At 59.2% G+C, this 57,671-nt stretch carries 43 protein-coding genes, 4 pseudogenes and 1 riboswitch (1 of these 48 running past the window's edge); of the genes and pseudogenes, 21 read left to right on the top strand and 26 right to left on the bottom strand.

All coding sequences use genetic code 11. The features are described from left to right. The 6 genes from ispG to AXW79_RS02405 all read left to right on the top strand — a co-directional run. A protein-coding gene (ispG, locus tag AXW79_RS02430; protein WP_005310427.1) for a flavodoxin-dependent (E)-4-hydroxy-3-methylbut-2-enyl-diphosphate synthase crosses the window boundary here: on the top strand, positions 1-897 show its 3' portion. The gene continues 219 nt to the left of window position 1, outside the view; the window shows 897 of its 1,116 coding nt (coding positions 220-1,116); the start codon falls outside the window, past its left edge; the stop codon is at positions 895-897. Positions 898-1,035: 138 nt separating this feature from the next. Then, a complete protein-coding gene (hisS, locus tag AXW79_RS02425) occupies positions 1,036-2,313 on the top strand; it encodes a histidine--tRNA ligase (RefSeq protein ID WP_005310430.1) in 1,278 nt (425 codons plus the stop codon). Positions 2,314-2,316: 3 nt separating this feature from the next. Further along, positions 2,317-2,967 carry a YfgM family protein gene (locus AXW79_RS02420; RefSeq protein ID WP_005310432.1) on the top strand — a complete coding sequence of 217 codons (651 nt, stop codon included), beginning with the start codon at positions 2,317-2,319 and terminating at the stop codon, positions 2,965-2,967. Then, the gene (gene bamB / locus AXW79_RS02415) at positions 2,960-4,144 is read left to right on the top strand and encodes an outer membrane protein assembly factor BamB (RefSeq protein WP_005310434.1); all 1,185 of its coding nucleotides are present in this window, start codon (positions 2,960-2,962) and stop codon (positions 4,142-4,144) included. Before AXW79_RS02420 ends, bamB begins: the two co-directional genes overlap by 8 nt. A gap of 74 nt (positions 4,145-4,218) precedes the next feature. Further along, on the top strand, positions 4,219-5,718 hold the full coding sequence (gene der, locus AXW79_RS02410) for a ribosome biogenesis GTPase Der (RefSeq protein ID WP_005310436.1): 1,500 nt from the start codon (positions 4,219-4,221) through the stop codon (positions 5,716-5,718). A gap of 104 nt (positions 5,719-5,822) precedes the next feature. Further along, positions 5,823-6,056, top strand: coding sequence for a zinc ribbon domain-containing protein (locus AXW79_RS02405; RefSeq protein ID WP_005310438.1), 234 nt, complete (start codon positions 5,823-5,825; stop codon positions 6,054-6,056). Positions 6,057-6,086: 30 nt separating this feature from the next. Here the strand turns inward: AXW79_RS02405 and AXW79_RS23160 are convergent, their stop codons facing one another. After that, complete coding sequence (locus AXW79_RS23160; protein ID WP_011898860.1) at positions 6,087-6,233, bottom strand: hypothetical protein; 147 nt, start codon at positions 6,231-6,233, stop codon at positions 6,087-6,089. 176 nt (positions 6,234-6,409) lie between these two features. Next, positions 6,410-7,900 carry a membrane-bound lytic murein transglycosylase MltF gene (mltF, locus tag AXW79_RS02400; protein WP_011898859.1) on the bottom strand — a complete coding sequence of 497 codons (1,491 nt, stop codon included), beginning with the start codon at positions 7,898-7,900 and terminating at the stop codon, positions 6,410-6,412. Between the two features lie 150 nt (positions 7,901-8,050). Here mltF and purL point away from each other — a divergent pair, with 150 nt between their 5' ends. Continuing rightward, positions 8,051-11,968: a phosphoribosylformylglycinamidine synthase gene (purL, locus tag AXW79_RS02395; protein WP_005310441.1), complete on the top strand. Its 3,918-nt coding sequence runs from the start codon at positions 8,051-8,053 to the stop codon at positions 11,966-11,968. Between the two features lie 260 nt (positions 11,969-12,228). Here purL and AXW79_RS02390 read toward each other — a convergent pair whose 3' ends face one another. After that, positions 12,229-12,831 (bottom strand): DUF924 family protein, encoded by a 603-nt coding sequence (locus AXW79_RS02390; protein WP_005310443.1) that lies wholly within the window; start codon positions 12,829-12,831, stop codon positions 12,229-12,231. Between the two features lie 211 nt (positions 12,832-13,042). Here AXW79_RS02390 and AXW79_RS02385 point away from each other — a divergent pair, with 211 nt between their 5' ends. The 8 genes and pseudogenes from AXW79_RS02385 to AXW79_RS02350 all read left to right on the top strand — a co-directional run bounded on the left by AXW79_RS02385 (position 13,043) and on the right by AXW79_RS02350 (position 22,834). Beyond that, complete coding sequence (locus AXW79_RS02385) at positions 13,043-13,960, top strand: DUF808 domain-containing protein (protein WP_005310445.1); 918 nt, start codon at positions 13,043-13,045, stop codon at positions 13,958-13,960. Between the two features lie 180 nt (positions 13,961-14,140). After that, positions 14,141-15,918 (top strand): annotated as a pseudogene (locus AXW79_RS02380) (M3 family oligoendopeptidase). A gap of 154 nt (positions 15,919-16,072) precedes the next feature. Next, a complete protein-coding gene (locus tag AXW79_RS02375; protein ID WP_011898857.1) occupies positions 16,073-17,881 on the top strand; it encodes a M3 family oligoendopeptidase in 1,809 nt (602 codons plus the stop codon). Positions 17,882-18,266: 385 nt separating this feature from the next. Then, the gene (gene ycfP, locus AXW79_RS02370; protein ID WP_005310449.1) at positions 18,267-18,806 is read left to right on the top strand and encodes an alpha/beta hydrolase YcfP; all 540 of its coding nucleotides are present in this window, start codon (positions 18,267-18,269) and stop codon (positions 18,804-18,806) included. A 78-nt stretch (positions 18,807-18,884) separates the two neighbouring features. After that, on the top strand, positions 18,885-20,177 hold the full coding sequence (locus tag AXW79_RS02365; protein WP_005310451.1) for an NAD(P)/FAD-dependent oxidoreductase: 1,293 nt from the start codon (positions 18,885-18,887) through the stop codon (positions 20,175-20,177). 207 nt (positions 20,178-20,384) lie between these two features. After that, positions 20,385-20,702, top strand: a complete 318-nt coding sequence (locus AXW79_RS02360) for a heavy metal-binding domain-containing protein (protein WP_005310453.1) — start codon at positions 20,385-20,387, stop codon at positions 20,700-20,702. Positions 20,703-20,870: 168 nt separating this feature from the next. Continuing rightward, positions 20,871-21,629 carry a substrate-binding periplasmic protein gene (locus AXW79_RS02355; protein WP_005310455.1) on the top strand — a complete coding sequence of 253 codons (759 nt, stop codon included), beginning with the start codon at positions 20,871-20,873 and terminating at the stop codon, positions 21,627-21,629. Between the two features lie 191 nt (positions 21,630-21,820). After that, positions 21,821-22,834, top strand: coding sequence for a S66 family peptidase (locus AXW79_RS02350; RefSeq protein ID WP_005310456.1), 1,014 nt, complete (start codon positions 21,821-21,823; stop codon positions 22,832-22,834). 70 nt (positions 22,835-22,904) lie between these two features. Here the strand turns inward: AXW79_RS02350 and AXW79_RS02345 are convergent, their stop codons facing one another. Further along, positions 22,905-25,178, bottom strand: a complete 2,274-nt coding sequence (locus tag AXW79_RS02345) for an LTA synthase family protein (RefSeq protein WP_005310458.1) — start codon at positions 25,176-25,178, stop codon at positions 22,905-22,907. Positions 25,179-25,430: 252 nt separating this feature from the next. Here AXW79_RS02345 and AXW79_RS02340 point away from each other — a divergent pair, with 252 nt between their 5' ends. Then, positions 25,431-26,519, top strand: a complete 1,089-nt coding sequence (locus AXW79_RS02340) for a protein kinase family protein (protein ID WP_005310460.1) — start codon at positions 25,431-25,433, stop codon at positions 26,517-26,519. A gap of 91 nt (positions 26,520-26,610) precedes the next feature. Here AXW79_RS02340 and lysC read toward each other — a convergent pair whose 3' ends face one another. Together lysC and argA are read right to left on the bottom strand one after the other, a co-directional pair. Next, the gene (lysC, locus tag AXW79_RS02335) at positions 26,611-27,963 is read right to left on the bottom strand and encodes a lysine-sensitive aspartokinase 3 (protein WP_005310462.1); all 1,353 of its coding nucleotides are present in this window, start codon (positions 27,961-27,963) and stop codon (positions 26,611-26,613) included. Between the two features lie 89 nt (positions 27,964-28,052). Then, positions 28,053-28,277: riboswitch (Lysine riboswitch) on the bottom strand. Between the two features lie 108 nt (positions 28,278-28,385). Next, positions 28,386-29,714, bottom strand: a complete 1,329-nt coding sequence (gene argA, locus AXW79_RS02330; RefSeq protein WP_005310464.1) for an amino-acid N-acetyltransferase — start codon at positions 29,712-29,714, stop codon at positions 28,386-28,388. 270 nt (positions 29,715-29,984) lie between these two features. On the opposite strand from argA, the gene msrA reads away from it, so the two are divergent. Then, positions 29,985-30,617, top strand: coding sequence for a peptide-methionine (S)-S-oxide reductase MsrA (gene msrA, locus AXW79_RS02325; protein ID WP_005310466.1), 633 nt, complete (start codon positions 29,985-29,987; stop codon positions 30,615-30,617). 355 nt (positions 30,618-30,972) lie between these two features. On the opposite strand, the gene AXW79_RS02320 is transcribed toward msrA, so the two are convergent. The 3 genes and pseudogenes from AXW79_RS02320 to AXW79_RS02310 form a co-directional block, all read right to left on the bottom strand. Continuing rightward, complete coding sequence (locus tag AXW79_RS02320; protein WP_005310468.1) at positions 30,973-31,308, bottom strand: DUF3802 family protein; 336 nt, start codon at positions 31,306-31,308, stop codon at positions 30,973-30,975. A gap of 55 nt (positions 31,309-31,363) precedes the next feature. Continuing rightward, positions 31,364-31,839: pseudogene (locus AXW79_RS02315) on the bottom strand (GNAT family N-acetyltransferase). Between the two features lie 8 nt (positions 31,840-31,847). Further along, a complete protein-coding gene (locus AXW79_RS02310) occupies positions 31,848-32,204 on the bottom strand; it encodes an MmcQ/YjbR family DNA-binding protein (RefSeq protein ID WP_005310474.1) in 357 nt (118 codons plus the stop codon). Positions 32,205-32,310: 106 nt separating this feature from the next. Between AXW79_RS02310 and AXW79_RS02305 the strand changes: the two genes are divergently transcribed. Beyond that, positions 32,311-33,102 (top strand): alpha/beta fold hydrolase, encoded by a 792-nt coding sequence (locus tag AXW79_RS02305; RefSeq protein WP_005310476.1) that lies wholly within the window; start codon positions 32,311-32,313, stop codon positions 33,100-33,102. Between the two features lie 263 nt (positions 33,103-33,365). On the opposite strand, the gene AXW79_RS22005 is transcribed toward AXW79_RS02305, so the two are convergent. The 4 genes from AXW79_RS22005 to AXW79_RS02295 all read right to left on the bottom strand — a co-directional run bounded on the left by AXW79_RS22005 (position 33,366) and on the right by AXW79_RS02295 (position 37,269). Next, positions 33,366-33,980, bottom strand: coding sequence for a DUF6988 family protein (locus tag AXW79_RS22005; RefSeq protein WP_073531738.1), 615 nt, complete (start codon positions 33,978-33,980; stop codon positions 33,366-33,368). A gap of 194 nt (positions 33,981-34,174) precedes the next feature. Beyond that, positions 34,175-35,158, bottom strand: a complete 984-nt coding sequence (locus AXW79_RS02300) for a DUF3644 domain-containing protein (protein WP_196764792.1) — start codon at positions 35,156-35,158, stop codon at positions 34,175-34,177. Positions 35,159-35,501: 343 nt separating this feature from the next. Beyond that, positions 35,502-36,260, bottom strand: coding sequence for an ATP-binding protein (locus AXW79_RS22000; protein WP_005310480.1), 759 nt, complete (start codon positions 36,258-36,260; stop codon positions 35,502-35,504). A gap of 520 nt (positions 36,261-36,780) precedes the next feature. Beyond that, positions 36,781-37,269 carry an MgtC/SapB family protein gene (locus AXW79_RS02295; RefSeq protein WP_011898851.1) on the bottom strand — a complete coding sequence of 163 codons (489 nt, stop codon included), beginning with the start codon at positions 37,267-37,269 and terminating at the stop codon, positions 36,781-36,783. Positions 37,270-37,794: 525 nt separating this feature from the next. Between AXW79_RS02295 and AXW79_RS02290 the strand changes: the two genes are divergently transcribed. Further along, positions 37,795-38,742 (top strand): hypothetical protein, encoded by a 948-nt coding sequence (locus tag AXW79_RS02290; protein WP_005310485.1) that lies wholly within the window; start codon positions 37,795-37,797, stop codon positions 38,740-38,742. Between the two features lie 199 nt (positions 38,743-38,941). Here the strand turns inward: AXW79_RS02290 and AXW79_RS02285 are convergent, their stop codons facing one another. The 3 genes and pseudogenes from AXW79_RS02285 to AXW79_RS02275 all read right to left on the bottom strand — a co-directional run bounded on the left by AXW79_RS02285 (position 38,942) and on the right by AXW79_RS02275 (position 43,063). Beyond that, entirely contained in the window at positions 38,942-40,009 is a 1,068-nt protein-coding gene (locus tag AXW79_RS02285; RefSeq protein ID WP_005310487.1) for a lipocalin-like domain-containing protein, read from the bottom strand. Further along, positions 40,006-42,354, bottom strand: coding sequence for an ABC transporter permease (locus AXW79_RS02280; RefSeq protein ID WP_005310489.1), 2,349 nt, complete (start codon positions 42,352-42,354; stop codon positions 40,006-40,008). Before AXW79_RS02280 ends, AXW79_RS02285 begins: the two co-directional genes overlap by 4 nt. Positions 42,355-42,381: 27 nt before the next feature. Next, a pseudogene (locus AXW79_RS02275) lies at positions 42,382-43,063 on the bottom strand (ABC transporter ATP-binding protein). A 197-nt stretch (positions 43,064-43,260) separates the two neighbouring features. On the opposite strand from AXW79_RS02275, the gene AXW79_RS02270 reads away from it, so the two are divergent. Both AXW79_RS02270 and nhaD read left to right on the top strand, forming a co-directional pair. Further along, positions 43,261-43,728: a DUF4357 domain-containing protein gene (locus tag AXW79_RS02270; protein WP_005310491.1), complete on the top strand. Its 468-nt coding sequence runs from the start codon at positions 43,261-43,263 to the stop codon at positions 43,726-43,728. Between the two features lie 109 nt (positions 43,729-43,837). After that, the gene (gene nhaD / locus AXW79_RS02265) at positions 43,838-45,262 is read left to right on the top strand and encodes a sodium:proton antiporter NhaD (RefSeq protein ID WP_005310493.1); all 1,425 of its coding nucleotides are present in this window, start codon (positions 43,838-43,840) and stop codon (positions 45,260-45,262) included. Positions 45,263-45,382: 120 nt separating this feature from the next. Here the strand turns inward: nhaD and AXW79_RS02260 are convergent. From AXW79_RS02260 to AXW79_RS02215, 10 genes and pseudogenes are all read right to left on the bottom strand, one after another. Then, positions 45,383-46,542: pseudogene (locus AXW79_RS02260) on the bottom strand (Bcr/CflA family multidrug efflux MFS transporter). A 125-nt stretch (positions 46,543-46,667) separates the two neighbouring features. Continuing rightward, positions 46,668-48,314 (bottom strand): 6-pyruvoyl-tetrahydropterin synthase-related protein, encoded by a 1,647-nt coding sequence (locus tag AXW79_RS02255; RefSeq protein ID WP_005310495.1) that lies wholly within the window; start codon positions 48,312-48,314, stop codon positions 46,668-46,670. Positions 48,315-48,410: 96 nt separating this feature from the next. After that, positions 48,411-49,733 carry a hypothetical protein gene (locus AXW79_RS02250; RefSeq protein ID WP_011898848.1) on the bottom strand — a complete coding sequence of 441 codons (1,323 nt, stop codon included), beginning with the start codon at positions 49,731-49,733 and terminating at the stop codon, positions 48,411-48,413. 20 nt (positions 49,734-49,753) lie between these two features. Further along, positions 49,754-50,314 (bottom strand): hypothetical protein, encoded by a 561-nt coding sequence (locus AXW79_RS02245; RefSeq protein ID WP_005310500.1) that lies wholly within the window; start codon positions 50,312-50,314, stop codon positions 49,754-49,756. 35 nt (positions 50,315-50,349) lie between these two features. Next, positions 50,350-51,774 (bottom strand): NAD(P)/FAD-dependent oxidoreductase, encoded by a 1,425-nt coding sequence (locus tag AXW79_RS02240; RefSeq protein WP_005310502.1) that lies wholly within the window; start codon positions 51,772-51,774, stop codon positions 50,350-50,352. 102 nt (positions 51,775-51,876) lie between these two features. Next, a complete protein-coding gene (locus tag AXW79_RS02235; RefSeq protein WP_005310504.1) occupies positions 51,877-52,716 on the bottom strand; it encodes an FTR1 family iron permease in 840 nt (279 codons plus the stop codon). Then, positions 52,716-55,706, bottom strand: a complete 2,991-nt coding sequence (locus AXW79_RS02230; RefSeq protein ID WP_011898847.1) for a YncE family protein — start codon at positions 55,704-55,706, stop codon at positions 52,716-52,718. Before AXW79_RS02230 ends, AXW79_RS02235 begins: the two co-directional genes overlap by 1 nt. 4 nt (positions 55,707-55,710) lie before the next feature. Beyond that, positions 55,711-56,160 (bottom strand): hypothetical protein, encoded by a 450-nt coding sequence (locus tag AXW79_RS02225; protein WP_005310508.1) that lies wholly within the window; start codon positions 56,158-56,160, stop codon positions 55,711-55,713. A gap of 121 nt (positions 56,161-56,281) precedes the next feature. Continuing rightward, positions 56,282-56,767, bottom strand: a complete 486-nt coding sequence (locus tag AXW79_RS02220) for a YqhA family protein (protein ID WP_005310510.1) — start codon at positions 56,765-56,767, stop codon at positions 56,282-56,284. A 231-nt stretch (positions 56,768-56,998) separates the two neighbouring features. Next, the gene (locus tag AXW79_RS02215; RefSeq protein WP_170321036.1) at positions 56,999-57,463 is read right to left on the bottom strand and encodes a hypothetical protein; all 465 of its coding nucleotides are present in this window, start codon (positions 57,461-57,463) and stop codon (positions 56,999-57,001) included. Positions 57,464-57,671: the final 208 nt, after the last annotated feature.

Raw genomic sequence — 57,671 nt, 5'->3', positions numbered from 1 at the left:
AGGCTCATCAAGCAACAGACCCGCATTCCCATCGTCGCCGATATTCACTTCGACTACCGCATCGCCCTGAAAGTGGCCGAGTACGGCGCAGACTGCCTGCGCATCAACCCGGGCAACATCGGCAACGAAGAGCGGGTGCGTGCCGTGGTCGATTGCGCGCGCCACTACAACATCCCGATCCGCATCGGCGTCAATGGCGGTTCTCTGGAGAAAGACATCCAGGAGAAGTACGGCGAGCCGACCCCGGAGGCCTTGCTCGAGTCAGCCATGCGCCATGTGGACTACCTGGATCGCCTCAACTTCGATAACTTCAAGGTGAGCGTCAAGGCGTCTGACGTCTTCCTGGCCATCGGTGCCTATCGCCTGCTGGCCAAGCAGATCGAGCAGCCGCTGCACCTTGGCATCACGGAAGCGGGCGGTTTTCGCGCCGGCGCGGTGAAATCCGCCGTCGGGCTCGGCATGCTGCTGGCGGATGGCATCGGCGATACCATCCGCATCTCCCTGGCGGCCGACCCGGTGGAAGAGATCAAGGTGGGCTTTGATATCCTCAAATCCCTGCGCATCCGTTCCCGCGGCATCAACTTCATCGCCTGTCCCTCCTGCTCCCGTCAGGAGTTCGATGTGATCGCCACCGTCAATGCCCTGGAAGCGCGGCTGGAAGACATCATCACACCGATGGATGTTTCCATCATCGGCTGTGTGGTGAATGGTCCGGGTGAGGCGCTGGTCTCTGATCTCGGGCTGGCGGGAGCGGCCAACAAGAGCGCCTTCTACGAGGGGGGCCAGCGGGTCGACCGGCTCGACAACAAGGATCTCATCCCGATCCTGGAGCGCCGTATTCGTGCCCGGGCGGCCATGCTGGATCCAGCCAACCAGATCCAGGTGGATAAAGGTTGAGCCAATGTGGGGCCACCTAGGGTGGCCCCGTCTTTAGGTTGCTGATTTTAAATCCCGCTTTGGAACACCCTGATTTTACCTCGGGGTCGAAAATCCCTATAATGCGGCCAAATTTCACGTCTTTTCTCGAGTATCAACGTGGCAAAACAGATCCAAGCTATTCGCGGTATGAACGATTGCCTGCCGGAGCAGAGCCCGGTATGGCAGAAAGTAGAACAGATACTGCGCCAGGTGGTTGCCAGCTATGGCTACAGCGAAGTACGCATGCCGATCGTCGAGCAGACTCATCTGTTCAAGCGTGCCATCGGTGAAGTGACCGATGTGGTCGAAAAAGAGATGTATACCTTCGAGGACCGCAACGGCGACAGCCTGAGCCTGCGTCCGGAAGGGACAGCCAGCTGCGTGCGTGCCGGCATCGAGCACGGCCTGCTCTATAACCAGGAACGCCGGATGTGGTACATGGGCCCCATGTTTCGTCACGAGCGTCCCCAGAAGGGCCGTTACCGCCAGTTCCATCAGTTCGGTGTCGAGCTGTTTGGCATCAACGGGCCAGATATTGACGCCGAGCTCATCATGCTGACCCATCGTCTGTGGCGTCTGTTCGGCATCAGCGATCACGTCACCCTGCAGCTCAACACGCTCGGTCAGAGCAGTGAGCGCGCCGCTTACCGCGATGCGCTGGTAGCCTATCTGGAGCAGTACAAGGATCAACTGGACGAAGAGAGCCAGCGCCGCATGTACAGCAACCCGCTGCGGGTGCTCGACTCCAAGGATGAGAGAGTACAGGCCATTCTGGTGAAGGCTCCGCGCCTGTTCGACCATCTGGGGGAAGAGAGTCTGGCCCATTTCGAGGGGCTCAAACGCCTGCTCGAGTCTGCCGGCATCAAATATGAAGTGAACGAGCGCCTGGTTCGGGGTCTTGACTACTACAACCTGACCGTGTTCGAGTGGGTCACCACCAGCCTGGGTGCCCAGGGGACTGTCTGTGCCGGTGGCCGTTACGACGGTCTGGTGGAGCAGCTCGGTGGTCAGGCAACTCCGGCCGTGGGCTTTGCCATGGGCATGGAACGTCTAGTGCTGATGCTCGAAACGCTTGAACTCAATGCCGATATCCGTCCTGCGGTGGATGTGTATCTGGCCATGGTGGGTGAGGGTAGCGAGCAGGCAGGCTTCCAGCTGGCAGAGCGTCTGCGCGATGCCCTGCCGGATTTGCGCCTGATGAGCCACTGCGGTGGCGGCAATTTCAAGAAACAACTCAAGCGTGCCGACAAGAGCGGCGCGGCCATTGCCCTGATCCTTGGCGAGACCGAGGTGCAAAACGGGGAGATCACCATCAAATATCTGCGTGGCCAGGCTGAGCAACAGACCGTCACGGTCGACGCCGCCATTGCCCTGCTGGCAGCCAAAGGAGACTAAGCAGTGGAAGTTTATACCACCGAAGAACAACAGGTTGAGGTCATCAAGAGCTGGTGGAAAGAGAACGGAACCTCGGTGCTCGCAGGAACTGTTATCGGTCTGGTCGGACTCTTTGGCTGGCGCTATTACAACGACTATCAGCTCACCAATCAGGAAGCTGCCTCCCAGGCTTACAACGAGATCTCGGCCCAGCTGGCCAAGGGTGATGCTGCCACCTTCGAACAGGTGCAAGCCTTCATCACTGATCACAAGGGTGAGGCTTATGCCGAGCTGGCTGCCCTGCAACTGGCTGCGGCTGCCGTCAAGGCGAACAAGCTGGATCTGGCTGCCGAACAGCTGACTCAGGTCGCGAGCAATGGCGATGAGAGCATTCGTCCCATCGCTGCTTTGCGTCTGGCCCGGGTACTGAACGATCAGGGCAAGGCTGACGAGGCCCTGACCCAGCTTGGCAAGATCAACAACGATGCCTTCAAAGCCCAGGTGGCGGAAGTGCGTGGCGACATACTCTACAAGCAGGGCAAGGCCGAAGAGGCCCGCGATGCTTATCAGGCAGCGGCTGATGCCGGTGGTCTGCAGGGCAGCGCCGAGCTCAAGCTGAAGATGGACGATCTGGCGCTGCCAGCCGTGACCACGGGTGGTGCTCCGGATGCGTAATTTGTTCAAAATGGTGGCCTTGGGGGCGGCAGTCTCCTTCGCTCTGCAGGGGTGTTCCCTGTTCAGCTCGGAAGAAGATCTCAACCCCATGGCGCCTTTGCCCGTGGTTGAATCTGCCTTCACCGCTGATACCGCCTGGTCCTCGTCTGTCGGCGATGGCATCGGGGACTTCTACTCCCAGCTCAAGCCGGTGGTGGAAGAGGAGCGCATCTATGCCGCAGCCCGCGATGGCGACGTAACAGCCTTTGATCGTGCGAGCGGCAAAGAGTTGTGGAGCGTGGATCTGGCCGATTTGCCGGTCAACGCCGAGAAGCGCAGTGCCCGTCTCTCCGGCGGCCTGGTTGCCCGTTATGGCAAGCTGTTCCTCGGATCCGAGAACGGGGTGGTTTACGCCCTGAACGAAGAGAACGGGGAAGTGCTGTGGCAGACCACTGTGCCGGGTGAAGTCGTGGCCAGCCCCGCCGTCGAAGACGGTCGTGTGGTGGTGCTGACGACATCCGGTCGTCTGGTGGCCCTCGATACCGATGAAGGCAAGTTGCAGTGGACCCTGGCTGAAGAGCAGCCGCCGCTGACCCTGCGCAGCGCAGGTGCTCCCGTCATTACCAACGGCGCCGTGCTCTATGGCCGCGCTGATGGCAAGGTGGGCATAGCCTTGCTGAGCAACGGTCAGCCGGTGCGTCAGTCCAAGGTGGCGGATCCGCGCGGTGCGACCGAGCTGGATCGCATGGTGGACGTGGATGCAACGCCGTTGATCGCGGGCGATGAGCTCTATGCCATCGCCTATAATGGCCAGCTGATGGCACGCAAGCTGATGACCGGTGACGAGGTGTGGAAGCGCAAGTATTCCGGCTACCGCGACATGGCGGTGACCGGCAATGCCATCGTGCTGACCGACAGCCGCAGCCATCTGTTTGCGGTCGACCGTCGCAACGGGCTTGAGCTGTGGTCCAATACCCAGCTGGAAAATCGCACCGTCACGGCCCCTGTCATCCTGGGTGACTATGTGGTGGTCGGCGATGTGGAAGGTTACCTGTATTGGCTGGATCGTACCGACGGTACCATCAAGGCCATGCAGCAGCTCGACAGCAGTGGTCTCTACGCCGCCCCCCTGGTGGACGGTGACACCCTGTATGTGCAGAGCCGTGGCGGCAAGTTGTACGCTATCCCGCGTCCCTGATCGTCCGCTAATGTGAATATCCGGCTCCTGGTCTTCGGACCCGGAGCCTTTGTCGTCTTGAGAATGAGGCTTTTATGACTCCTGTAGTAGCCCTGGTGGGCCGCCCCAACGTGGGGAAATCCACCCTGTTTAACCGCTTGACCCGTACCCGGGATGCCCTGGTGGCCGACTTCCCCGGTTTGACCCGGGACCGTAAATACGGTCAGGCGAAGTTGGGCGAGCTGGAATTTATCGTGGTTGATACCGGCGGTATCGATGGCACCGAAGAGGGGATCGAGCTGAAGATGGCCGAGCAATCCCTGCTGGCCATCGAAGAAGCCGATGTGGTGCTGTTTATGGTGGATGCGCGCGCAGGATTGACGGCAGCCGATCAGGCTATCGCAGCGCATCTGCGCAAGACCCACAAGAAGGTGTTTCTGGTGGCCAACAAGACCGACGGCATCGACGGTGATTCCGCCGTGTCCGAGTTCTACTGCCTGGCACTGGGCGACGTCTACCAGATCGCGGCCGCCCACGGTCGTGGCGTGCTGAGCCTGCTGGAACTGGCCCTGGCTCCCCACCTGGAAACCCTGGTCGACGCCGCTGCCGAAGAAGATGCGCAGGATGAAGAAGAGGAGGACTTCGACGAAGAAGCCCTGCTGCGCATGGTAGCCGCCGGTGATCTCGATACCAGGGAAGATACCAAGGAGACCCCGTTCGCCGACTTGCCCATCAAGTTTGCCATCGTCGGTCGCCCCAACGTCGGCAAATCGACCCTGACCAACCGCATGCTGGGTGAAGACCGCGTCATCGTCTATGACATGCCGGGCACCACCCGCGACTCCGTCTATGTTCCGATGGAGCGTGACGAGCAGAAGTACGTCGTCATCGACACCGCCGGTGTGCGTCGTCGTGGCAAGGTGCACGAGACGGTGGAGAAGTTCTCCGTCATCAAGACCCTCAAGGCCATTGAAGATGCGAACGTCTGCTTGCTGGTGATCGATGCCCAGGAGACCATCACGGATCAGGACTTGAGCATCCTCGGCTTCGTGCTCCACTCAGGCCGCTCAGTGGTACTGGTGGTGAACAAGTGGGACGGCCTGGATCAGAAGGTGAAAGAGGACGTCAAGAACGAGCTGGACAGACGCCTGGGCTTCATCGATTTCGCCCGTGTTCACTTCATCTCCGCCCTGCACGGCAGCGGTGTCGGCCACTTGTTCGAATCCATTCAGGAGGCGTACCAGTCCGCCACCCGCCGTACCAGTACCGCCATGCTGACCCGCATCATGCAGATGGCGCAGGAAGATCACCAGCCGCCCATGGTGAACGGTCGCCGCGTCAAGCTCAAATATGCCCACGCCGGTGGTTACAACCCGCCCCGTATCGTGATCCACGGCAACCAGTTGAATGACCTGCCGGATTCGTACAAGCGGTATCTGATCAACTACTTCCGCAAGTCGCTCAAGATCATGGGCTCCCCGATCCGGGTCGAGTTCCAGGAGTCTGCCAACCCGTTCGAGGGTCGGAAGAACACCATGACCCTGAGCCAGGAGCGTCAACGCAAGCGCCTGCTCAAGGCCAAAACCAAGAAATAAGGCCCAGCGGCTGCCCTCACCGGCAGCCGTTTTTTCTTGGGAAGAGGCGAGGGGGATCTGCTGTGGGTTGGCCCACCGCAGATCCACTTTGAGAGGAGTCGAGTATGAATTCCCTGATTTGCCCTGCCTGCCACACAGCGCTGGACAGCCGCAGCCGCGAGGTGATTTGTAGCCAGTGTCAGGCCCGTTATCGAGTCCGGGCTTTGTGTTCTGGCTGCCAGCAGGAGCTGGAGCGACTCAAGGCGTGCGGCGCTGTGGATTACTTCTGCAATCACTGCAACTGCCTGGTATCGAAGCGGTCGGTGATCTTTGAGGCGACCCCGGCCGCGCAACCATAAGAGAATAAAAAAACCCGGCAAATGCCGGGTTTATGCTGTGTGTTCTGCTATCAGCAAGGTGTAGGAGCGGTTTCTGCGCCAAATCTTGCGTTTGATGTCATTGAGCTTGAGTTTGCGTCTGGGGCTCCAGGCGCTCTTGGCTTTTCTGACCAGAGTGGTTCTTCTGCGAGCTCGCATCTTGGTCTCCTCCCATTGGGTGGCCATTTGGTACTACGAATGGAGCCTATCCGAAAATGCTGTCTACCAGTAGTTAACTTGATGAAATAAAGCGATAAAAACAATTTCGGACAGGCTCCGGTCTGTCTGGATGGTAACAGAGAACTCACCCGGAAAACAAATCTATCAACAAGGGCTCAACGCAGTGTGATCTGCTTGACCACTTCGGCGATGACGGTGGGGCGCTCTGTGCTTTGTGGCTCGCTGCTGTCGTCCTCATCCAGCTCTTCACGTCTGTGTGCTTTTTGCTGTTCGTTGTCGAGCCAGAGCAGGCTCTGGTAGTACTGGCGCACGTTGTTGACGTAGTTGCGAGCCTCACCACCACGGGCGTAGCCGTAGCGGACCTTGCGGTGCCAGCGTGCCTGCTGCAGCAGGGGCAGCACCTCTTTCACATCGCTCCAGGCGTCGGGGTTCTTGCCCAGCTCCTTGGTCAGACGACGGGCATCCATCATGTGGCCATAGCCGATGTTGTAGGCGGTGAGGGCAAACCACACCTTCTCATCGGTGGGCACGGAGGCAGGCACCTTCTCCATCATATGTTGCAGATAGCGGGCGCCACCCTCGATGCTCTCCGCCGGATGAGTTCTGTCTTTGACCCCCATCGCCTTGGCGGTGGGCTCGGTCAGCATCATCATGCCGCGCACCCCTGTGTAGGAGCGGGCCTGCGGGTCCCAGTGGGACTCCTGATAGCTGATGGCCGCCAGCAGGCGCCAGTCCACCATGCGGGCATGAGTCTTGAACAGATCCTGATACTTGGGCAGCAGGCTCTTGGCCCGCTGTAAAAAGGTGCGGGTGTCGACGAAGTCGAAGTTCTGTACATGGCCGAAGTACTTCTCGTCCAGCTTGGCGATGGCGCCATCCATGAAGCGCTGGCCGAAGAAGTCGATGATGCTGGCGTAGAGGCTGTCGTCGGGCAGCTTGGTCATAGCCCAGGCCACCGTCTGGTTCTTGGAGAGCGTCAGCCCCTCGGTGAGCTCGGGGTAGTAGCGCTGGGTGCGGGCCAGCACTGTGTCCTGCACCACCGTATAGTCAATCTTGCCGTCGGCCACCTGCTTGAGCAGCTCCTCCACGTCGGCGTCCCGGTTGGTGCTCCATTTCAGCCCGGGGTACTCCTTGGCCAGTTCCCTGAGCAGATCCTCACCGGTGGAGCCTGCCGGTACCACTATGGAGCCTTTCAGATCACCAATGTCCTTTGGCTTGGGCGAGCCATAGCGATACACCAGCTTGGGGGAGACCTGATAAAAACCGGGGCCGAAGCGAAACAGGGCCCGCCGCTCCGGGGTGACGACGATGGCGGCGGCGGCGAGATCCAGCTTGCCTTTCTCAAGCAGCTCGACCAGTTCGGCGATGGAGTAGACGGGGACTATGGTGAGCTTGACCCCCAACCAGTCGGCATAGCTCTTCGCCAGCTCGTAATCGAACCCTTGGGCGAGGTCGTCACGCTGGTAATAAGAGGTGGAGCCATAGATGGTGCCAACCCGGATCTCGCCCCGTTGGCGGATCTGTTCCAGCTGGCTGGAGGGGGTGTAGAAGTCGCAGCCGACCAGGGTCAGCAGCAACATCAGCCCGATAAACAGTCGAAAAATGCAGCGCAAGTAGGTGAGTACCCTTGTTGAAAAAATCGGCATTTGTCAGAAAAGAGGGACCTTTATACCAGAGAGTGTGCACCGAGTCACACTCGGTAAATCAAGAAAAACGTTTGTCCGGCGTGAGCCAGATCCCTATAATACGCGCGTCTCAAATCCCCCCACACTTTAAAACTTGGTGAGAAAGGTCATATGGAAATCTTGCGAGGTGCGCCTGCACTGTCTGAGTTTCGTATCCAAAAACTGTTGCAACGCTTTGCACAGATGGCAACGGCGAGTGGAGTAGAGAGCGGAGTAGAGATAGAGAGCGTTTACGCGGAATACGTGCATTTTGCCGAGCTGTCGGCCCCCCTGTCGCCGCCCGAGCGAGCGACCTTGGGCCAGCTTCTGCGCTATGGCCCGACCATTCCTGAACACACCCCCAGCGGTCAGCTGTTTCTCGTTACCCCCCGTCCCGGCACTATCTCCCCCTGGTCTTCCAAAGCAAGCGACATCGCCCATAACTGCGGCCTGACCCAGGTCAAGCGGCTGGAGCGCGGCATTGCCTATTACGTGCAGACCAAGGGTGAATTGAGCGCAGCCCAGCGCAATGAGGTCGCAGCCCTGCTGCACGATCGCATGATGGAAGTGGTGTTTACCGACATGGAAGAGGCGAGCGCCCTGTTTGCCCACCAGGCGCCGCGTCCCTTCACCCAGGTGGATGTACTGGGTGGTGGTCGCCAGGCGCTGGCAGAGGCCAACGTGGCGCTGGGTCTGGCGCTGGCCGATGACGAAATTGACTACCTGGTGGAGAACTTCACCAAGCTGGGTCGCAACCCCAACGACATCGAGCTCTACATGTTTGCCCAGGCGAACTCGGAGCACTGTCGTCACAAGATTTTCAACGCCGACTGGACCATAGACGGCGAGCAGCAGCCCAAGTCGCTGTTCAAGATGATCAAGAACACCTTCGAGCAGACGCCGGATCATGTCCTGTCTGCCTATAAAGACAACGCCGCCGTGATGGAAGGGAGCCAGGGTGGCCGTTTCTTCCCGAGCCCTGCCAGTGGTGAGTACCAGTATCATCAGGAGCAGGTCGACATACTGATGAAGGTGGAAACCCACAACCACCCGACCGCCATCTCCCCCTTCCCAGGAGCGGCTACTGGCTCCGGCGGCGAGATCCGCGACGAGGGTGCAACCGGCCGTGGTGCCAAGCCCAAGGCGGGTCTGGTGGGCTTTACCGTCTCCAACCTGCGTATTCCCGGCTTCGAACAGCCCTGGGAGCAGGATTTCGGCAAGCCGAGCCGCATCGTCAGCGCCTTTGACATCATGCAGGAGGGGCCGCTTGGCGGCGCCGCCTTCAACAATGAATTCGGTCGCCCGGCCATTCTCGGTTACTTCCGTACCTTCGAAGAGGAGGTGCCGAGCCACAACGGCGTCGAGGTGCGTGGCTACCACAAGCCCATCATGCTGGCAGGCGGCATCGGCAACATCCGCACCGATCATGTTCAGAAAGGGGAGATCCCGGTCGGGGCGGCCCTGATAGTGCTGGGTGGTCCGGCCATGAACATCGGTCTGGGTGGCGGCGCAGCCTCCTCCATGGCATCCGGTCAGTCAGCCGAAGATCTTGACTTTGCCTCGGTGCAGCGCGACAACCCCGAGATGGAACGTCGTTGTCAGGAGGTGATCGACCGCTGCTGGCAGCTGGGCGATGCCAACCCCATCGTCTTCATTCACGACGTGGGGGCGGGTGGTCTCTCCAACGCCATGCCGGAGCTGGTCAATGACGGTGAGCGCGGTGGCCGTTTCGATTTGCGCGCCATCCAGAGCGACGAGCCGGGCATGAGCCCGCTGGAGATCTGGTGCAACGAATCCCAGGAGCGTTACGTGCTGGCGGTGGCGCAGGACAAGCTGCCCCTGTTCAAGGCACTGTGCGAGCGTGAGCGCGCGCCTTATGCCGTGATCGGTACCGCCACCGAAGAGAAGCATCTCACCCTCTCTGACAGCCACTTTGACAACCAGCCCATCGATTTGCCGCTGGACGTGCTGCTGGGCAAGGCGCCCAAGATGCACCGCGATGTCACTACCCTGCCAGCTCAGGGCAAGCCGCTGCAACTGGACGGCATCACGCTGAACGATGCAGCCGAACGGGTACTGCGTCTGCCCACAGTGGCGGAGAAGTCCTTCCTCATCACCATCGGCGATCGCAGCGTGACCGGTCTGGTCAACCGCGATCAGATGGTCGGTCCCTGGCAGATCCCGGTGGCCGATTGCGCCGTTACTGCGGCGACCTACGACAGCTACCACGGCGAAGCCATGTCCATGGGCGAGCGCACTCCGGTGGCGCTGCTCTCCCACGCTGCATCCGCCCGTATGGCGGTAGCCGAAGCCCTGACCAACCTGGCGCCGACCCACATTGGATCGCTCAAGCGGGTCAAGCTCTCGGCCAACTGGATGGCCGCTGCCGGTCATCCGGGGGAAGATGCCGGTCTCTATGAGGCGGTGAAAGCGGTGGGTGAAGAGCTCTGCCCGGCCCTTGGCATTACCATACCAGTGGGCAAGGACTCCATGTCCATGAAGACCCGCTGGCAGCAAGATGGCAAGGAGCAAAGCGTCACCTCGCCGCTCTCCCTGCTCATCACCGCCTTTGCCCGGGTGGAAGATGTACGCAACACGGTGACGCCGCAACTGCGTACCGATCTGGGTGAGACCGACCTTATCCTGATTGACCTTGGCAACGGCAAGCAGCGCCTCGGCGCCTCGGCCCTGGCTCAGGTCTACCGTCAGCTGGGTGACAAGGCGCCGGATCTCGACAATCCGGTACAACTGAAAGGCTTCTTCAACGCCATTCAGGCGCTGGTGGCCGATCGCAAGCTGATCGCCTACCACGACCGCTCCGACGGCGGCCTGTTTGTCACCCTGACCGAGATGGCGTTTGCCGGTCACTGCGGTCTCGATATCCAGCTGGACCGCATCGGTGGCGAGCTGTTGCCTGCTCTGTTCAACGAGGAGCTGGGCGCCGTCATTCAGGTGCGTCGCGACGACAAGGAAGCCGTGATGACACTGCTGGCCGGTCACGGCCTGGCTGCCTGCTCCCATGTGCTGGGCACAGTGCGCGAGGGGGACCTCATCACACTGCAGCGCGCGGGTACAGAAGTGTATCGTGCCAGCCGCACCGCCCTGCGTACCCTCTGGGGTGAGACCAGCTGGCAGATGCAGCGTCTGCGCGACAACCCCGAGTGCGCGGATCAGGAACATGCTGCTCGTCAGGATGCCACCGACCCGGGTCTGCAGGCCAAACTGACCTACAACCCGTCCGAGGATGTGGCCGCGCCCTATATCGCCAAGGGGGTCTCCCCCCGTCTGGCGGTGCTGCGCGAGCAGGGGGTCAACTCCCATGTGGAGATGGCGGCTGCGTTCGATCGTGCCGGTTTTGCCGCTGTCGACGTCCATATGAGCGACATTCTCTCTGGCCGGATCAAGCTGGAAGAGTTCCAGACCCTGGTGGCCTGTGGTGGCTTCTCCTACGGCGACGTACTGGGGGCTGGCGAGGGCTGGGCCAAGTCCATCCTGTTCAACGACAACGCCCGTGAGCAGTTCCAGCGCTTCTTCGAGCGTGGCGATACCCTCTCCTTGGGCGTGTGCAACGGCTGCCAGATGATGTCCAACCTGCGCACCCTGATCCCGGGGGCCGATCTGTGGCCGCGCTTCGTGCGCAACCGCTCCGAGCGCTTCGAGGCGCGCTTCAGCCTGGTGGAGGTGCAGGACTCTCCGTCCGCCTTCTTCGCTGGCATGGCGGGCTCAGTGATGCCCATTGCCGTCTCCCATGGGGAAGGGCGAGTGGAGGTGCGCGACGCCGCTCACCTGAGCGCGTTGCAAGCCAGTGGTCTTGTGGGTCTGCGTTTTGTCGACAACCGTGGTCAGGTGACCGAGCAATACCCGGCCAACCCGAACGGTTCGCCGGATGGCATTACCGCCGTGACCACCACGGATGGCCGGGCCACCATCATGATGCCGCACCCGGAGCGGGTGTTCCGCACCGTGGCCAACTCCTGGCACCCGGACAACTGGGGTGAGGATGGCGCTTGGATGCGGATGTTCCGCAACGCCCGTGTACGACTGGGTTAAACCTCGTCACCCACGCTGCAGCGCATCAAAAACCGGCCACTTGGCCGGTTTTTTTATTGGCGGAGGCGTGGTGCAGGCATGTTCAGTGTGGGCATCCCTGCTATCAGTGGAGGAGACGAGCGTTGGTTCGATGCAGATAAAAAATCCGGAACCAACCGGGCTGGTTTCGGATTTTGTGCATCGGGCGCAGGGAGCAATGGATCTTGGCGCATGGTATCCCGGCTTGGTGAGCCATTTCTCTATGACGTGGTTTTCATGGACTAAAAACCCGAGCCGGGTTGCTGCAAAAAATCGGCCTCTTGTGGCGTGTCTGCGCGACCCAGTATGGCATTGTGATGGGGGAAGCGGCCGAAGCGCTCGATGATCGCCTGATGGCGGCGGGCAAAGTCGGCAAACCCTTCGAAGGTTGCTTGGGCCGGGGTTGTGGACTGTTCGGCCGCCAGCGCCTCGAACAGGGTTACGCTCCTGGCTTGCTGCTCGCGAGACTCGGCGTGCTCCAGCGGCAGGTAGAAAAAGACCCGTGCCAGCGGGGAGAGCGCCCTGTCTGCTCCAATAGACAATCCTTTCAGGCAGAGGTCGCGAGCATGGGGATCCCGGGCAAAGGCGCCGGGTGTGCCGCGATGTACATTGCGCGGCAGCTGGTCCAGCAGCAGGATCAGTGCCAACCGACCGACGGGTACCTCGGCCCATTGGGCCAGGCTGCCAGCGGCCGCTGCCTCGGCCAGTTCGCCAAAGAGGCTGGCTATCAGCGCATCGGTTTCGCGGCTTTTTCCCCACCAGAGGGGGGCTTGCCGCGCGGCACGGGTGGCATCGTCGGCATCATCGCCAAACCAGAAATCGAGCAGAGGCTGCCAGGGTTGCATGGGAACTCCTTGGATCAGAGGGTCTGGGAGGAAAACAAGGTCAATTGACCCTGATGTGGTAGCTGCCGAAATGGCAGCTTCTCGTTACACTGTGCCATCTTTTACCCGAAATGAGGAACCCCCTCTGGTCGGCATGCGCCTGTGGCGCCTGCCCGGCGAGATGGCCTGCATGCCCGAGGGGATTTTTCCACTGATATGAGGAATGCCTGATATGGCCGGAACCAGTTTGTTGGCCCTGCTCGATGATATTGCCAGCGTGCTCGATGACGTGGCGCTGATGACCAAGGTTGCGGCCAAGAAGACGGCCGGCGTGCTGGGGGACGACCTTGCCCTCAATGCCGAGCAGGTTTCCGGTGTGCGGGCAGAGCGGGAGCTGCCTGTGGTGTGGGCGGTGGCCAAGGGATCGTTTCGCAACAAGCTGATCTTGGTGCCTGCCGCCATCGCCATCAGTGCCCTGGTGCCCTGGCTCATTACCCCCTTGCTGATGCTGGGGGGCGCCTATCTCTGCTTTGAGGGGGCGGAGAAGCTGGCCCACAAGTTGTTGCCACACGATGCAGCAGAAGGTGAGCCGAGCAGCCAGGTTGTTCCCGACGATCTGGTGGCCTTTGAACAGCAGAAGGTGAAGGGGGCCATTCGCACCGACTTTATCCTCTCCGCCGAGATCATCGTGATCGCGCTCGGCACTGTGCAAGGCAGCAGTCTGGGTTTGCAGATCTCCGTGGTGGCAGGCATAGCGCTTTTGATGACGGTGGGGGTCTATGGTCTGGTGGGACTTATCGTCAAACTCGACGACATAGGTCTGCACCTGCTGCAAAAGTCCGACGGCAGCGCCTTGCGCCGCGCAGTCGGGCAGGGGCTGCTGGTGACGGCGCCCCGTTTGATGCATCTGCTGGCGCTGGTAGGGACCATTGCCATGTTCATGGTGGGGGGCGGCATACTGGTGCACGGTTGGCCCTTCGCCCATCACCTGATAGAAGGCGCTGCCGGGGCACTTGCCACCTTGCCAACAGTGGGTACAGTGCTGGCCGCCATCACGCCAACCCTGCTCAACGCCGTGGCCGGTGTGGTGGCAGGTCTGCTGCTGGTGCTGGCGATGACACTGGTGAGCAAACTCAAACCCGCCAGATAACGGCGGCTTGTCCACTCTTGGTTCCCGGCCGATAGAGGCCGTCGCACAGATGATTGTTTGTCCTGTTTGTTGACTCGGATGGGGGCTAGGCAAGTGCCGGCCCCCTTCGTACTATCCGAACTGGCACCAGCCCATAGAGGCTGGGTCACATGACATGGATGCAAACAAACAAGGACCATTATGAACCCACCCAAATGGCTGGATGATCACATCTATGCCACCCCCGACTGCCCGGCGGTCGACGCCGATTTTCATCAGGCCCGCCATACGCTGACGACCTTGAGTCAATTGCTGGACGAGCTCCCTCAAACCACTGATATCAATGGCTTGCGCCACCTGCTGCGGGCCATCAGAGCCTGCTGGACCGACGTGAACCGGTTGGTGTGGAACAGCCAGACCTATGCCTACAACCGGCTCAGTCGCAATGGTTGCGACGAAGCGGCCAAGGTGCTGCTATCCCGTGGCCAGCAGTTGCAGGCGAGCCTGGCCCAGCTCAGCAAGCCGGTGACCCTGTTCTGGGCAAGTGCCCCCGAGCGGCAGGTTCGAGCCTTGCTGCAGGATGCCGAGCTGTTCGAGCTTGCCTACCTCATACGTCATGATCGCCGCCTGCAGGATCAACGGCTGTCGCTCGAGAGCGAGCAGCTGATCGAGGGGCTCTCGGTGGATGGACTGCAAGGCTGGGGGGCTCTCTACGACAGTCTGGTGGGCCGACTCAGGCCCGTGGTGGACGGAGAGCCCATGGGACTGGCCCAGGCGGACAACTTGCTGGCTCACCCGGATCGCGCGCGCCGTGCCAGCGCCTGGCACGGCATCCAGGCCGCCTGGCAGTCAGAGCAGGAGACGGTAGCCGCCATCCTCAACGCCATCAACGGCTGGCGCAACGAACTCGCCGCCCAGCGTGGCAAGACGCGTCGGCTCGATGCGCTGGATGTCTCCTGCCATCAGAGCCATATCGAGCGCGCCACCCTGGATACCCTGATGGCCGAGGCTGACGCCCACAAAGCGCTGGGACGGCGAGCCCTGCGCGCCATGGCCAGCGCCCAGCAGATCACCGATTTTGCCCCCTGGGATCTCTATGCCCCTGCGCCCGCCGCGCCCTCGGCCCTGCTCAGCTTCGAGCAGGCACTGACCCTGGTGGCCGATGCCTTCGCCGGGTTTGACCCTGAAATGGAGGCCTTTGCCCGCATGATGACCGAGAAGGGCTGGATTGATGCAGCCCCAGCGCAAACCGGCGCAGCGGTGCTTACAGTACCGAATATGCCTATCCTCCCGAGCCTCGGGTGTTTCTCACTTTCGAGGGCACCATGGACAACCTCATCACCCTGGCCCACGAGCTCGGGCACGCCTGGCACAGCTGGCTGTTGCGGGACTTGCCGCTGGAGCAGCGCGACTACCCCAAGACGCTGGCCGAGACCGCCTCCCTGTTTGCCGAGGCCCTGGTGCGTGATGCCCTGTTGGCCGCCACCGACAACATGGAGCAGCGCAGGGCCATCGCCTGGCTGGACGGGGAGCGCGCCGCCAGCCTGCTGCTCGACGTTCCGGCCCGCTTCACCTTCGAGCGGACCCTGGTGGCGGCGCGGGAGCAAGGCTATGTGGGGGCAAGCCAGCTGCGGCAGATGATGAAATCCGCGCAGCAGCAGTGCTATGGTGACACCCTCAGCCAGTACGACGAGCTGTTCTGGGCCAGCAAGGGCCACTTCTCCATCACCGAACTCGGGTTTTACAACTATCCCTACTTGTTCGGCTATCTGTTCAGCCTGGGGCTCTATGCCCAGAAGGAGCGGGCCGGGGGCGAGTTTGCCCACGCCTATCGCGCGCTGCTCATCGACACGGGTCGTATGAGCGCCGAGGATCTGGTGGAGAAACACCTGGGGGTCGACATTCGCGAACCCGCCTTCTGGCAGGAGAGCCTGCGCTATGTGGAGGAGGCGGTCGAGCGCCTCGAGCGACTGGTGTGACGGGCTGGCCCGTCTATCGCATTGGCTGATCAGACCGGCCGTTCGGGGGCGCCCCGGCGGCCCCTGTTTCTTTCGTGGCGGGCCCGCAGCGGCCCGGCCATGCGCATTTCACCCAGGGCAGCCTCTGCCCCCTGATATTGATGACGAGCGTTTGATGCAACAAAGAGTCTACCCACAGCAGTGGCACAACCAGCATATCTATCCCGCCCTCGACTGCCCCGAGCTGGAAGCGGACATGAGCCTGGCCCGTGCCAACCTCGCCGGGCTTGCCGGTTTTATCGACGGTCTTGAGCAGGTATTGGGCAATACCGACGCCTTGCCCGATTTTTTGCGGGAAGTGCGCCTGCGGGCCCAGCGGATCCGCAATATCGGCTGGAACGTCGCCGTGCTGGCGGCATCAAAGGGCAGTCAGGATGCCTGCGATCCGCTCGCCAAGCAGCTGGCCTCCCGTGCCCGCGCCCTCAACGCCGATCTGTTCAAGACACAGGCGCCGGTCGAAGACCTGATGCTGGGACTGCCCGAGCCCGAGTTTGAGCGGCTGATGCAGGATCCCTTGCTCGGAGAAGAGGCGTACCGACTGCGCCATGAGCGCCGCTTGCGGGATCAGCGTCTGCCGGTGGAGGCGGAGCAGCTGGTGATCGGCCTTGGTACCGATGGCCTGCACGCCTGGGGCAACCTCTATAACGATCTGGTGGGCAAGATCCGCCTCGTTATCGACGGTCGCGAGATGGGGTTGGCCGAGGCAAGCAATCTGCTCTCCAGCCCTGTACGGGCCCTGCGCCGCGAGGCCTTTGATGCCATCAGTGCCGGCTGGGAAGGGGAGCAGGAGACGGTGGCCGCCATCCTCAATGCCCTCAATGGCTGGCGGCTGGAGCTGGCGCGCCAGCGCGGCAAGCAGCGTGTGCTCGATGCGCTGGATCTCTCCTGCCACCAGAGCCATATCGAGCGTACCACCCTGGATACGCTTATGGCCGAGACGTATAACGCGCGGGGTCTGGGCCAGCGGGCGCTGGGGCTGATGGCCCGGCAGCTTGGCATCACAGATCCGGGGCCGGAAGACTTGTTTGCTCCGCCCCCGGCGGCCAGCAGTCGCGAGATCCCGTTTGAAGAGGCGATCGAGATCATAGCCGCGGCCTTTGCCCGTTTCGATCCCGAGATGGGGGAGTTTGCCCGCATGATGGCCGAGAAGGGCTGGATTGATGCGGCGCCCACCCCGAACCGGCGCACTGGTGCCTACTGCACCAAGTTTGCCGAGCCGGTGGAGCCGAGAGTCTTTATCACCTATGCCGGCACCATGGACAACGTCATCACGCTCGCTCACGAGTTGGGTCACGCCTGGCACAACTGGCTCATTCGCGATCTGCCCATGAGTCAACGCAGCTACCCCATGACGCTGGCGGAGACCGCCTCCATCTTTGCCGAAACCCTGGTGCGCAGCGCCCTGTTCGAGCAGGCGCAGACGCCGGAGCAGCAGCAGGCCATCGCCTGGGCCGAAGCCGACGGTGCCGCCACCTTCCTGGTCAACATTCCGGCCCGATTCGACTTCGAGCAGGCGCTGGTGGCGGAGCGGGCGCAGGGCTATGTGTCGGCACAGCGGCTAAAGACGATGACGGATGAAGCCTGGGGTCGCTGGTATGAGGGGAGTCTGGTGCGTTATCACCCTCTGTTCTGGGCAGCCAAGGCGCACTTTTCCATCGCCGGGCTCGGTTTTTACAACTACCCCTACCTGTTTGGCTATCTGTTCAGTCTGGGTGTTTATCAGCAGTTGATGAGCCGTCAGGCGGCAGGGGAAACGGATGTGGCGCAGGCTTATCGCGCCTTGTTGCGCGATACCGGCCGCATGAGCGCCGAAGATCTGGTGGCAAAACACCTGGGTCAGGATATCCGCGAAGCTGCCTTCTGGCAGGGCAGCATGGCGCTGGTGGCGGCGGCGGTGGATCGCTTCGAGCAGACCTGCTGCTAGGGGGCTTTGCCGCGTAAAAAGCCGCCGGGCAGTGTGTCTGCCCGGCGGTTTTTTCATGGTTTCCCACAGATGATGCTGTGCAGGGCGTGGGGCTGTTCATGGCTGATAAAGAGGGCTGCCGTGTGGTACTGAACAACCGTGGTGGGCAATCGTTTGCTGCCCCATGGCACAGCCACTTGCCTCGCTAGCCAGTTGATCCCTTCGTCACAGTGGGTATCCACTTTCATTGCCGAACGGAGCAAGTGAGGTATCTGATTGACTTAATCTGGTTTCATCCGCAACTGGAGGCGTGATCCAAAGCAAGAAAGTGGGATGTTTTGGTGGCGCAAGGCCCCGCCGCTGGGGTAGTTTCGATAGAACCGACACAGTTTTTGAGGTCTTGTCCATGATCATCTATCTGCATGGCTTTGATGCCACCAGCCTCGGCAATCATGAAAAAGTGCTGCAGTTGCAGTTTATCGATGATGATGTGCGTTTTGTGCACTACAGCACGGTTCATCCCCGTCATGACATGAGCCACCTGCTCAAGGAAGTGAAAAAGCAGCTCGACATGAGCACAGACCCCAAGCCTCTCATCTGCGGGGTGGGGCTGGGAGGTTACTGGAGCGAGCGGATCGGCTTCTTGTGCGGCATCAAACAGGTGATCTTCAACCCCAATCTGCACCCCGAGATCACCATGCAGGGCAAGATAGACAGACCGGAAGAGTATGAGGATATAGGCACCAAATGTGTGTCTGAATTTCGTAGTAAAAATTCAGGAAATTGCCTCTGCATCCTTTCCGTTCAGGATGAAATCCGCGATAATGGCGACATTGAGCGTGAATTGAAGAATTATTACAACATCGTGTGGGATGAGCGAGAGACTCACAAGTTCAAAAATATCTCTCATCACCTGCAACAGATGAAGGCTTTCAAAGAAGCCTGATCGATTGTCACGTCATGGATTCAACTATCAAGGGAGCCGATGGCTCCCTTCGCTTTAATGGAACCGAGGTAATTAACCATGACCAATATTGTTGTCGTCGGCGGTGGAGCTGGCGGTCTGGAGCTGGCTACCAGCCTGGGTCGCAAACTGGGCAAGAAGAACAAGGCCAAGATCACCCTGGTCGACCGTAACCGTACCCACCTGTGGAAACCCCTGCTGCACGAAGTGGCCACCGGCTCCATGGACGCGGGTATCGATGCCCTGAGCTACCAGTCCCATGCCAAAAACCATGGTTTCGATTTCCAGCTGGGCAGCCTGACTGACATCAAGCGCGACGAAAAACGCATCGTGCTGGGGAAGATCGTCGATGAGAATGGCGACATAGTGGTGCATGAGCGGGAGGTGCCGTACGACATCCTGGTGATGGCGATTGGTTCCGTTTCCAACGACTTCAACACCAAGGGCATCAAGGATCACTGCATCTTCCTGGACAGCCCCTCCCAGGCGCACCGTTTCCACAACAGCATGATGAACCGCTTCCTGCAGTTCGCCACCGAATACCAGCCAGGTGACAAGGTGAAGATCGCCATCGTTGGCGGCGGTGCCACTGGCGTCGAGCTCTCTGCCGAGCTCTATAACGCTGTGGAGCAGCTCTATGCCTACGGTTTCAAGAACCTCACCACAGAGAGCCTGAAGGTGACTCTGGTGGAAGCGGGTCCCCGCATTCTGCCGGCGCTGCCGGAGCGCATCAGTGGCGCGGCTCATCAGGAACTAGTCAAACTGGGGGTGGATGTGCGTACCGCCACCATGATCACCGAAGCCACCAGCGATGGGCTGCACACCAAGGATGGGGAGCTCATCGAAGCTGACCTCATGGTGTGGGCTGCCGGTATCAAGGCGCCGGATTTCATGAAGGATATCGCCGGCCTTGAAACCAACCGCATCAACCAGCTGGTAGTGAAAGAGACACTGCAAACCAGCCGTGACGAGAACATCTTCGTCATCGGTGACTGCGCCGCCTGCCCGCAGCCGGATGGCAAATTCGTGCCGCCACGCGCCCAGTCCGCCCACCAGATGGCGACCCAGGCATGCAAGAATATCCTGGCCAAACTGGAAGGCGGCGAGATGAAGCCTTACCTCTATCACGATCACGGCTCGCTGGTCTCTTTGAGCCGCTTCTCCACAGTGGGCAGCCTGATGGGCAACCTGATGCGCGGCTCCATGATGGTGGAAGGCTACATAGCGCGCATGGTTTACATCTCGCTGTACCGGATGCACCAGGTCGCTCTGCACGGCTACATCAAGACGGGTCTCATCATGCTGGTGGGCCGCATCAACCGGGTACTGCGCCCGACCCTGAAGCTGCACTAAGCTGCCATCAGCACACGAAAAGGAGAGGCCTGGCCTCTCCTTTTTTATCGTTCGGGCCCAGGTTCCGGCGATGAGCGCGAGCCAAATGGCGGCATGGTCGCCTGCAACGGCAACCATTATCGTGCAACTGGCTATTAGGGGGCGGGGGATGTTGTCCGGTAGAAGTTTGGGGTAGTCTGAAACCCATTTTCACCTCAGGAGCGCAAGATGATCCTCTCAACTACCCCCACGCTGGAAGGCAAAACCATTCGTGAATACCGCGGCATCGTCGTGGGTGAAGCCATTCTCGGCGCCAATATCTTCAAGGATCTGTTTGCCGGTATCCGCGATATCATTGGTGGCCGCTCCGGTGCCTACGAAAAAGAGCTGGCCCGCGCCCGCGAGATTGCCTTCGATGAACTGAAAGAGCGCGCGCAGGCGCTGGGCGCCAACGCCGTGGTCGGTATCGATATCGACTACGAGGTGGTGGGGCAGAACGGCAGCATGCTGATGGTCAGCATCAGCGGTACCGCCGTTGTAATCTAAGCCCTGTCAGCCATTGAAAAACCGGCAACCTTCTGCCGGTTTTTTTGTTTCTGCCCCGGCGTTGACCGGAACTGTGACAAATCCTGTGATCTTGCTGGCCAGCCTGCATACGCAGGGTTGCCCACTGCCGCCATACTGAAGCAAGGGAAACAGGCAGAGAGGTCAATCATGTGGCATTTTCGCTGGTTATTGTTGTGGTGCTGGCTGGGCAGCGCCGCAGGAGCCAACATTCAGGCGGTAACAGAGGAGCTTCCTCCTTACAACTATCGGGACAGAGACGGTCTGGTAACGGGTCTGTCGGTGGATCTCCTGCAACGGATGGTCGACAGGAGCAAGCTTTCGCTCGACAGCAAGGGGGTGCAACTCCTGCCCTGGGCGCGGGCCTATCAGATGGCATTGCATCAGCCCAACACCGTCATCTTCAGCATTGTACGTCTGCCGGAACGAGAGGCTCTCTTTCATTGGGTTGGCCCCATAGCGCCTCGCACTCTCTGGTTTTATCGCCTGGCGAAACGGGAAGAGGTGACGGCCAGCCATCTCTCTGAGCTGACGCCCTGGCGGATTGCGGTGGTGCGTAATTCCGCAGCGGCACGGGAGCTTGCCGAGATGGGGCTCAACCTGGTGCTGGTGCACGATGAGGATGACAAGTTTCGCATGATGCTGCGCAGGCGAGCGGACATAGCACCTGCCCTGCAGATGGGTGCGGCTTATCACATAGAGTCGCTGGGCCACAGCTATTCGGATTTTGTCCCCCTGTTTCAATATCAGGACACCAAGCAGTTCTACTTTGCCTTCAGCCTGGAGACGGACGAGGCCATCATCAAGGCACTGCAAGGGATCCTGGACAGCATGCGCGCGGATGGGACTTACGATGAGATCACCCAGAAATGGGAGCGTCGCTTCTGGATCCGGCCAGCGAGCGAATGAGCGTCTGCGCGGCGGCTCATGTCACTGAGGTGGCAAGGGTGGCTGTGATGGTTCGCCGCGTCTGGCCAAACAGCTCACCGGGGCCAAGCAGCTTATCCTGATGTCTTTAGGACTATTTGCGGGTTACTATGAGTCCTTCAAGGTCGGCACCATAATGCCAGATGGCCGCACTCGGGACAGGACACCTGACAATGACATCACTCAAGCCGCCAGGGCTCAAGCCTGGCGACACTATAGGTTTTTTCTCCCCCTCCAGCGCGGCCACTGCCTGGGCGCCAAACCGCTTTGCCCGTGCAAAGCGGTTTATGGAAGCGCAGGGCTTCAGGCTCAAGGCGGGCAGCCTCACCGGCCAGCAGGATCACTGGCGATCCGGCACCATAGCCGCGCGGGCTGCCGAGCTCAATGAACTTATTCGCGATCCGCATGTGCGTTGCATCATGTCGGTGATTGGCGGCAGCAACTCAAACTCCCTGTTGCCGTATCTCGATTACGAGGCGCTCAAACGGGATCCCAAGATCATCATCGGCTACTCGGATGTGACGGCCCTGCTGCTCGGCATTTATGCCCAAACCGGCCTCGTCACCTTTTATGGCCCGGCGCTGGTGGCCTCGTTCGGTGAATGGCCCCCGCTGGTGGATGAGACCCTGGCCGGGTTTAGCCAGGTCTGCCTGGCGGGTGGGGGCGCCGTGCCTCATACCTTGCCGACCCCTGCTTATTGGACCGACGAGCGGCTCGATTGGGAAAATCAGACTCGGGCCAAGCAGTGTCAGCCCAACCGGTTGATCTCGGTGGGGACAGGTCGGGTGCGGGGACGGCTGCTGGGTGGCAACCTCAATACCTTGACGGGGATCTGGGGCTCTCCTTACATGCCGGCCATAGCGCACGGAGATATTCTGCTGCTGGAAGACAGCCTCTTGACAGCTGATACGGTGGAGCGCTCCTTCGCCCATCTCAAGCTGTGCGGTGTGTTTGACCGCATCGGCGCCCTGGTTCTCGGCAAGCACGAGCTGTTCGATCATCAGGGCAGTGGCAAGCGGCCGCTCGATATTCTGCTGGAGGTGGTGGGGACGCCGCGTTTCCCCATATTGGCGGAGTTTGACTGTGCCCACACTCATCCCATGCTGACTCTGCCTCTTGGCATCGAGGCTGAGCTGGATCTCGATGCCCGTACCCTTACCTTGTGCGAACCCTGGCTTGGCGAGTGAGTGATCCCGTCAACCGTATTATGCAAAGAGGCCGCAACTGCGGCCTCTTTTATCTTGCCTGCAATGGCGATCATGGCAGGGCATTGGCCCTGAAGCTGGCCCGGATCTGGGGCACAAGGGGGGAGACGTCGAAGCCTTTCTCCTCCCCCAGCACAGGGTGGAGCAGGGGGAGATCCGGGATCGGGGTCAGATCCCCTGCCAGCAGATGGCGAGTGGCCTGGCCCATCTGGTAGAGCTGGCGCACAGGGGCGAATAGCCGTTCGAGAGAGAGGGCACCATCATCGCGGGTAAAAGCCATCATGGGGATCTGGTAGCTGGCATCGCGGGGCGGTTTGTCGCCGTGAATGCCCTTGCCTGCCGACATCAGAAAGGGTTGATGATCGCCAAAGGCCACCACCAGATAGCGTTTGCCAGAATTGTCCAGCCGTTTGAGCAGCCGCTCCAGGGAAGCCATGGCATCCACCACCCCCGTATAGTAGGTGTTGAGCAGCTGGCGGTCTGCCGCACTCTGATCCGGACAAGCCTTGTCGAGTTGCTGTGCCTGATAGCGATCCCCGTCGAAGGGGCCGTGGCCCTGCATGGTAACCGCGTAGGCAAAGAGCGGTGAGGCATCCTGCTCGCTGCGTCTGAGCAGATGGTCGATCAGCGCATCGTCCGAGATGTAAAGCCCCTTGTGCTCGAGACTGGTAAAGCGGGTATCAAACCAGCGCTCTTCATAGCCAAGGGCAGGCATCGCCTTGGCACGGCCCCAGAACTTCTCCACGTAAGGGTGGGCAAACAGGGTGTGATAGCCGCTTTGCTTTGCGCTTTGTGCAAGGCCGGGCACCTGCTCGGACAGGTAGTAATAGGGCACGACCCCCTGCTTGAGCAGGCCCACCGGCAGACCCGTGTTCATCTCGAACTCGGCCAGCACCGTCATGCCGCCTGTGGTGGGGGAGTGGATGGTCTTTTGCCACTGTTGCACGCTGGCGGGCAGGCTCAATGTGGGAGGTGGGGCGCAGATCCTGCCCTGCCAGCCGAGCCAGAGCGACTCGTATTGCAGCACTATTACCAGATCGAAGCGGGGGGGCTGTCCCTGGCTCACATGGCTGATCTGTGGAGTGAACTCATTGATCTGCAAGGGATAGCGAAACACACTACCGCTTTGCAGCATCTCGTCCACCAGATTGAACAGATAGAGGCCGGGGCCGGAGCGGATGAGATCCCTGTGATAATTGACCGCTCTGTCCACGTAGCGAATGTTGGTCCCCAGCAGCTTGTTGCCGGTCTGGGTCGCGAACACACACAGGGCAAAAAAGGCGGCGGTGGCGGTGGTCGTGCGAAACAGGCCGCGCAAGACCCAGCGTGACAGGGCGAAACGCCAGCAGACAAACAGCAGCGCAGCGACGCCGAGTACAGGCAATACTGGATGCTGATCCAGCAGGATGCGCAGCAGTGCCAGCAGATTGCCAAGGTCGTCCCCCCCCAGCGGCACCCCGTAGATGGCGATCTTCATGAAGTTGGCAAGCAGGCCAATGCCGGAAAGCGCCGTGAACACCAGTCCCATATAGAGATTGAAGCCCGCCAGGGCACAGAGGCTCCAGCCCAGTACCATGCTGCCCCAGGCGAGATAGTAGTGCTCGGGCCTGAAGCCGGACCAGAGCAGAAACTCCCCCAGTTTGAATACCACAAAGCCGTGCAGCAGCACGAAGGTGAGGTTGCCGAGCAGCAGGCTGCCGATGATCCGCCAGCGCAAACTGCGCCTGAGCTTGGGCAGCAGGGCCTTGAGCACGGCGGCGCTCAGTGCCAGTACCAGTACCAGGCTGGTGAAGAGGTAGGTGAGGTTGAAACCCTGCTCCGGCAGAGTCTGCAGGATCTGGCTGAATTCAGCGCTCTCGGGTCGATCTGCCAGCAGCAGGCCGATCCGCAGCTGATAGCGACTGGCGAGGGCATCGTCCGGTGCCCGCAAGGTGCTGTTGAGATCCAGGGTGCAGCGCCCTTTATTGCATCGCTGGCGTTTTTCTACCGCCTGGCTCAGCTGATCTATGCGCTCCCCTTTGTCGTTGAGCAGCTCCACCCGCACCTTGTCCCCCGCTTGCAGCGGTTTGAGCAGCTGCCACTGGCTGCGTACCACCAGATAGAGGCCACGGTTGTCACTCTTGTAGAGCAGAGAGTGACGAGTGAGCGTCGCTATGGGTTGGTCGGCAGGTCCCAGCACCAGCGGCCGGGCCTGGCCGAGCCAGCTGCCGGGATTGATCTGCGGCAGTATCAGGGTCAGCAGCAGCAGCGCAGCCAGCAAGCCAAGCAGCAGGGAAGGCAGGCTGGGGATCCTGGCTGACCGGCGTGCTGAGGAGGGGACTTTCATATGAGCTCATCCTTTGAGCGAGTAACGACGAATGGCTGCTGCATTTAATGTGACCCGATGGTGAGGGGCTTGTTCCTTGTTGTCAATTTAATGACCAAACAATGAATATTTCGTGACCATGAAGCCATGCAAACTGTGATCCGGATCGGGCCGTCACACTCATTCTGTGATGAAAGCGTCATCATGACGCTTTGCTGCTGGTCTGTACCTGCCTTGCTGCTTAGTCTCTCAATAATGGATGGAGGTACATGTATGAATCCCAAGGTAGCGGCACGTCAGGCAAGATTGCTCCGCATGCTGGAGAGCAAGGAGGAGATCCGGATCGGGCGCGAGCAAGATTGCCCCTTGCCACTGGCACAGCTGGTGAGACTCAGAGAGGATCATCCCGCCGTGCTCAAGGTCTATCGTCACGGGCTCACCGCCGAGGTGTTTCATCTCAAGGTGGAGGGGCATCACTGGTGCCTGAAACGGCGAAGGCATGACTCCCTGGTGGCCAATATCGACGGCAAGACCGCCTTCCTGACCGAGCTGGAGCGGCGCCGCGAGATAGAGGCGCTGCGTGAGCTGCATCCCACCATTCTCTCTCACGTTGTCTGTACCTGCTTTGGCTCGGCCAGGGCAGGGGTGCTCGTTTCTCCCTGGTTGCGAGGGGTGCCGGTACACGACCTCAATGAGCGCAATCTGGCCCAGATGCTGGCGGTGCAGGCCGAGCTCGCCCATTGGGGCTGGTTTGACTGGGATCCGAGCCCGGGCAACCTGCTCGATGATGGCCAGCAGATCGCCGTGTTCGATTTTGGCTACATGTGGCCGTTCGATCCCCGCCATGAATTCAACTCAAACGGCCTCTCCGATCCCCAGTTTCATGTGCCGGAACGACTGGAGACCCGCACCCTCTCGGGTCTCTGGCTCGACGATCCGGATCCGTTGCCGCAGTTTCGCTACTGGCGTGGCCTCTGTCTGAGCTGGGTGCAGCGCGAATTGCAATATCTGACCCGGGAGGGGGCTAGCTCGGCAGTACTGGCTCGATTGCAAGGGTTGCAGGGGGAGTGGCGCTCGGCACTGGCAAGCGATGACGTGCTGGCCGCCAACTGGTGGCGGGACATGTATCGCAGCCATCGGCTCGATATCATGGATGACCTCAGCGGCAAGAGCTGCGGCCCGCTCACTTTGCGCCGGCTCGACTGGCTTGAGAAGGCGGTGGCCGACCATTTCGCCGAGCTGGCGGATAATCTGGGGCCTGACGAGGCTGGCTATAGCCAGGCAGCATTGCTGGCCAGACTCGCGGGTCTGCGTGAGGAGATCCGCACCTGCCTGTTGCCGGTGCCGACTCTGGTAGGGTAGGGGCTGGTATCTGCATCAATGACATGGGCATCAACGACAAGAGGGGCACCCTGAGTGCCCCTCTTTTATGCCGTGTCAAACCTTGGCTGGCTCAGTCGAGCAGCTCCTGGTGGAGGCGGTTGACGATGTGGCCCGCTTCTTCTTCCTTGACCAGGAAGCAGAGATTGTGGGCACTGGCGCCATAACAGATCATGCGGATGTTGTGCTCGCGAATGGCGTCAAAGACCTGACTGCCTACACCGGCCGCCTCGCTCATGCGGTTGCCGATGAGCGCCACCAGTGCCAGACCGGTTTCCACCTTCACCTTGCACAGCTGACCCAGCTCGGCCAGCACCTTGTCGCTGAGCACGGGCTCGCCGTTGCTCTGGCTGCCGGTGTGATCCAGGGTGAGCGACACGCTCACTTCCGAGGTGGTGATGAGATCCACCGAGATGCGGTGGCGGGCCAGGATGCCGAACACCTCGGCCAGGAAGCCGTAGGCGTGGAACATGTTGAGGCTGTGCAGTGTGACCAGCACTTGCTGGCGGCGCAATGCCACGGCGCGAAACAGCGGGTTGGTGCTGGTGCTGGCGCGGATCCAGGTGCCGCCGGCGGCGGGATCCTTGCTGGAGCCGACAAAGACAGGAATGTCCTGGCGCACCGCAGGTTGCAGGGTGGCCGGGTGCAGCACCTTGGCGCCAAAGGTAGCCATCTCAGCCGCTTCCACGAAGCTTATTTCAGGAATGGGGCGTGCGCGTGTCACCAGTCGCGGATCCGTGGTGTAGATGCCGGGCACATCGGTCCAGATCTCTATGCTGCCCGCATCCAGCGCTTCGGCGAGCAGGGCGGCGCTGTAATCGGAGCCGCCGCGACCAAGCGTGGTGGTGCGGCCATCGGCATCCGAGCCGATGAAGCCCTGAGTGATGATGAGGCTGTCGCCGAGCAGGGGCCCCAGCGCCTGTTGGCAGAGGCCGCGAGTGGCACCGAGATCCACGGTCGCCTTGCCAAAGCGGCTGTCGGTGCGCATCAGCTGGCGCACATCCTGCCAGTGGGCCTTGATACCACGCTGGTGCAACAGCTCGGTGAAGAGGCGGGTAGACATCAGCTCGCCACAGGCGATGAGCCTGTCAGCCAGCTCTGCATCCGTATGCTGACTGGCCTGGCGGGCCATGGTGCGGATCTCGCCGAGGGTGGCATGGATCAGGGTACTCACGTCGGCGGGATCGCCCAGTGCCGTCAGTATGGCCTGCTGGATCTCGGCCAGTTTGGCCAGCTGTGCCTCCTGGCCTGCCTCGTCCAGATCGCCCTGGGCCAGTGCCACCAGCAGATTGGTGACGCCGGCGCTGGCGCTCAGTACCACCACCCGGGTTGCCGGATTGGCCAGTACCACATTGGCGCAGTTGTTCATGGCCGCGGCATTGGCGACACTGGTTCCGCCAAACTTGGCGACATTCATCGGGCTCATTGCTTACTCCTGTCTTAATATAAAAATCCGGTTCCATCGGGCAAAAAGAGAGGAGGAGGCTGAAAATGGCAGGAATGAGAGAAGCTATCCCGGCCAGAAGCACTCCACCCGCAGAGCCCATCCCGTACCCGCCCCTGATGGGGCGCGGTGGGGGATGACCACTACCGATGACAACCCGGGGGATTCAGCCCCCGCAGCCGACGTTGAGGTATCCAGTTGCCTCACCCGTCTCGGCGCTGCTCCCCCTGACCCAAGTTCATCGGACGCTGGTGTCCTCCCTTGGGCTGCCTGGGCAGCGCTCCTCTTCTGGCTCCACCGCAGGCGGTGGAGTGCAATTAGAAATACCCTGTGCTGGATTGCACTGTCAATCGAGATTGTGAAAAAGTTAACAATCGACGACAACTCGGCACAAGATCAACAAGTTACGAAATGGTTTTTGACAAAACCTTGGAGCGGCGCTGCCAGTTGTAGAGCCGTTGCCGTTCCACCGGCAGGTCTTCCACCTCCAGCGGATCGAAGCCCCGTTCCCGGAACCAGTGAATGGAGCGGGTAGTGAGCACGAACAGGCGACGAATGCCGAGCCGCTTGGCCCGCTCGGCCACCTTGGCCACCAGCTGATCCCCCCGATTGGAGTTGCGATACTCGGGGTGAATGGCGACGCAGGCCATCTCCGCCATCGCCTCTTCCATGAAGCAGTAGAGCGCCGCGCAGCCGATGATGAGGCCGTCGCGCTCTATGATGGTGAACTTGTCTATTTCCATCTCCAGCTGCTCGCGAGAGCGACGCACCAGAATGCCGTCCTCCTCCAGCGGGCGAATGAGATCCAGAATACCGCCAATGTCTTCGATGGTGGCGGCGCGGGCCTGCTCGGCGCTTTCCCGCACTATCTGGGTACCGAGGCCGTCGCGACTGAACAGCTCCTGCAACATGGCGCCGTCATCCTGATAGCTCACCAGATGGGAGCGGGGCACGCCGCCCCGGCAGGAGGCAATTGCCGCACGCAGGTAACGGGCTGTGCCTGACATCTCTTCCCCCGCCTGCTCCAGCTCCACCAGCAGCTCCTCGGCCTGCTCGGGGAAGAGTTCCGAGATGGCTTCGCCGTGTCTGTCCATGACGCCCTGGGTGCTGCTGAAACAGATAAGCTTGTCGGCTTTGAGATCCACTGCCACCCGGCGGGCGACCTCTTCCGAGCTCAGGTTGAAGCTCTCGCCGGTGACCGAGCAGCCGATGGGGGAGATCAGCACCAGACCCTTCTGATCCAGCTGGCGGGTGATCCCCTCCACGTCGATGCGGCGTACCCGACCGCTGTGGCAAAAGTCGATGCCATCATCCACCCCCAGTGGCTGGGCGGTGACGAAGTTGCCACTCACCACGCTGATGCGGGCCTCCTGCATGGGGGTGTTGGCCAGCCCCATGGAGAGCTGGGCCGTGATGTCGTACTGCAGTCCGCCACACACTTGTTTGATGATGGCGAAGCTCTCGTCATCGGTGACCCGGATCCGCCTGTGGTACTGGGCTTCGATGCCCGCGCGAGCCAGTGCCTCGTCGTTTTGCGGACGTGAACCGAACACCAGCACCAAACGAATTCCCAGTGTCTGCAGCAGGGCGATATCGCTGACGATATTGGCAAAATTGGGGTGGCAGATGGCTTCCCCTCCCATCATCAGCACAAAGGTGGCGCCTCTGTGCACATTGACATAGGGGGTAGACTGCCGAAAGGCATAGACCAGGCTGGGTTCGCGTTCACGCACTTGAGGCTTCTTCCATAAAAAAACAGCAATGGGCTCAATATATGAAAATAAATTCACAAATAAAGACTAAATATTGATTTTGCCATTTTATGCCACCATTTTGTCCGCTTGATGACGCTGAAGAAAAACGAGAGACGAGAAGGCGGTGAAAAATACAGCAACACCAGTCTGGCTGTGGCCTTGGTTGATCCCGGCTCATAACCTGTTATCTTCGAGACTCCTTTTCGTCAGCTGTGCGATGACACAGGTTTTTATACAAGGACAGGGTTCATGGAACAGATTATTTCACCGGCAGATGCACTGCCGGGACGCCGCGATGCGATGGTGATTGGCCAGCAACATGCCGTCAATGGTCACCCGACTCAGGGCCCCTGGCCTGAAGAGATGGCAGTAGCCTGGTTTGGCATGGGGTGTTTCTGGGGTGTTGAGCGTCTGTTCTGGCAGCAGCCCGGTGTTTACTCCACCGCCGCTGGCTATCAGGGTGGCGTCACCCAGAATCCCACCTACAAGGAGGTGTGCAGCGGTCTGACCGGTCACGCCGAAACGGTACAGGTGGTATTTGACCCCAGCGTCATCAGTTATGCCGCCCTGCTCAAGCTGTTCTGGGAGCAGCATGATCCGGCCCAGGGCATGCGCCAAGGTGGCGATGTCGGTACCCAGTACCGTTCGGTGATCTTCTATGGCGACGAGACCCAGCAGGTGATCGCCCAGCAGAGCCTGGCCGCCTATCAGCAGGCCATGATGGCCAGTGGCGACAGCCGTGCCATCACCACCCGCATCTTGCCGCTGGCGCCCTTCTATTACGCCGAGGATTACCATCAGCAATATCTGGAGAAAAATCCGGAAGGGTATTGCGGGCTGGGGGGGATCGGATTCTGTTTGCCGCCGAGCCTCAATCGCTAACAGATGGTGCCATGCTAGATCACCCCTGCTTTGATACCAAAAGAGGCCGCATTTGCGGCCTCTTTTACGCCTGATGTCGACTGACTGTCGGCGCAGTGAAAAAAATCGTAAAAAAATATGTCACGAACGGGAACTAAATAGAATTGGCCCTGCCGAACTAAGTAGCTTCCAAGGATGGCAGCCAAGACCAGACACATTTCTTGCCTCGACCTTCACTGAACGCCACTGAAAAGCTGGATAGATTGAAATGATAGCAAGCAGGGCTGCCCATTGAGGCGGCCCTTTTCATGTGTGCTGTGTGCGGAAAAATGCGGGCGTCTGGGTCGGCGCCACGGCGATCAGGTGTCTCGACGGATTAGCTGATGGCGCCGTCAAACAGATTCTTGATGAGGTCGATGAACTCTTCGAGGAAGGCTTGCTGGGCCGGGGTTGGGGCACGCAGCCAGACGGCGGAGAGCACCTCTTCCAGATCGGCGACCACGGCATCGGCTTCCTGCATGATCATGAAGCGCAATTTGGGATCGAGCTGCGGGTTCTGTTCGCAGATGGCCATCAGGTTGCTCGCCACCCGGCTGCTCACCAGATCTTCGATGGTCTGTTCACCACCGCTCTGCTGCTGGGCTTCAAACAGTCCCAGACTCTCCACCAGATACTCAATCAGGGCGATATAGCCTTCGCTTTCTACAACCATGGCGGCCTCAATCCTCAACAATACGAAAAAACTGTGCGTATTTTAGTGGCTGGTCCTAGCTTGGCAAGCGGCAGTGCAGACGATAGCGGATAAAACTGACTCCACCCCGCTCCACGCTTTCCAATCCGGTCAGCTCAAAGCCATAACGTAAAAATAGCCCATAGCTGAAGGCGCTGGCTTCCGTCGTCAGGGTCTCGATGCCGAGCCGACCGGCCTGGCTGAGGGCAGTGGCGAGCAAGAGGCCGCCCAGCCCCTGGCGTTGATGGTCGGCGCTCACATAAAGCAGGCTCAGGTGACCATCGTCGCTGAGGGTGACGAAGCCAAGCACGGCGCCGGCTTGCTCCAGCACCCAGCCGTGGTGTTCACGCAACTGGCTGACAAAGCCCGGATGATGGGCGCCGAGTGCCCACTGCACTACCTGCGCCTCGCGTAGTGCTCGGGGCCGCGTTGGCGCACCGACTGCTCGAACAGTGTGATGAGGGCGGGGATATGCGGCTCGCTCAGCGGGACTATTTTGGGCTGCTCCGGCATGGGGTGGCTCACAGTGTCGGCGCTTGCGGCCGTTTGGCCTTGGGCAGGCCGGCGACCACCCGCTCATAGGAGTGGCGCACCCAGCCTTGCCAAAGATCGCTGGCCAGGGTGTTGCTCAGGGTAACCGTGTTCCAGTGCTGCTTGTTCATGTGCCAGCCGGGTTTGACCTCGGGATGGATCTCCCGCAGCAGCAGGGCGAGGTCGGGCTCGCATTTGAGGTTGATGGTGAGCGGCTCTGCCTGCCAATCCACCAGCGCAAACATCTTGCCTGCGATGCGATAGACCAGGATCTCCGGGCCGAAGGGGGTGTCCTCCTGAGCGCCCGGCAGGGTCAGCAGAAAGGCTCTCAAACTCGTCAACTCCATGGTCACGCTCCTCGCCAGTTGCCATGCAAACGTATTTTTTAGGTGAAAATATCTGCTAAGATGCGCGCCTACTATACCCCAATGCCGTCGATGAGGGAGTCGCAAGATGCTGTATCACAAGACGTTCGAGCTTGGCCCCGACAGGGATTGGGTGGTATTCGTGCACGGCGCCGGTGGCAGTTCCTCCATCTGGTTCAAGCAGCTGCGCGCCTATCGCGAGCACTTCAACGTGCTGCTGCTGGACCTGCGTGGCCACGGTCAGTCCCACCAGTTGCAGCAGGTGGTCAAGGGTCACTACAGCTTCCGGGCCGTGACCGAAGACATAGTGCGCCTGCTCGATCACCTGCGTATTTCCTCCGCCCACTTCGTCGGCATCTCCCTTGGCACCATCCTCATTCGCCATCTGGCGGAGCTCTGCCCGGAGCGGGTCAAGAGCATGGTATTGGGCGGCGCCATACTGCGCCTCGACATCCGCTCCCGGGTATTGGTACAGCTCGGCCGCCTCGGCCAGCATATCCTGCCTTACATGTGGCTCTACCGGTTGTTCGCCTTCATCATAATGCCGCGCCAGCACCATCAGGAGTCGCGCAACCTCTTTGTGCGCGAGGCCCGCAAGCTCTGCCAGAAGGAGTTCAAACGCTGGTTCCGCCTCGCCACCGAGGTCAACCCCCTGATGCGCTACTTCAAGGAGCGCGCCCTGCCGATCCCGACCCTCTACGTGATGGGGGAGGAGGATCATATGTTCCTGGCACCGGTGCGCGAACAGGTGGCCCGCGATGCCAGCTCTTCTCTGGCGGTGATCGAACAGTGTGGTCATGTCTGCAATGTGGAGCAGCCGGAGCAGTTCAACCGCCGCACCCTGGCGTTTCTTAAATCCCTGGCCCGTGGCCGTAAATAAATCTTCGCCCAATCTCCTGCACAGGCAAAGCAGGGGATATAGTCAGCGCTTATCCAGTATCTTCGATGCTACTGGAATAGCCGTACCAGCGAGATGGGGCTAAGCCAGCACGCTGGCATTCCCTATCACAGCATTCTCTTTTTGGTCGGTCAGGTGGCGAAATCAAGAAAACCCCGGCAGAACAAGTTCTGTACATACAGTCGGGTTTATGGGATGAATAGATAGGTGGGGATATTTGAATGCGTACATCTATTTTTGTTATATTATCGTGGCTTAGGCAAGCAATCTGAATAATGCGCTATCACTGAAAATATTTCCTTTTGAATGGTTGGTATACCAGTAAGTATGCCCATTCCCTGAAAAGCGATAACGTTTAATCCATTGCTTATGCGAAATAACTGCTCGATGAGTTCTGGTGGTGCTTTATTTTTTGTCCAAAAAACAGCATGAATTCCTGAGTGAACAAATGAATTTAATGGCAACCAAGAGCTGTCTTTGAATTCATGAAATGAAATTAACAGGCTTTGAATTTGTGGTATTTTATCTAGTTCACAAAGCATACCATGGACTGAAGGAATGTTTTTACTTGCTTGTTGAGATTCTGCATTCAGAACAGCATCTAGTTTTTCGACTTGTAGATCAGTAGCACAATACAGAACCCAGACACTTCTTACTAGTGCTTCGTATTGAGAGCGTAGTGTTGTACCTATCCCCAGTATCAAACCTTGTGAGCATAGTAATCTAACCGCGTCGGAAAATTGCATCGAGCTAATCGCTAATGTTAAAGCAAGTTTGGTTCTTGCGTCAGCCTTATATATAGGGTGGTCTACAACCTCGCTCAGTCTCGCTAACATTTGATCAGTCTTGATAAAATCCATGGAAATAGCCTCATGAAAAAATTAATTTTTATTTATAGCTAAAGACCCAGAGTCATGAGCAAAAGGGATTTCTTTTTATAGTTTATCTGTACTATAGTTCACATTGATGTAATTATTCTCTAATGATTTACCACCATGCGACATTGATAGTTCGATTTCAGTGGTTAGGAATAACATGTCATTCAATACAATCGTTATTTTTTGGTTTTTTTATTTTCGTTATAGTCATCTAGTGCTGCTTGTAACCAACTTTTATGTTCCTGTATATTTGTTACTACCCATGCAATGAACTTTTCAGAATATCTAGCTCTATCAGTAAAGTTGTACATGTCTGAGTTCGGATTCTTTTTTATCTTATGCTTAAATACAATAGATTGAAACGAGTGTCTATTTATCTTGTGAGTTTTTTGTTTCATGTTTATCGCTAGTATTGCATCATCGGTAAAATACGGATGGGTATCATTGAGATCTTTCGCTTGAGTTATGATTATTGCCTTCTGTCCTTGCTCTCCTGTGCTTAATGTTAGGTCGGATTTATTAGGGTTTCGAACGAGAGCAAGTTTGTACTCGATATTAATGGAAAACTTATCGGAGTTTAATTCTCTATTAGTATGTTCAAAGGATTGAATAAATTTTGCAACCTCTGTTGCTGCTAGTACCCCATAGTTTTTCTGAATAACACTTATTTCAGGCGTAGGCCCGTCGATGACTAGGCTAAGCATTCCCACGCTTTGTCCTGCAAGAGGTGAGTTACCCATTTGGTTTTTATATCTTTCTTGATAATTAAAAACATTGGCTTGGAATAGGCGTGAAAGTTGTGGTTGCAACTCCGGAATAAGCAAGTGTGTTGCTTGATCTCGAAGTGAAATTAATGTATCAATGTTACGCTTTACTGGATCACTATTTTGAATTCTCAGTGAAAGTGCATCAGAGATTGAGATGCTTTTCCCATTTTTATAAAAAACCTTCTCTTCACCTAATGCATCTAGTATCTCAGCTTTTAAGAAAAGCTCCCATGAATTAACCATCAAAATGGTAAATGCTTCAACTCTATTACATAAGCTAGGCCTATTATAAACTTCTAATGCGAGGGTAAATGCGTCAAGGCTCCTTTTTATTAACTGTTGGTACATTCTTTCCTGTGGTGTTATTTCTTTTGATGAAGTACTTTGAGACATAAGTCTAATGAATTCATCATTTGAGATTTTTGTTAGACCTTTAGAAGTAAAGCTGTTATTTCCAGATTTAAAAATGAATTCTCCTTTTAATTTTTAATTTTTAATTTTTAATTTTTAATTTTTAATTTTTAATTTATATATTTAATTATACTCTTAGTATTGTATCCAGTTGCGGCTGCAGCTTGTACCACTGAAAAACACTCGTTGCTTTCTTCTTTTTCTCTGAAAAACTCGAGTAATAATATTCGTTTGTCTTCTCTGGTCATTTATATAGCCCATGCCAATTATTTATAGTGTTGAAAACTATCTTTGTGTTCATAGATATTAAATATTGTCATTAAAACTAGCTCTGTAATCTTTGGATAATGTAATCTTGTAACGCAACCCCTTGTAGTTTTTGCTTACATCCATTGACTCTCACCCAAGTATGGCCAGATGAGTTAAAATGTAAGCCAGATAAGTTTGATTTAGGGACACGAACCTCAAGAACATAACTACCATTTGTTCCAATCACATCATGGAATATTACATTTATTCTTGTGGGATCAATTGATGGTTCAATAGTGTTTATTTTCAGATTGATGGACTTTCTTACCTCATCCTTTAATTGGCTATCTAATCTTAAGCTTTTTACTATACCATCATCTTGAATGTCCCAAAATATACTTCCGCCTGAACTGTTGAGGAATGCAAGTATATATTTATCGACAATGTTTTGGATCGATTTAGTTGGGTTTTGGCCTTTTACCTCTTTAAACTCATTATGTAAATCTTCTTCTAAGATACATTTCTCACCTTCACTAAATCTATACGCTTTTAGTGAGGCTGGATTTTCAAATTCATCAGGTAGTGATTCAAAGAACACTCTAAGATTTTTGATAGTACGTGATGCCATCTGCACTGATTTAGACATTTTATTTATTGAACCATATTCACGGATCAAAGAATTAAGTTCGCTTAGAGCTCTTGACTTGCCAACAAGTTGCCCCCAAGTTTCTATCAATCTATTGCGCTGAGGGCCACTTTGCATTCCTCCAGGATAATATTTCACGTTTACCACTTCAAATGTAGTTTGGAGGCTCCAATTTTTATAAATTAACAAGTTTACACCTCAATATGTAAAATGTAATAAGGGAAAATAAGTCAGCTATATTGGATGCTTGGCATATATCCATATGTTTATACCAATTATTGAATACCATCATGTGTATAAACGAGAGTCATTGATGTGTATCTAGACACACGTGATGGCAGTATAAAGAGATAGCTACCGCACTGGGTTACAGCTCCCCGAGTGCTGTTATTAACCGAATATAAGAGAGACAGACCATCGCCACTCCTTGGCTACCTTTGAGGCACTGAGGGCCGGATGAGTAGCCTATCAAACGCTGACCTCTCCTGTTGAGTAAAAACACAGCCAACCCGTGGGTTTTGAATGAAATCTTGATGGCGGTCAGATTTTGATGTGGAAAGGTCGAGAGAAATGGGGGTGGGGAGGCGGCTTTTCCTCTTGTTGTTACACCGCCCGGTTAAGCAAGCGCGGTGATATCCCTTGCTTATCAATGCCTGTCACCGCGATTGACAGATCTTGGGTCGACCGGCGAACCCGCCTTCCCGTCAATTCAGCGCCCCTCTTTTTTAAAACCCAGCAGCCAAGGCACTATGGTCAGAATAAACAGCGCTATCAGGGTGGCAAGCACCGCAGTGGATTCTCGGCCCATGCCAGCGGCAATGCCGATGGCTGCCGTGACCCAGATACCGGCTGCCGTTGTCAACCCCTGGGTTTCTGTCTGTCGGGTGCCCAGAATGATGGTGCCGGCCCCCAGAAATCCCACACCGGCAGTCAGACCCTGCAACACCCGGGTCAGATCAGCGGTTGATGCCCCTGCTTGCTGGGGGATCAGAACGAAAAGGGCGGCACCAATACTGACCAGCATATGGGTGCGGATCCCGGCGCTTTTCCCTTTTTGTTCGCGCTCGTAGCCTAATAGACCACCCAATAAGCCGGCTACCAGCAGACGTAATACAATCTGCGTCATCTGCTGGATATCTTGAATATCCGCAAATTCAGACAAGACAGTTTTCCATATTTCTTGCCACATAAATTCCATCCTTGTACTTGCAACTTACCGACTGAACATAATGAGACGTTCATTATTTCGCCATCAGGGACGAGCGCATGAGCTCTTCTTGGGCTGAGAGGCATGCAGGTTGAAAGCGTATCAAATGGCGATTGACTCTGTTGAACAAAACCTTATCCAACCTGTGGAATTTGAATGCAATTTTGATGGCAGTCTGGCTTCTGCCTGTGCTGGTGTGGGGATAGCTGAGTAGGGAAGTGTCTATAGGGAGAAGGTCTGATGCAGTGGTTGGCCTTGTTGCTGTGTGGCTCTTCGCTTGTTGCCAAGCGTGTTGGGTTGGCAGACGGGGTGAGCGAATGGCGCACAAGATTTCTTTCAGTTACCGGCCTTCCTGTTGCGATATGGGTTGTGCTGTCTGCGTCTTGTTACCCAAGTCCTTGTAACAGCTGGTTACAGATCTCCATTCGACTGGCGAACCCTCCCTCCAGTAAATTCAGCGGCGATTGAATGCACCTCACATAACAAAGCAATTGCAAGGAACAAGCGTCAATGAGAATGCACCACAAAGCCATGCTGGCCATCGCCTGCACCGCCGCCCTGTCCGCCTGTGACAGCGAGAAAGCCGCCAACAGTATTGCCAAGCGCGCGCCGCTGCCACTGCCTGATGCGGGTCTTTACGAAGCCAGCCTGTTGAGCCGCGATAATGACAAGGCGTCGTTCAAGATGATCAAGGGGCTGGAAGGGATGGCACTCATCTATCCCAAGGCGGATCGCGAGCAGCATTGGGGTGTCTGGGTCGACAAGGATGCGGGCAAGGTGGCGACCAACAGCGAGTGGATCGGCAAGGCGGCTCAGAAAGAGAACAAGGATGGGATATACCCCGTCTTGCTGGAGCGTACCTCCGAGCGTGGCAACAAGGTCGATAGCCAGAGCAATGACCACAACCTCATCAGCTTCCGTGATCAGACAGTGATTGACGTGAATGGCAAAGAGGTCAAGCGCTGGACCTTTGACTTTACCCGTACCGGCACCCAGTTCCGCGAGCCGGATCAGAGCACGACCCTCTACCCATCCTGGAGCGGCCACGTCGCCGTCAGCAAGCTGGCCACCCGGGCGATCAGCAGCGACAGCTGGTCAGTTGCAGACGATGAGGGCTTCGCCGACGCCATGGTGGGCCAGATCAAGAGCACCAACAACAGCGGCTCCCTGACGGTGGAGATGGAATTCCCCAGCGCCGGTTGCACCCTGACCGGCAAGGGCAAGGCCGATCAGCACAATGGCCTGAGCAAGCTGACCGTGAGCGGCTTTGGCAAGTGCCGCTTCAAGGCCTCGAGCGATTTCACGCCGATTGAGAATAAATGGGTGCTGAGCCTGGCCAACGCCAGGGACGGGGCTTTGGCCTATGCCGCCGCGTTCACCATCCCCAATACCAAGCAGACTGCCTTGGTGGTTGGTTTCCCCGAGCAAAACGGTCTGGTGCTGATGGCGGACAAACAGCCCTGAGCCACTGTTGAAGCCGCCTTGGCTGACGCATAGCGCAGCCGAGGTGATGACCGACCGAAGTGTTTTATGTTCCACCCCGTGTTTACCCCGGCCATGCCGGGGTCTTTTTGCTGGAATGAAAGCCTGCGTCGGTGAGGACCGGGGTTGTTATGTGCAACCGTATGGGGGGATTGGGTGTGAGCATTCGCAGCCATTGCGCTCAATACCCCGTCATCTCCAGATACCCCAGCCCCTTTGCATCCCCTGATACCGTCACTGCCCCCTCCCAATAGTCAAAGCGGCCTGTCATAGCCTGATTGGGCTGGCGGGCACGAATGGTGAGGTTGAGATCCCCAGCGCTTAGCTGCCATTCGACGGGGTAGGGCTGCCCCTTGGGGCCGCGCCAGGTCTTGCCCGGGGTGAGGCGTATGCTGTCGGGGGAGAGCACCCGGCTGCTGCCGTCCTGTTCAATCAGGATGCCGTAGCGGTTCTCCGGTTCGGGACGACCTTCCTTGGTGCGCAGGCGAAACAGCATCAGCTCGCGGCCATCGCTTAATTGCAGCGAGAACCAGTCCCAGCCTGACTGCCAGTCGGCCAGTACCGAGCTGCTCCACTCATGATCAAACCAGCCCTGACCCGTGACCTGGCGCGCCTCGCCATCGAGGGTCAAAGTGCCGGTGAGCGTCAAGCGTGGGTAGGAGTAGTAAAACGAGGCGTTGCCCGGGCTCTTCTCGCTGTAACCCTGCTTGCCCTGCAAGACCACCGGCTTGGCGGCATCGACCTTGAGGTTCAGCTCGCCAATCTTGCTCTGCACTTTGAGGGTGGCGGGAAAGAATGCTTTCCCCTGTGAGGCAAGCACCCATTCCCTGAGCCAGTACTCGCCGCCGCTGGCACCCGCGAGTCCGGGGCCCTGACGGCTGGTGCGCTCATCCTGTTGGTGGCTGCCTTTGCCGAGGTCAGTGATGGCAAACTGGGCCAGCCAGAGCTGGGGAGTGAGCCAGGCGTTGTCCGTTTTTATCTGCTGCTCAATACCCTGGCGAAACAGGGTCCACTGCATGCCATATTCGCGCCCCTGCTCATCCTTGAGGTTGCCGGTGAGATACCACCACTCGGAGCGGTAGTCGGGGTGGGCAGCGTGATCGGCGGGCAGCGTGATGGGCTGGCCCGGCAGGGCCTTTTTGAACTGATCGCTGCGGCCACCGAGGATGGTGCCCAGATCGTTGGCCCAGGCCGCCCCGCCATACAGGGTGCAAGTGAGCAGCAGTAGCCAGACATTGCGTTTTTTCATACCACTTTCCTTGCGGCAAACCAGGATGCGAGCGCCGCGCACACAGGGGCCAGCAACAGGGCCGTGACGGCATGCAAGGGGGCGGCCTCGAAGGCGAGACGCCAGCCAAAGGCGCGGGGGTTGACCACCTCGATCAGCACCCAGGCCAGCCCATAACCCACTGGCAGCGCCAGCAGCGCGGTGAGCAGCCCCAGGCCCGCACCTTGCCACACCAGCAGGCGGCGACAATGACGCGGGCTCAATCCCAGACTCTGCAAGGTCTGCAACTCGCTGCGCCTTGCCAGCCCCAGCACCATGAAGGCCGAGCCTATGCCGACGAAGGCGATGCCCAGGATCAGCAGTTTAAGCAACTCGGTCACCACAAAGGTCTGATCGAACACCTTGAGGGCGGCGGCGTGAATGGCAGGGGCCGCCAGCAGGTTGACCCTTTCGCCAAAACGGGTGCGCAGGCTGTCGGCCAGTTGCTCCGGCGTTTTGCTAAAGAGGGCGAGGGATTGCACTGGGCCATCTTCAAAGGCGTGCAGAACTTGCCCCTTGTCGCTGCCGTAATCCTGATAGACGCCGGTAACGGTGAGCTGCCTTAGGCCCTGTTCGCTGGTGATGCTGAGCGTCTGGCCCACTCTGACTCCGAGTCGCACCGTCAGGGGTTCGCTTGCCAGCACCTCGTCTGGGGTCGCGGGCCAGCGACCGGCCAGCAGGGGATAGGCCGCTTTGAGGGGCGGGATAAAGTCCATTTGTGCCCACTCGATGGGCTGCCCCTGCCAGCGGGCGGACTGCACAGAACGCCGCGAGGCTTGCTCTACGGCGGGGTTGGCGAGAATGGCATCCAGGGTGACCTTGTTCAGTATGCCCCTGCCGCCCGCCGCGCCCTTGGGGGCGGTGACATAGAGATCGGCGGCCAGACGCTGGTCCAGCCAGATCTCCACGCTCGAGCGAAAGCTCGACACCATGACGCCTATGCCGATGGCTGCGGCGATGGCCAGTTGCAGTGCCATGACGGCGATGGCGGTGCGATCCAGATGATATTGGGTCTCGGCTACCGCCAGTTGGGCGGTCAGGTTGCTGCGCCCGTGCTGGCGACCCATGCGCAGGCGCAACTGACCCAGCACCCAGCGCAGGGCATCCGGCAGCCAGAGCGCCATGGCGAGCCAGCGCCGACGCCACGGATGGGTGGCGGGGCGGCTGCTGCCCTCACGAAGCTCAAGGGGGGACTGGCGCAGCAGTTGCCACCAGCCGGGCAGGTTGGCGGCAAGTGTCCCGCCAAGGCCAATCAGCAGTGCCTTGAACAGGCTGATGGGGGAGAGGCGCAGCAGGTCGATGGGATTGGGGCCATAAAGGTCGGCCAGCGCCTGGGTCAGTTGTCCCATGAGGGTGAGGGCCAGGAGGCTGCCGAGCACCAGTCCGAGCAGGGTGCCCAGAGTGGCGAGAAGGAGCAGCTCCAGTACCAGCCAGTGCAGGACCCGGCGAGGCGGCAGCCCCAGAATGATCAGCTGGGCCAGCTGGGGGCGACGCACGCTCTGCACAAAGCGCTGGGCATTGAACACCAGAAACAGTCCCACCGCCATGGCGAGCAGAGAGAGGGCGGTGAGGTTGAGCGCCAGCGCATCGCCGAGCTGGTTGGCATCGAGCGCCGGGCTGATGGGCTCGAGCCAGAGCGGCTGATGGGGGAGATAGGCTTGCAGGGTCGCTTGCAGTGTGCGGGCCTCGGCGTTACTTAGCTTGAACACGATGCGATCCAGCCTTCCTGCCTTGCCCAGCATGTGTTGGGCCAGACCTATGTCGGTCACCAGCAGCCGTTCCATGGGCACGGCGCCGGGCTCGAAGGTGCCGGCGAGCGTCAGGATCAGCGGGCGATCACCCTCGCCACCGCCGCTCAGCACAAAGGTGCGGGACTGGCCCTGCATCCAGCCTAGCCGTTTGGCCTCCGGCGTCGCCAGCCAGACGCTGTCTGCCTGGTTCAGGGAAAAAGAGGGGGCTTCTTTACTCGCGCTGGCAAACAGCTGGCTCAGGGGGCCGGGGTTGAAGAGATCCATCCCCAGCAACTGGACGCTGCGACCCTGCTCATCTTTGAGCCAGGCGTGCAGCTGTGGCATGGCATTGAGGCTTGGTTGGCTGCGCACCAGTTTGACGTAAAGCTGCTCATCCAGGCGACCGCTCGGGGCCAGTCGATAGTTGGCATCTCCCGCCAGCTGGGTGCGGGCTGCGACGAAGTTGGTGCTGGCGCTGTGGTTGAGCAGATCAATGGCCACCACCAGCGAGACCCCCAACATGAGCCCGGTCAGACTCATCAGCAGCAGCCAGGGATGCCAGCGATAGAGGCGCAGCAGCGCCTTCAGCGGCAGCATAAGGCGGCCTCGCGATCACGGCTGGCCTCACTCATGGTGCGCCCCCTTGAGCTCAATCAGCTGGCCCCCTTCGAGGCGAAGCACTCTGTCTGCCAGGGCGCCATAGGCGGGATTGTGGCTCACCAGCAACAGACCCGCGCCGGTTTCACGCACCGCTTCCATCATCAGTGCCATCACCTGCTCGGCGTTGTGCTCATCGAGGCTCCCCGTGGGTTCGTCGGCCAACAGCCAGCGGGGCTTGTGAATGAGGGCGCGGGCCAGTGCCACCCGCTGGCGCTGGCCGCCGGAAAGCTGCTCCGGCCAGGCGTGGCGCTTGTGGACGAGATCGAGCCTTTTCAGCAAATCGTCAATCTCTGTCTCATGGCGTGGCAGGCCGTTGATCGAAAGGGGCAGGCAGAGGTTCTTCTCCACTGTCAGGGTCGGCAGCAAGTTGAAATCCTGATAGACGATGCCAAAATGCCGGCCGCGCAGGCGGGCCCGTTCATCCGGGGATTGGGTGTCTAGCCGGGTTTCCCCCAGCCAGATCTCCCCCCTCATCCGGGGGGAGCAGGCCGGCTATCAGGTTGAGCAGGGTCGACTTGCCACAGCCGCTCTGCCCCAGCAGCAAGCTTGTCTCGCCAGCGGTCAGAGTGAGGTCCAGACTGTGGAACAGCGGCAGGCGTTCGCTGCCGTTATCAAAGCTCTTGCAGAGGTTGCGCAGGGTCAGCATGGGATAACCGCTTGATGGTCAATGGCTTTCATCATGTCATCTACGCTACCACGGCCGGGAATGATCAACACGCCTTGCGATTGATCAAGAGAGCCAGTTAGTGATCACCCCAGCAAAAGAGGTGAGGATCCTCGCTGGATCCCGCTTGGCAGAGGTGGTTAGAATAGGAGCTTCCATGGGTCACAGGATGAGCAAGGATGTTACACAAGCAAGTCAGTTTTATCATCGATAGCAAGGGCAACAAGCAGGCTGCCGTCGTCCCCATCGAGATTTATAACGAGCTGATGACCCTTCAAAAGGCGCTCTCCGACAACAAGCCCGGGGAGCGCGAGCTATACCACTTCAACGGCAAGGGGGCCGAAGCTCACGGTTATCCTGTGGGCAAGCGGCAAAATCCCGGCTTCATGGTGCTGGCGGGATCCACTGCCAATGGCGAGGATGCAGCCTCCCTGCGCGAAGCCGTGATCGAACTGCGCCAGGAGCTGCTGGGCAAGGGGATCCTCACCCCGCGCAGTGAAGGGGGGTTTGTGTTCACCGCCGACCAGCTGTTCAACAGCCCGAGCCTGGCCGCCAGTCTGGTGGCGGGCAACAACCGCAGTGGCCTGGATGCCTGGCAAAACAGCGCTGGCTACACCCTCAAGCTGTCGGGCTTTGGCAAGAAATAAGGGTTTGGGTCCGGCCGCACATTAATTGATAATTCATTGACCTGGATGAACTTTTGTTTTCATCCAGGTGCTAGCATCACAGCCAGATGGTTCCAAAAGGAAGAGGCCCATGTCTGTGCTCACCCGCTTTGCCGTATTGCTGTCCCTGTTCATCTCTCCTGCCCAGGCCAGTAGCGGCCCCATTCCGTTAACCCTGTCCACTATCGGCCTGTTTTGCGTGGGCCTGTTCGTATTGGCCTATGCGCTGGTGATGGCCGAAGAGTATCTGCAACTGCGCAAGTCAAAACCCGTGCTGGTGGCCGCCGGCGTGATCTGGATCCTGATCGGGATTGCCTACGCGCAAAATGGCATGAGCCCGGCCGCAGAGCAGGCATTTCGCCACACCCTGCTCGAATATGCCGAGCTGATGCTGTTTCTGCTGGTGGCGATGACCTACATCAACGCCATGGAAGACAGAAATCTGTTCGATGCGCTCAGGGCCTGGCTTATCCGGTCCGGCTTTCAGTTGCGAACCCTGTTCTGGCTGACGGGGGGGCTGGCATTTTGCATCTCGCCGGTGGCCGACAACCTCACCACTGCACTCTTGATGTGCGCCGTTGTGCTGAAAGTCGCCAACGGGGATCGACGCTTCATCAATCTTGCCTGCATCAATATCGTGATCGCGGCCAATGCCGGCGGTGCCTTCAGCCCCTTTGGCGACATCACCACCCTGATGGTGTGGCAGGCTGGCAAGGTGCAATTTGGCCAGTTTTTCGCCCTGTTCATTCCGTCCCTGCTCAATTTTCTGGTGCCAGCCCTGCTGATGAGTCTGATGGTGCCTCGTCATGTGCCCGATGCCGCCAGTGAGGATGTCGATTTGAAGCGGGGGGCCAGGCGCATAGTGCTGCTGTTTCTGCTGACCATCACCACGGCTGTGCTCTGCCACAGTTTTCTGCATCTGCCCCCTGTGCTCGGCATGATGCTGGGTCTGGGATACCTGCAATTTTTCGGCTTCTATCTGCGCAAGTCACTGCCGCACTCCCTGGCGCGCAAGCGGGCACTCTATGAGCGCACCGGGGATCACGAACGGCTGCGTCGTCTCGGCTCCATAGTGCCATTTGATGTCTTCAACAAGGTGGCCAAGGCGGAGTGGGACACACTGCTGTTCTTCTATGGCGTCGTGATGTGCGTGGGGGGCCTGGGGTTCATGGGCTATCTGGAGCTGGTGTCACACTTGCTGTATGACGGTGGCAACCCGACGATGGCGAACATCTTTATCGGTTTGCTCTCCTCCGTTATCGACAATATTCCTGTGATGTTTGCCGTGTTGTCGATGAACCCGGACATGGCGCTGGGTCAGTGGCTGCTGGTGACCCTGACAGCCGGTGTGGGGGGCAGCCTGCTCTCCATCGGCTCTGCGGCAGGGGTCGCTCTGATGGGGCAGGCGCACGGCATGTATACCTTCTTTAGCCATCTCAAGTGGTTACCGGCCATCCTGCTCGGCTATCTGGTGAGCATAGGTGCGCATCTCTGGCTCAACAGTGCCATGTTCTGATACACACGTGGCGTCTGACCCGACCGAGGCAAGAGTCGGTTGTCCCCAGCCGACTCTTGATACAAAAAAGCCCTGTCATGCAGACAGGGCTTTTTCAGGATCATAGCGAGGTGTAGATAATCAGGCCACAGCAGATCGCTTGCCGGTCAGCAGCCAGTAACTGATGGCCGAACCAAAGCCGCAGCCGGCGATGGCGATGGCCATGGGCAGCGGGGATTGCGGTGGGTCGAGGTTGACCAGGATGCCGACCACGGCGCCGATGCCAAAACGCAGGGTGCCGGCCAGCGCGGAGGCCGTGCCCGCCGATTGGGGAAAGTGCCCCATCAGTCCCGTCATGGCGTTGGCCCCCACCAGACTGATGTGACCGACAAACAGCACCACAGGGATGACGATGCCCCACAGGCCGCCGGCACAAGGCAGCATCAGCAGCCCGTATTGCAGCATGCGCTCGGCGCCCACCCCTTTCACCAACCGGCTGTTGACGAAGGTGACCAGCATCATCAGCAGGATATTGAGGCCGAACAACCAGCCGTAGTGCTCGGTCGGCACCTTGAAATATTCGATGTAGACATAAGGGGATGCGCTGATAAAGGCAAACATGCCGGAGCTCGACAGGGATCCGCACAGCACATAACCCATGGCACCGCGATGGGAGAGCACACTCCAGTAGTTCTTCAGGATCTGGCCCAGCTTGAGCGGTTGTCTGTGCTCAGGCTTCAAGGTCTCCTGAATTTTCCACTGCATCACCACGCAGACCAGCAGGCTGATCCCCACCAGCAGCCAGAAGATCACGCGCCAGTCGCTGTGGGCGCTGATGTAGCCGCCGATCACGGGGGCAACCAGCGGTGCCAGTGTCATCACCAGGATGACAAACGACATGGCGCGGGAAAATGCATCCTTTTCAAACAGATCTCGCAGCAGTGCATTGACCACCACCGAGCCCGCCGCCCCGATTGCAGCATCCGATAAGCCAGCAGCTCGGGCAGGGAGTCGGCCATGGCGCAGCCCACAGACGCGATGGCAAACATGGTGAGCCCCGCAAGGATGACCGGTTTGCGGCCATAGCTGTCTGCCAGCGGGCCGTAAAACAGCTGGCCGATGGCAAAGCCACCGAGGAAGGCACTGATGGTGAGCTGGGCCCCGTCTATGCTGGTGGCCAGATCCCGGGCGATGGCCGGAATAGCGGGCAGGTACATGTCGACCGCCAGCGGGGTCAGGCCCGCCAGAGCGCCAAGCAGGATAAACAGAAAGCGGGGAGATAGGGGTAAGGGTTGGGGCATGGGATGTCCGATCGTGAGCAAGTTCGCGTGAAATAAGGTAACAGGGGTGAGTCTATCAGTTTTGGCAGACTTGGGCAGGACTATGCCCAAGCCCTCCCCCCGTCACGCTATCACCCCTGTCCGGGTCACACTCTTTTTGGGATGTTGGCCCCCAGGCAGGCGAGCACCAGCCAGCAGAGCCAGCCGAACAGGGAGATCCCAATCCCCCACTGCTCTGGCCAGCGTGCCGCCAGCTTGAGAGTGAGGGTGTGCTGACCCGCCGGTATCCAGACCTGCAGCAGTCCTTGCCGGTTTGCACTGACAGCGAGTGCCAGCGAATCATCCAGTCTGGCCTGCCAGCCGGGGTAGTCATATTGGTGCAGTATGAGCTTGGTGGGCTGCTGCGCCTTCACGTCCAGCTCCAGCCATCTGGGTTGCCAGCGAATGATCTTCCACGCAGCCCCCGGCTGCTCTGTGGTGACGGGGGGTTGAAACTCCCCTTTCCAGGCGAGCAAGGTCGGAGTGAACTGCCCTCTGGGTACCTGATTGGGGCGATATTCCTGGGCACTGCGCTTGCTGTCGAATTCGCTCTCAATCATGTCCTTGCGCGGTGCCTGGGTGAGAGGGGAGTAAGCCACATAGGCAAGGCTGGAGACGAGCGTGACCAGCAGCAGGCCCCACCAGATCCACTGCCAGGGCCGGTCGACAGGGGTGCCCAGCGCCACTACGGCCACCGTTGCCAGGGCCAGGATCAGGTTGCACCGCCAGGGAAATTGCACCCGTTGCAACGGTGGCAGCAGATGCCAGATGGGCTCGCTCAGGGGCAGCATCATGAGAAAGGAGACTGACCCTATGATCCCCCACATCAATAATTCGGGATGACGTGGCTCACGGGTCGCCGCCCAGGCGACCAGCAGCAGCCCCATGGTCAGCATGCTTTGCCAGGCCAGGTGGCCGCGAAAGCGCCAGTCACCCCAGCCAGAGGGCAAACGGTCGAGAAAGTTGCGTCTGAAGTCGAACATGCCGCCCCGCATCAACTCCATGGAGATGGCGCCTTGATCCAGCAGGGCTGGCAGCAGCAGGGTCGCAGCCATGACCAGCCCCAGCACTTGGGCCGTTGCCACTAGCTGGATCGGAAACAGGATGCGGGATCGCCAGGCTTGCAGCAGGGCGCGCAGTGTGATCAGCCCCATCATCAGCAGCAGGCTGGGGAGGTGAGAAAACGCCAGCAATGCCAGCGCCAGAGTCAGCAAGGGGAGTCCCTTGCGACTGCGTTGGTTGGCAAGATCTTGTCCCAGCAAGATCAGGGGAGCCCAGACGAAAGCCCAGAATTCGGCCAGGGCAAAGCGGGCATAGAGATCCATGCCCAGATGATAAGGCAAGGCGAGATAGAGCAGGGTGGCGGCCAGGGCCCGCAAGGGGGAGGCAAAACTGCGCAGCCAGAGATAGGCAAAGAGGCCGGATAGCAGCAAGGCCAGACTGGCGCTCCAGAGCAAGGGCGTGATGGCGTGATGAAGGGGGGCCTGGGGGCCGGCAAACAGGGCGCTGGCATAGTAGGGCAAAGGGGGATAAAAGAAGAAGGTGGGGCTGCCAAAGCCGCCATTCATGGCCATCAACCAGCGTGGGTAGCTCTCCCCCTGCCACAGTTGCTGTGCAAAATAGTGGCCGGAAAGCAGATGATGAAACAGGTCATGCCCCTGGCTCCCCCCCTGTAACCAGAGTGGCAATAGCAAGGCTCCGCTGGCCAGTATCAGTGCCAGGGGGATGAGAAACCACTCTCTTGATCTCTTCATGGATAGACTCACTTGTCACGGATGCGCAGTGAGTGTAGCCGACCGGGGCGCCCTAGCCGCTAGTCAAATGGTCGCCAAAGTGCGTTGCACTGCTAACTAAGGGTAAAAGTAGGCGGGTATCCCGAGCCAGATACCTGGCTCAGCATGAAAGCGAGGTGAAAACCAGTACAGCTGGTTTGGTGTCGGCATGTCGCCAGTGGCGATGGGTCGTCGGCTGAGGCGACAGGCCCCCTGTGCCAGTGCGAGCCTTGCATCCCCCCGATACCAGCCATCGGTGACGGCCAGGGGAGTGGTCTCTCGCAGCAGTCGTACCCCCCACTGAGTCACCAGCGCAGGACACGCTTTCTCTGCCACCCTGGCCGCTTGCACCATGGCAGGTAACGCAGGTGGGGTCAGGGTAACGCAGAGCAGCAAGAGGGCAGCCAGCAGGGTTGTGAGCATGTCACCGCGCCTTGGCAACCAGCCAGCCAGCAGCACGATACCGAGCAGGGTGATGGGCGCCAGATGGCGGGGATTGTCGGGATTCTGGCCAAACAGTGTCCAGAGCAGCAGGACGAGCCAGTAGAGCGTCCAAAGCGGCGAGAGGGCGGTCGCTTGGCCTTTTGCTCTTGGCAGCACCAGCAAGGCTCCGACAGCCAGGGGCCAGAGCGGGGTGAGCTGATCGTTGAAGGTGCGCGCCCAGCTCAGCAGTCGATCGCCGTGGGCCGCCGCCGTGTTGCCCCACAGGGTAAAGTGGCCGTCGGTAAAGCGCCGTCCCTCGCTGAAATAGGTCCAGCCATCGGCCTGCCAGACAAAGAGCAGGCTGATAAGCCCCACCAGCGCGATGGGGAGCACAAACCTGACGCGCGTTCCCTTCTGCGCCATCCCGAGCCAAAGGGGCAGCAGGGCCAGCACAAAATAGGAGGGGCGCAGGGCCAGCAGCAGCCCGACCAGCAGGCCCGCCAGCGCCATCCTGCGCTGCTGCAAGGCCAAGAGAGCCCCGAGCCAGGCTGCCAGCGCGGGCCCGTCCGAGAGACCGGAGAGGGCGAGCGTCGGGGTGAGCGGGAGGGCCAGCACCAGCAGCCAGATGGGGGTGAGCAGGGCAGGGCGATGCCACAGCCTGACCGCCAACAGTGCCGCCAGTGGCGCCAGCAAGCTGGTGCCGAGCAGGCTTGCCCACTGCACAGCGCGGGCCGGGTCGTCGACCAACAGGTTGATCAGCCGCGCCAACCAGATAAAGGCGGGGTAGCCCGGAAAGTGGGGGGAGAACTCCAGTACGCTGAAACGTGTTACCCCGTGGGCGAAATTGAGGGCATCGTCGGAATCCAGGGCTATGGGAAAGGCAAAGAGCCAGCCCATCCAGACCCCTTGCAGCAGGATCAGTAACCAGAGTTGTCGACTGATCCTGCGGCGAGTGGCGAGGGCTCGGATTGGCAGCATGGGGATAGTTGTGGCGTTAGTCAGAGCGGCGCCAGCACGGCCATCAGCGCTTTTTCCGCTTCGGCAAAGGCGGTGGCATCGGCGGGCTTGGCGCCCACCCCGAATACCCCAGGGTTGCCGATGGCATCCAGCACCTTGGCCAGCGCCTGTTCGGCCGCCTTGCGATCCCCTTCACTGAGAGAGGGGAGGATCAGATCGAGGAAGCGCTTGCACTTGACCACCAGCACCTTGGCGGTCTGGTAGTCGCCAAGATTCTGGCTGGCCCCTTCGAGGCGGCGCTCAATCTCCGCTTTATAGGCGCGGTTGAGCAGGGCGGCGGTGGCGGCGGTATCTTTCCCCTTGATGGCGGTGGCCAGCGGCGCTTGCAGATCCACCTTGTGGTGCTCTTCCAGATAGGTCAGCTCGTCGGCAATCTCGCTCAAGGTGGTGCTGGCATCTTTGCCGTCAGTGGCGGCGCCGAGCAGCGCCTCACGGGCGTCGATCAGCGGCTCCTTGCCGGCGGCGGCGTAGGAGTAAGCCTGCGCCTGCCCGCTCAGGGTCAGCAGCAGGGTGAGGGCGAGTAAACCCGGGCGGATGGTCATCCTGTTCTCCTTACTTAATGCCAAGAGGTTGGCACTCAGGCCACGCTCTGGGTTTCAATGACGGTATTTTCGTTGCGATGGTTAAAGATGGCGTGGCGTCTGTCCACCCCGTCGATCACCATGTCGGCGGCCATCATCCCCATCTCCATGGCGGTGTCGGTGAAGATGTAGCGGAATGTCCCCTGACGGCCGGTCATGATGAGGTTACTGATCGGCATCAGCGCCTGAATGGCTGCGTCGCGGCGTGCCTGATAGCCTAGATCCATCAGCGGATAGGCGTACTCGCTGCGGGCTTCGAAGGTCTCACCGCCAAGCTTGGTGGTGTCCACGCCAAGGCTTGCCAGGTCGGCCGTGACCCGGCCGCGCAGATCGGCGAGCGGGGCCTGCCAGGTGGTATCCCCCGGATTGCAGGGGATCTCCAGCATCACCGAGGTCTGGCCTTCTGGCGCCATAAAGGGGCTGCGGCGGCGCGGCTCCTGCAAGCGGGTGGCCAGAATATGGGGGTCTGAGAGGTACTGCCAGGTGTTGTCCGACAGGTTCTCCTGTTTGAGCGGCATATTGACGAAGCGCAGGGATCGGTAGTGGAGATCGCACGGCAATCCCAGATGCTGGCAGGTGAGCGGCAGCGGCAGGGTGGAGATCACCTGATCAAACGCTTCGCTCTGCTCAACGTTATCTTGTGACCAATAAACCCGTTCAATGCGGCCATCAGCCTGCTCAAGGCGAGTGATGGTGGCGCCGGTTTTGAGCTCAACACCTTCGGCCACCAGCCGCTCGCCGAGGGTCGCGAAGATCTGGCCGAAGCCATATTTGGGGTAGCGGTATTTGCGGGCATAGGTGCGTACCGAGAGGTTGCCGTTGCGTCTTGGCAGCAGGCGGCGCGCCACGTCTTTAAGGTCAATCAGGCTGATGCGCTGACCGGCCCAGTCTGCGGAAAGTTTGTCCGGGTTGATGCCCCACAGCTTAGCCGTGTAGCCCTCGAAGAACTGGCGGTAGAGGGTGCGACCGAAGTGGCTCTGGATCCACTCGGCAAAGCTCGCCTTGGCAAAATCGTCCGGCTTCTTGGCAAAAGGCAACAGCAGCAAGTCTTTCACCGCACCCGCCATCAGCGGCAGCGGGGCTGTCTTGATCAAATTGGTGAGGTTCAAGGGGTAGTCATAGGTGCGCCCGCCAAAGCGGATCACGCTCTTGCGCTCGGCGTGGAGCAGGTCGTCACCCATCAGCTCGTCGATAAAGGCGAGCAGCTCGGGGTTCTTGGTGATAAAGCGGTGGCCGCCGTAGTCGAAGCGATACTCACCATCGCGCCCCTTGAAGGTCTGGGTGGCGCACATGCCGCCGACGACCGGCTCCTGCTCGAACAGGGTGACCGCAAAACCGGCGCGGCGTAGGCGCCAGGCGGCCATCAAACCGGCGGGACCAGCGCCCAGCACCGCAATTTTCTGCTTGTTGTTATCGCTCATGACCTATTCCGAAACTGCTTGTTCAAGAAGGAGACAGCGCCAAGGCGCGGCCCCCGAATAGTGTTGTTACCCTGTGGCCTTGTAACCACAGGGCGTGCGGGCTCAGCCCTTGCTGGGCGCGGCGCTCACTTGCGGGCGATAGCTGCGCTGCCAGAGGGTAACGAAGATCGCCAGATAGAGGGCCCAGGTCAGCAACTGCAAGCCAGCGGGTGAGGCATTGTAGCCAAACAGGGCGCGCAGGAAGGTACCAAATACCCCCTGATCGTCGAGAATGTGGCTGATGTTGAATACCGGCGTGGTCCAGAAGGTGATGATGTCTGCCGCTTGCAACATGTTGACGGCAGACGAGAGCAAGCCTGCGGCGATGATGATGATAAGCAGGCCGGTCCAGCGGAAGAAGGGGGCCAGCGCCACCTTGCGGGTGGAGCGCAGCAGCCCCCACACCAGCACGATGGAGACCAGCAGCCCCGCCAGCGCGCCCATCAGGCCGGATTGCAGATCGACCCCTTGCCCAGAGTAGAGCAGGGCGGAGAAGAAGAGCACGGTTTCAAATCCTTCGCGCATCACCGCCAGAAAGGCGAGCAGCACCAGCCCAAACAGGTTGCCGCCATCGATGGCGGCATCGATGCGCGCCGTCATGGCCCCCACCTGGGATTTGGCCTGTTTTTGCATCCAGATCGCCATATAGGTGAGCACCAAGGTGGCGAAGATGAGGATCCCCGCCATCAGCAGGTGGTTATAGCGCTCGCTCTCGAACTGGCTCACCACCACCTGGAACAGGAAGGCGACCACAAGGGAAGCGACAAGGCCAAGGCCCACTCCCAGATAGATGAACTTGTTGTAGCGGCTCGCCCCCAGCTTGGCGAGATAGGAGAGGCAGATGCCGACCAGCAGGAAGGCTTCCAGCCCCTCGCGCAGGGTAATGAGAAAACTTGCAAACATCAGGATTGAGGCTCCGTAGCGGGCGTGACGGGAAGAGGCTGCAGGGTAAGTTGCAACCGATTTAGCTGCACTATGGGTGGCTCCGGCAAGCTCGGCTCGGCGGCGCGCACCGCATCATTGACCCACTTGGGGTAGGTGCGGAAATTGAGTTTGATATCGGCCTTGAAGGGCCCTTGGGCATCTGCGGGCAGCGGCCAGGCTTCATCGCGCCAGTCATCGGCCGGAATGCGGGTATCTTCCAAGAGCTTGGCGTAACGCCAGAACTTGAGCCCCACCGGCTTGCCCTCGGCATCGCCAAACACTTTTCTGAACAGTCGCGCATCCTCAGGGACGGCACCATCCACTGGCTGGCCGCTGGCAAGCACCACCTTGCCGCTGGCGTCGGTGACGGTCAGCTCCAGCCAGAGTTCACGAAAATCGGCTACCCCGGTGGGCAGGGCATGGCCCGCGCCGGTATTGGCGACCCGTACCACCAGCTGCTGACTATCGGCAGCCTGTTCGATACGGGCGGAGAGGGTAGCGCTGGAGCGCAGCAGCGCCAGACTCTCCTGTTCAAGGTCTGGATTGCGCAGCCCCACCAGCTGGTGCTGGGCGCCGGTAAAGTTGTGGCGATAGAGCCGCGTTTTCATGGTGCCATTTTCGGTGGACTGGCCCGCCACCGGCGCGCCGCCATTGCCCGGCTCCGGGCTCATATGGCAGTCGATGCAGGTGCGCCGCTTGGCAGGATCCTCCGCGTTCGCGAAGCTGGATTTTTCCCACTCGTCCCAGGTGTTGACGATATTGGCGCCTGTGCCCGGGGCAAACTCGTTGTGGCACGACTTGCACAGGGCCGCATCGCGGTAGAAATCCTTCTGATAGGAGGCTTTGTGGGCCGCCGGACGGGCGTTGATCTGCCGCTCGGCCAGCCAGTGCTTGAGGCTCCCCCCCGGGGCATCCTCGAACACATAGCTCTCGCGGTCTTTCAAATTCACGGTAAAGGCGCTGTTGCCGCCCGCGTCTTCGACTTTGGTGATGCGATGGCAGAGCACGCAGCCGGTCCCTTCCTCCACCATGGGTTCGCCAGCCTTGTGGGCGGCAATCAGGGAGGCGCCGCCCTGCTCGAACATATGGGAGCCCTTGGGCAGATCCATCTGGCCGGTCATCACCTGCTGGGGCATATGGCAGCCCTGACACCACTGGCCGAACGCTTCCCCTTCGGTTTCGCGGGCCAGCGCCTGCACCACCTTGTAGTAGGGGTTGGAGTTACCCATCAGTCGGTGGTTGCTCTCGCTCCAATCCTTGAACGCTTGGCTGTGGCAGTTCTGGCAGGAGGCGGAGTTGAGCCACGCTTTCGGGTGCGTGGTCGGCGCCTTGGCGGGATCCGTGCGCGGGGCATCGAGCCGCAGCCAGTTGGCAAGATAGGGAAGGTTGCCATCTGCGGTCACGAAGGCGTGCAGATCTTCCATCATCGCTTTCACTTCCGGTTGGGGCTTGGCGGGGTCAACCGCCTCGGCCCCATCGCGGGTGTCATGGCCCATGCCGCCCTGGGTCTGCTGGGTCATACGCAGGTATTCACCGACAAAATCCCCCGCCACCATGTTGGTGAGGTTGGCGTGGCCGTTGATGGCGTTGTCGCCGCTCTTCTGGCGATGGGCCGCCATCAGATAGCGGTTGGTGAAGTTGAACCCGTCCAGATGGCAGGAGTTGCAGCTCATCCAGTTGTCTCCCGCCATGGGGAAGCGTGAGTGGGCCGCTGTGTTGCCGAGGTTGAATAGCCGCTCGCCGCGCTTGAGCGGTTCGGGGCGCGGATCCGTCTCTACCAGTTTGGCGAAGTGGGGCACATCGACGGTGACCCGGGCAAACGGGCCGCTGCCGCCGCTATTGAGGCGGGTAAGATCCTGCCCCATGGCGTTGTGCACCAGAATATGGTAGCCATCGATCAGCAGATCCCTCGGATTCTGGCCCGGCAGGTGACGCAAGAGCTGGGTCGCCTTGGCGCCCCCCTGAAACTTCTTGCGACGGTGGCGGTTGTTGTTGGACTTGCCGCTGCGCGACAGGTCAAACACCAACAAGTCTTCCGAGCCCGCCAGGGTCAGATAGACCCGCTTGCCATCGGTGGCGAAGCGCGCAGCAAAGGGGTTGGAGACGATCTGGCTGCGGTTGCCGACGCTTGGCAGATTGATTTGCAAAAAGAGCTGCTTGCGCTCGTCGACCCGCTCTTTCTCCTCATCCAGATCGATGATGGAGACGGCCGGAAAGACGGTGCTCTGAAACTGGAAGGGGTGGCTGAAGCTCCACAGCACGTGGGGCAGCCAGGCTTCGCTGCCATCGGGGGAGAGGGCGATGCCATCGAGCAGGCGCGGCAATCCCTGCGAATCGCTAGCAGTGTCGCTGTGGGTTTCAGCCAGGGTGATCAGGCGCGGCTTGGGCAGGGTGGCCCTCGTGCTCCCGTTCCCCAGCTTGGCGAGATCATAGATAGCGAGCTGGCCGGTCATGGCGTGGGTCAACAGCAGGCGATCATCGTCGGTCAGTGCCAGTCCGCGCGGTGTCTCGGCGGTTTCTGCATCCAGCTTGAGGTTGCCCGCTGTGTCATAGGCTTGCAGGCGACCGGCTTCAAACAGCGTGACCCAGAACCACTGCCGCTTGGGATCGAAGATGACCCCATAGGGGCGATGGCCGGTGGGGATCGCTTTTTCCAGGGCGAGATCATCATCCAGCAGCAGCAACCGATCACCGCGGTAGTCGGTGACCAGCAGGGTGCCGTCATCGGCGCGGGCAAGCTGGCGCAGATCGCCCCCCAGCTGAACCTCCTTGAGTCGCTTGCCGCTATCGCGCTCAACTAGGGTGACCGAGCCTGCGCTCAGGTTGGCCACCAGTAGACGAGGGGCGTATCCCTCCTCATAGGCGAGCATCCCAGCACCCATCTGTTGGGCCAACGCAAAGGGGCTGGCCAGCAGCAGGAGGAGGGCCAGCAGGGGTGACAAACACGTACAAAGAGATGACTTCAACATGGGATCAGGCGCGCCATTTCAAGATGGTCCAGCGCCAGGCGTGGCGCAGCACCAGAGGAGTTAACGCCAACGCGCTCAGCCAGTGGGCCCAGCTGGCGAGGTTGCCCATGGCATCGCCCGGAGTGCCGTGCAGCACCAGCAGCAGGCCGCTGGCCAGACAGACCAGCAGCAGCCCTTCGATGATACGACCAGTGATCCGCAAGAAGAGTTTGTGGCTCTTGTTCAGCAGGCTGCGATGAGAGAGCCAGAAGGCGCCAAACAGCAGGGGAAACAGGGTGAGCGAAAGCATCACATGGAGAAACAGATTCCAGCGCGCCAGGGACCAGAGCGGGGTCAGCGGCTCCCACAGCAGCAGGCCGGAGAAGAACATGAGATAGAGGGAGCCCTCGGCGGCCTGATGGTGATAGGCCAGCCACTGCCAGCAGTGTCGGGGTGAGAGAGAAAGGCTTGTCATAGGTGCTCCAGCGCCCGGGCAATGCAGCCCGGGGGAGCAAGTTTACAATGGGGTAAAGGTAATGAAAAGAGTTATCAATTCCGGTCTTGATGAATCAATCCTGAATGAAAACAAGGGCTGGCTACTTGTGGTCTGCCAACCTTTCTGTGATTGCATAGATAAGTGCTGCCACCGAGAAGGCCAAAAAGACGATGACTGACCACTTCATCTCGACTTCATTGCCGGTGCCATCGTCCAGAAAGGCCTTGAGCACTTCGATCCCAGCTATGGTCACTAGGGAGTTGATGACGATGAGCTTCAGGGAGGCGAAGTTGATCTTGCTGAGCCAGTTGTTGCCGAGCGCCTCGCGCTGCTCCTGAGTCTGAATAAACTGCACATAGCCGCAGATGGCCACCAGGATCAGCATCTGCGCCACCAGTACGAAGTCCACCAGAGTCAGCACCCCTGTGATGAGGTCAAGATAATGGATGTCGATGATGTCGCGGCACAGCGTATAGAGCTGCATGGCAAACTTCACCATCAAGAGCGCCACGCACACCAGAATGCACACATAAAACGGGAACATCATCAACCGGCTGCCATTGAGCATAAAGTTGAATCGACGCATGAGAACTCCTGAGTAGGGTGAGATTGGGCTGATTATCGCCTGAGTCAGGCGACGAATGCATGTTTTACTGATAAAGCCTGCATGGCCGCTTTCTCGGTAGAAGGTGTCACATTGATGGGGCCTGCCCTGACATTCGATGGGCCACTGTCACAGATGGCAAGCGCTCGGTACTGATGCAATACAGTCAGAATGCAGAACAGGTGCCCGGTTGGGGGCCGGGCACCTCGGTTATTACTCGATATTGATGGGGCCCTTGGTGCCCGCATCACTGTCGATCCAGACATCTTCCCCCTTCAGACGGCGATCGCCCTGAATGGTAAATGTGATGGTGCCCTGCTTGAACAGCAGTGCACCGTCAGCCCGCTTTGCCTTGACCTGTTTGCCATTGACCCAAACCTGCTCTTTGCCATCGATACGGATGGTGGCAACTGTGGCTCCTTCATTGCTTTTTGCCACCCATTGTCCAGCATAGGGTGTGGTATCTGCGGCGGCCTCCGTGCTCGCGGGAGTGGCTGCCTCGCCAAAACCAGCCTTGGCATTTTCGGCCTTGCTCTTGGCGATATCGCACCCTTGCAACTCGGAGGCCTGGGTGCAGCCGGAGTTTTCGAGTTGCTGGCGGTATTTGGCACTGATGGCGTGGGCAGGGGACTGGATCAGCAGGGCCAGTGCTGCCGCCGTAATCATGGTTTTGTGCATCATATTGCTCGCTTCTGTTGTCAGGTTATTCACCTCGTCCACTTTAGTACTGCGTGCGACCAACGGCTACCAGCGTGATGATGGTTGTAACTGATGGGGTTATTTTATCGGACGAGACGAATCAGGAGCAAATTTGGCTCATGTGTGAATGTAGTGATCAACTAAATCCGGACACTTGGTTAGGCCGAGTCTCGGCTTTTGCTGGCGG

Origin of the sequence: Aeromonas salmonicida subsp. salmonicida (genome assembly GCF_001643305.1) — a bacterium.
Taxonomy (GTDB): Bacteria; Pseudomonadota; Gammaproteobacteria; order Enterobacterales; family Aeromonadaceae; genus Aeromonas; species Aeromonas salmonicida.
This window is presented reverse-complemented; position numbering and strand designations above follow the sequence as displayed.

Bases quoted from the DNA above. Each gene is read 5' to 3' on its own strand.
- bamB (WP_005310434.1), top strand. From the start codon at position 2,960: ATGCGTAATTTGTTCAAAATGGTGGCCTTGGGGGCGGCAGTCTCCTTC.
- der (WP_005310436.1), top strand. From the start codon at position 4,219: ATGACTCCTGTAGTAGCCCTGGTGGGCCGCCCCAACGTGGGGAAATCC.
- AXW79_RS02405 (WP_005310438.1), top strand. From the start codon at position 5,823: ATGAATTCCCTGATTTGCCCTGCCTGCCACACAGCGCTGGACAGCCGC.
- AXW79_RS23160 (WP_011898860.1), bottom strand. From the start codon at position 6,233: ATGCGAGCTCGCAGAAGAACCACTCTGGTCAGAAAAGCCAAGAGCGCC.
- mltF (WP_011898859.1), bottom strand. From the start codon at position 7,900: ATGCCGATTTTTTCAACAAGGGTACTCACCTACTTGCGCTGCATTTTT.
- purL (WP_005310441.1), top strand. From the start codon at position 8,051: ATGGAAATCTTGCGAGGTGCGCCTGCACTGTCTGAGTTTCGTATCCAA.
- AXW79_RS02390 (WP_005310443.1), bottom strand. From the start codon at position 12,831: ATGCAACCCTGGCAGCCTCTGCTCGATTTCTGGTTTGGCGATGATGCC.
- AXW79_RS02385 (WP_005310445.1), top strand. From the start codon at position 13,043: ATGGCCGGAACCAGTTTGTTGGCCCTGCTCGATGATATTGCCAGCGTG.
- AXW79_RS02375 (WP_011898857.1), top strand. From the start codon at position 16,073: ATGCAACAAAGAGTCTACCCACAGCAGTGGCACAACCAGCATATCTAT.
- ycfP (WP_005310449.1), top strand. From the start codon at position 18,267: ATGATCATCTATCTGCATGGCTTTGATGCCACCAGCCTCGGCAATCAT.
- AXW79_RS02365 (WP_005310451.1), top strand. From the start codon at position 18,885: ATGACCAATATTGTTGTCGTCGGCGGTGGAGCTGGCGGTCTGGAGCTG.
- AXW79_RS02360 (WP_005310453.1), top strand. From the start codon at position 20,385: ATGATCCTCTCAACTACCCCCACGCTGGAAGGCAAAACCATTCGTGAA.
- AXW79_RS02355 (WP_005310455.1), top strand. From the start codon at position 20,871: ATGTGGCATTTTCGCTGGTTATTGTTGTGGTGCTGGCTGGGCAGCGCC.
- AXW79_RS02350 (WP_005310456.1), top strand. From the start codon at position 21,821: ATGACATCACTCAAGCCGCCAGGGCTCAAGCCTGGCGACACTATAGGT.
- AXW79_RS02345 (WP_005310458.1), bottom strand. From the start codon at position 25,178: ATGAAAGTCCCCTCCTCAGCACGCCGGTCAGCCAGGATCCCCAGCCTG.
- AXW79_RS02340 (WP_005310460.1), top strand. From the start codon at position 25,431: ATGAATCCCAAGGTAGCGGCACGTCAGGCAAGATTGCTCCGCATGCTG.
- lysC (WP_005310462.1), bottom strand. From the start codon at position 27,963: ATGAGCCCGATGAATGTCGCCAAGTTTGGCGGAACCAGTGTCGCCAAT.
- msrA (WP_005310466.1), top strand. From the start codon at position 29,985: ATGGAACAGATTATTTCACCGGCAGATGCACTGCCGGGACGCCGCGAT.
- AXW79_RS02320 (WP_005310468.1), bottom strand. From the start codon at position 31,308: ATGGTTGTAGAAAGCGAAGGCTATATCGCCCTGATTGAGTATCTGGTG.
- AXW79_RS02310 (WP_005310474.1), bottom strand. From the start codon at position 32,204: ATGGAGTTGACGAGTTTGAGAGCCTTTCTGCTGACCCTGCCGGGCGCT.
- AXW79_RS02305 (WP_005310476.1), top strand. From the start codon at position 32,311: ATGCTGTATCACAAGACGTTCGAGCTTGGCCCCGACAGGGATTGGGTG.
- AXW79_RS22005 (WP_073531738.1), bottom strand. From the start codon at position 33,980: ATGGATTTTATCAAGACTGATCAAATGTTAGCGAGACTGAGCGAGGTT.
- AXW79_RS02300 (WP_196764792.1), bottom strand. From the start codon at position 35,158: ATGTCTCAAAGTACTTCATCAAAAGAAATAACACCACAGGAAAGAATG.
- AXW79_RS02295 (WP_011898851.1), bottom strand. From the start codon at position 37,269: ATGGAATTTATGTGGCAAGAAATATGGAAAACTGTCTTGTCTGAATTT.
- AXW79_RS02290 (WP_005310485.1), top strand. From the start codon at position 37,795: ATGCACCACAAAGCCATGCTGGCCATCGCCTGCACCGCCGCCCTGTCC.
- AXW79_RS02285 (WP_005310487.1), bottom strand. From the start codon at position 40,009: ATGAAAAAACGCAATGTCTGGCTACTGCTGCTCACTTGCACCCTGTAT.
- AXW79_RS02280 (WP_005310489.1), bottom strand. From the start codon at position 42,354: ATGCTGCCGCTGAAGGCGCTGCTGCGCCTCTATCGCTGGCATCCCTGG.
- AXW79_RS02270 (WP_005310491.1), top strand. From the start codon at position 43,261: ATGTTACACAAGCAAGTCAGTTTTATCATCGATAGCAAGGGCAACAAG.
- nhaD (WP_005310493.1), top strand. From the start codon at position 43,838: ATGTCTGTGCTCACCCGCTTTGCCGTATTGCTGTCCCTGTTCATCTCT.
- AXW79_RS02255 (WP_005310495.1), bottom strand. From the start codon at position 48,314: ATGAAGAGATCAAGAGAGTGGTTTCTCATCCCCCTGGCACTGATACTG.
- AXW79_RS02250 (WP_011898848.1), bottom strand. From the start codon at position 49,733: ATGCTGCCAATCCGAGCCCTCGCCACTCGCCGCAGGATCAGTCGACAA.
- AXW79_RS02245 (WP_005310500.1), bottom strand. From the start codon at position 50,314: ATGACCATCCGCCCGGGTTTACTCGCCCTCACCCTGCTGCTGACCCTG.
- AXW79_RS02240 (WP_005310502.1), bottom strand. From the start codon at position 51,774: ATGAGCGATAACAACAAGCAGAAAATTGCGGTGCTGGGCGCTGGTCCC.
- AXW79_RS02235 (WP_005310504.1), bottom strand. From the start codon at position 52,716: ATGTTTGCAAGTTTTCTCATTACCCTGCGCGAGGGGCTGGAAGCCTTC.
- AXW79_RS02230 (WP_011898847.1), bottom strand. From the start codon at position 55,706: ATGTTGAAGTCATCTCTTTGTACGTGTTTGTCACCCCTGCTGGCCCTC.
- AXW79_RS02225 (WP_005310508.1), bottom strand. From the start codon at position 56,160: ATGACAAGCCTTTCTCTCTCACCCCGACACTGCTGGCAGTGGCTGGCC.
- AXW79_RS02220 (WP_005310510.1), bottom strand. From the start codon at position 56,767: ATGCGTCGATTCAACTTTATGCTCAATGGCAGCCGGTTGATGATGTTC.
- AXW79_RS02215 (WP_170321036.1), bottom strand. From the start codon at position 57,463: ATGCACAAAACCATGATTACGGCGGCAGCACTGGCCCTGCTGATCCAG.